Annotated in this window: 48 protein-coding genes (1 of these 48 running past the window's edge); 35 read left to right on the forward strand and 13 right to left on the reverse strand. The window is 60.5% G+C overall.

Features of this window, described 5'->3' with window-relative positions; all coding sequences use genetic code 11:
- The first annotated feature begins 136 nt into the window (after nt 1-136).
- From AC1DTN_RS15110 to AC1DTN_RS15135, 6 genes are read left to right on the forward strand one after another with little or no spacing between them, the layout of a single operon-like run.
- Nucleotides 137-1783, forward strand: a complete 1647-nt coding sequence (locus tag AC1DTN_RS15110; RefSeq protein ID WP_477921557.1) for an ABC transporter substrate-binding protein — start codon at nt 137-139, stop codon at nt 1781-1783.
- Between the two features lie 57 nt (nt 1784-1840).
- Entirely contained in the window at nt 1841-2674 is an 834-nt protein-coding gene (locus AC1DTN_RS15115; protein WP_439014905.1) for a metallophosphoesterase family protein, read from the forward strand.
- A 13-nt stretch (nt 2675-2687) separates the two neighbouring features.
- Nucleotides 2688-3725, forward strand: a complete 1038-nt coding sequence (locus tag AC1DTN_RS15120) for an ABC transporter ATP-binding protein (RefSeq protein ID WP_477921559.1) — start codon at nt 2688-2690, stop codon at nt 3723-3725.
- Entirely contained in the window at nt 3725-4720 is a 996-nt protein-coding gene (locus tag AC1DTN_RS15125; RefSeq protein ID WP_439014907.1) for an ABC transporter ATP-binding protein, read from the forward strand. The genes AC1DTN_RS15120 and AC1DTN_RS15125 overlap by 1 nt, the downstream gene beginning before the upstream one ends.
- A gap of 1 nt (nt 4721) precedes the next feature.
- On the forward strand, nt 4722-5660 hold the full coding sequence (locus tag AC1DTN_RS15130) for an ABC transporter permease (protein WP_439014908.1): 939 nt from the start codon (nt 4722-4724) through the stop codon (nt 5658-5660).
- Nucleotides 5661-5671: 11 nt separating this feature from the next.
- The gene (locus tag AC1DTN_RS15135; RefSeq protein WP_477921560.1) at nt 5672-6565 is read left to right on the forward strand and encodes an ABC transporter permease; all 894 of its coding nucleotides are present in this window, start codon (nt 5672-5674) and stop codon (nt 6563-6565) included.
- Here AC1DTN_RS15135 and AC1DTN_RS15140 read toward each other — a convergent pair.
- Genes AC1DTN_RS15140 through AC1DTN_RS15150 form a run of 3 tightly spaced genes read right to left on the reverse strand, consistent with a single transcriptional unit; the run spans nt 6562 to nt 11091 of the window.
- On the reverse strand, nt 6562-7428 hold the full coding sequence (locus AC1DTN_RS15140; RefSeq protein ID WP_477921562.1) for a DMT family transporter: 867 nt from the start codon (nt 7426-7428) through the stop codon (nt 6562-6564). The two genes, AC1DTN_RS15135 and AC1DTN_RS15140, sit on opposite strands and share 4 nt — an antisense overlap.
- A gap of 10 nt (nt 7429-7438) precedes the next feature.
- The gene (locus tag AC1DTN_RS15145; RefSeq protein ID WP_477921563.1) at nt 7439-9835 is read right to left on the reverse strand and encodes a PIG-L family deacetylase; all 2397 of its coding nucleotides are present in this window, start codon (nt 9833-9835) and stop codon (nt 7439-7441) included.
- A gap of 35 nt (nt 9836-9870) precedes the next feature.
- Nucleotides 9871-11091: an ROK family protein gene (locus AC1DTN_RS15150; RefSeq protein ID WP_439014912.1), complete on the reverse strand. Its 1221-nt coding sequence runs from the start codon at nt 11089-11091 to the stop codon at nt 9871-9873.
- A gap of 260 nt (nt 11092-11351) precedes the next feature.
- On the opposite strand from AC1DTN_RS15150, the gene AC1DTN_RS15155 reads away from it, so the two are divergent.
- From AC1DTN_RS15155 to AC1DTN_RS15200, 10 genes are all read left to right on the forward strand, one after another.
- Nucleotides 11352-12608, forward strand: coding sequence for an extracellular solute-binding protein (locus AC1DTN_RS15155; protein WP_439014913.1), 1257 nt, complete (start codon nt 11352-11354; stop codon nt 12606-12608).
- A 9-nt stretch (nt 12609-12617) separates the two neighbouring features.
- On the forward strand, nt 12618-13565 hold the full coding sequence (locus tag AC1DTN_RS15160; RefSeq protein WP_113319885.1) for a carbohydrate ABC transporter permease: 948 nt from the start codon (nt 12618-12620) through the stop codon (nt 13563-13565).
- Nucleotides 13562-14419, forward strand: coding sequence for a carbohydrate ABC transporter permease (locus AC1DTN_RS15165; protein WP_310389578.1), 858 nt, complete (start codon nt 13562-13564; stop codon nt 14417-14419). Before AC1DTN_RS15160 ends, AC1DTN_RS15165 begins: the two co-directional genes overlap by 4 nt.
- Before the next feature lie 3 nt (nt 14420-14422).
- Nucleotides 14423-15937, forward strand: coding sequence for an argininosuccinate lyase (argH, locus tag AC1DTN_RS15170; protein WP_477921564.1), 1515 nt, complete (start codon nt 14423-14425; stop codon nt 15935-15937).
- Nucleotides 15937-16968, forward strand: a complete 1032-nt coding sequence (locus AC1DTN_RS15175; RefSeq protein WP_439014915.1) for an ABC transporter ATP-binding protein — start codon at nt 15937-15939, stop codon at nt 16966-16968. Before argH ends, AC1DTN_RS15175 begins: the two co-directional genes overlap by 1 nt.
- Nucleotides 16965-17861: a carbohydrate kinase family protein gene (locus tag AC1DTN_RS15180; RefSeq protein WP_439014916.1), complete on the forward strand. Its 897-nt coding sequence runs from the start codon at nt 16965-16967 to the stop codon at nt 17859-17861. The genes AC1DTN_RS15175 and AC1DTN_RS15180 overlap by 4 nt, the downstream gene beginning before the upstream one ends.
- 257 nt (nt 17862-18118) lie before the next feature.
- Entirely contained in the window at nt 18119-19417 is a 1299-nt protein-coding gene (locus tag AC1DTN_RS15185; RefSeq protein WP_477921565.1) for an efflux RND transporter periplasmic adaptor subunit, read from the forward strand.
- Between the two features lie 12 nt (nt 19418-19429).
- Complete coding sequence (locus tag AC1DTN_RS15190; RefSeq protein WP_477921566.1) at nt 19430-20146, forward strand: ABC transporter ATP-binding protein; 717 nt, start codon at nt 19430-19432, stop codon at nt 20144-20146.
- Nucleotides 20136-21338, forward strand: a complete 1203-nt coding sequence (locus AC1DTN_RS15195) for an ABC transporter permease (RefSeq protein ID WP_439014919.1) — start codon at nt 20136-20138, stop codon at nt 21336-21338. The genes AC1DTN_RS15190 and AC1DTN_RS15195 overlap by 11 nt, the downstream gene beginning before the upstream one ends.
- A 102-nt stretch (nt 21339-21440) precedes the next feature.
- Nucleotides 21441-22055, forward strand: a complete 615-nt coding sequence (locus AC1DTN_RS15200; RefSeq protein ID WP_477921567.1) for a GntR family transcriptional regulator — start codon at nt 21441-21443, stop codon at nt 22053-22055.
- Nucleotides 22056-22103: 48 nt separating this feature from the next.
- Here the strand turns inward: AC1DTN_RS15200 and AC1DTN_RS15205 are convergent, their stop codons facing one another.
- Nucleotides 22104-22916 (reverse strand): ferredoxin--NADP reductase, encoded by an 813-nt coding sequence (locus tag AC1DTN_RS15205; RefSeq protein WP_037106653.1) that lies wholly within the window; start codon nt 22914-22916, stop codon nt 22104-22106.
- Nucleotides 22917-23164: 248 nt separating this feature from the next.
- Between AC1DTN_RS15205 and pcsA the strand changes: the two genes are divergently transcribed.
- The 14 genes from pcsA to AC1DTN_RS15275 all read left to right on the forward strand — a co-directional run bounded on the left by pcsA (nt 23165) and on the right by AC1DTN_RS15275 (nt 39293).
- Nucleotides 23165-23890 (forward strand): phosphatidylcholine synthase, encoded by a 726-nt coding sequence (gene pcsA / locus AC1DTN_RS15210; protein ID WP_113319895.1) that lies wholly within the window; start codon nt 23165-23167, stop codon nt 23888-23890.
- 11 nt (nt 23891-23901) lie between these two features.
- Complete coding sequence (locus AC1DTN_RS15215) at nt 23902-24882, forward strand: quinone oxidoreductase family protein (protein ID WP_439014921.1); 981 nt, start codon at nt 23902-23904, stop codon at nt 24880-24882.
- 39 nt (nt 24883-24921) lie between these two features.
- On the forward strand, nt 24922-26490 hold the full coding sequence (locus AC1DTN_RS15220) for an ABC transporter ATP-binding protein (protein ID WP_477921569.1): 1569 nt from the start codon (nt 24922-24924) through the stop codon (nt 26488-26490).
- The gene (locus AC1DTN_RS15225; protein WP_439014923.1) at nt 26480-27565 is read left to right on the forward strand and encodes an ABC transporter permease; all 1086 of its coding nucleotides are present in this window, start codon (nt 26480-26482) and stop codon (nt 27563-27565) included. Before AC1DTN_RS15220 ends, AC1DTN_RS15225 begins: the two co-directional genes overlap by 11 nt.
- Nucleotides 27562-28482 carry an ABC transporter permease gene (locus tag AC1DTN_RS15230; RefSeq protein WP_113319898.1) on the forward strand — a complete coding sequence of 307 codons (921 nt, stop codon included), beginning with the start codon at nt 27562-27564 and terminating at the stop codon, nt 28480-28482. Before AC1DTN_RS15225 ends, AC1DTN_RS15230 begins: the two co-directional genes overlap by 4 nt.
- 52 nt (nt 28483-28534) lie before the next feature.
- Nucleotides 28535-29611 (forward strand): BMP family ABC transporter substrate-binding protein, encoded by a 1077-nt coding sequence (locus tag AC1DTN_RS15235; protein ID WP_439014925.1) that lies wholly within the window; start codon nt 28535-28537, stop codon nt 29609-29611.
- A gap of 146 nt (nt 29612-29757) precedes the next feature.
- A complete protein-coding gene (ytfQ, locus tag AC1DTN_RS15240; protein WP_310389604.1) occupies nt 29758-30720 on the forward strand; it encodes a galactofuranose ABC transporter, galactofuranose-binding protein YtfQ in 963 nt (320 codons plus the stop codon).
- Between the two features lie 118 nt (nt 30721-30838).
- Nucleotides 30839-32362 carry a galactofuranose ABC transporter, ATP-binding protein YtfR gene (gene ytfR / locus AC1DTN_RS15245; protein ID WP_477921570.1) on the forward strand — a complete coding sequence of 508 codons (1524 nt, stop codon included), beginning with the start codon at nt 30839-30841 and terminating at the stop codon, nt 32360-32362.
- Nucleotides 32359-33369, forward strand: coding sequence for an ABC transporter permease (locus tag AC1DTN_RS15250; RefSeq protein ID WP_477921572.1), 1011 nt, complete (start codon nt 32359-32361; stop codon nt 33367-33369). Before ytfR ends, AC1DTN_RS15250 begins: the two co-directional genes overlap by 4 nt.
- Nucleotides 33366-34334: a galactofuranose ABC transporter, permease protein YjfF gene (gene yjfF / locus AC1DTN_RS15255; protein ID WP_113319903.1), complete on the forward strand. Its 969-nt coding sequence runs from the start codon at nt 33366-33368 to the stop codon at nt 34332-34334. Before AC1DTN_RS15250 ends, yjfF begins: the two co-directional genes overlap by 4 nt.
- Entirely contained in the window at nt 34327-35121 is a 795-nt protein-coding gene (locus AC1DTN_RS15260; RefSeq protein ID WP_405049785.1) for a FadR/GntR family transcriptional regulator, read from the forward strand. The genes yjfF and AC1DTN_RS15260 overlap by 8 nt, the downstream gene beginning before the upstream one ends.
- Before the next feature lie 64 nt (nt 35122-35185).
- Nucleotides 35186-36547 (forward strand): bifunctional UDP-N-acetylglucosamine diphosphorylase/glucosamine-1-phosphate N-acetyltransferase GlmU, encoded by a 1362-nt coding sequence (glmU, locus tag AC1DTN_RS15265; RefSeq protein WP_477921574.1) that lies wholly within the window; start codon nt 35186-35188, stop codon nt 36545-36547.
- A 108-nt stretch (nt 36548-36655) separates the two neighbouring features.
- Complete coding sequence (glmS, locus tag AC1DTN_RS15270) at nt 36656-38482, forward strand: glutamine--fructose-6-phosphate transaminase (isomerizing) (protein WP_477921575.1); 1827 nt, start codon at nt 36656-36658, stop codon at nt 38480-38482.
- Nucleotides 38483-38606: 124 nt separating this feature from the next.
- Nucleotides 38607-39293, forward strand: a complete 687-nt coding sequence (locus AC1DTN_RS15275; protein ID WP_113319907.1) for a DUF502 domain-containing protein — start codon at nt 38607-38609, stop codon at nt 39291-39293.
- Here the strand turns inward: AC1DTN_RS15275 and recG are convergent.
- A complete protein-coding gene (recG, locus tag AC1DTN_RS15280; RefSeq protein ID WP_477921576.1) occupies nt 39290-41395 on the reverse strand; it encodes an ATP-dependent DNA helicase RecG in 2106 nt (701 codons plus the stop codon). The genes AC1DTN_RS15275 and recG overlap by 4 nt on opposite strands.
- A gap of 95 nt (nt 41396-41490) precedes the next feature.
- Between recG and AC1DTN_RS15285 the strand changes: the two genes are divergently transcribed.
- Both AC1DTN_RS15285 and mfd read left to right on the forward strand, forming a co-directional pair.
- Nucleotides 41491-41793: an FAD assembly factor SdhE gene (locus AC1DTN_RS15285; RefSeq protein ID WP_007811944.1), complete on the forward strand. Its 303-nt coding sequence runs from the start codon at nt 41491-41493 to the stop codon at nt 41791-41793.
- A complete protein-coding gene (mfd, locus tag AC1DTN_RS15290) occupies nt 41790-45296 on the forward strand; it encodes a transcription-repair coupling factor (protein ID WP_477921577.1) in 3507 nt (1168 codons plus the stop codon). The genes AC1DTN_RS15285 and mfd overlap by 4 nt, the downstream gene beginning before the upstream one ends.
- Nucleotides 45297-45361: 65 nt before the next feature.
- On the opposite strand, the gene AC1DTN_RS15295 is transcribed toward mfd, so the two are convergent.
- A complete protein-coding gene (locus tag AC1DTN_RS15295; protein WP_477921578.1) occupies nt 45362-46033 on the reverse strand; it encodes a DsbA family oxidoreductase in 672 nt (223 codons plus the stop codon).
- 126 nt (nt 46034-46159) lie between these two features.
- Nucleotides 46160-47962 (reverse strand): extracellular solute-binding protein, encoded by a 1803-nt coding sequence (locus AC1DTN_RS15300; protein WP_477921579.1) that lies wholly within the window; start codon nt 47960-47962, stop codon nt 46160-46162.
- Between the two features lie 284 nt (nt 47963-48246).
- Here AC1DTN_RS15300 and AC1DTN_RS15305 point away from each other — a divergent pair, with 284 nt between their 5' ends.
- Nucleotides 48247-48918 (forward strand): invasion associated locus B family protein, encoded by a 672-nt coding sequence (locus AC1DTN_RS15305; RefSeq protein WP_113319913.1) that lies wholly within the window; start codon nt 48247-48249, stop codon nt 48916-48918.
- 110 nt (nt 48919-49028) lie between these two features.
- On the opposite strand, the gene hspQ is transcribed toward AC1DTN_RS15305, so the two are convergent.
- The 3 genes from hspQ to AC1DTN_RS15320 form a co-directional block, all read right to left on the reverse strand.
- The gene (gene hspQ, locus AC1DTN_RS15310) at nt 49029-49358 is read right to left on the reverse strand and encodes a heat shock protein HspQ (RefSeq protein WP_007811955.1); all 330 of its coding nucleotides are present in this window, start codon (nt 49356-49358) and stop codon (nt 49029-49031) included.
- 154 nt (nt 49359-49512) lie between these two features.
- Nucleotides 49513-50922: a type I glutamate--ammonia ligase gene (gene glnA, locus AC1DTN_RS15315; protein ID WP_007811957.1), complete on the reverse strand. Its 1410-nt coding sequence runs from the start codon at nt 50920-50922 to the stop codon at nt 49513-49515.
- Between the two features lie 78 nt (nt 50923-51000).
- On the reverse strand, nt 51001-51339 hold the full coding sequence (locus tag AC1DTN_RS15320; protein WP_003539626.1) for a P-II family nitrogen regulator: 339 nt from the start codon (nt 51337-51339) through the stop codon (nt 51001-51003).
- A 344-nt stretch (nt 51340-51683) separates the two neighbouring features.
- Between AC1DTN_RS15320 and AC1DTN_RS15325 the strand changes: the two genes are divergently transcribed.
- Nucleotides 51684-53156 (forward strand): NAD(P)H-hydrate dehydratase, encoded by a 1473-nt coding sequence (locus AC1DTN_RS15325; RefSeq protein ID WP_477921580.1) that lies wholly within the window; start codon nt 51684-51686, stop codon nt 53154-53156.
- Between the two features lie 4 nt (nt 53157-53160).
- On the opposite strand, the gene AC1DTN_RS15330 is transcribed toward AC1DTN_RS15325, so the two are convergent.
- The 3 genes from AC1DTN_RS15330 to uvrA are packed head-to-tail and all read right to left on the reverse strand — an operon-like array spanning nt 53161 to nt 57374.
- A complete protein-coding gene (locus AC1DTN_RS15330; RefSeq protein WP_113319914.1) occupies nt 53161-53967 on the reverse strand; it encodes a DUF72 domain-containing protein in 807 nt (268 codons plus the stop codon).
- Nucleotides 53968-53991: 24 nt separating this feature from the next.
- On the reverse strand, nt 53992-54453 hold the full coding sequence (locus tag AC1DTN_RS15335) for a GNAT family N-acetyltransferase (protein ID WP_113319915.1): 462 nt from the start codon (nt 54451-54453) through the stop codon (nt 53992-53994).
- A complete protein-coding gene (gene uvrA / locus AC1DTN_RS15340) occupies nt 54450-57374 on the reverse strand; it encodes an excinuclease ABC subunit UvrA (protein ID WP_113319916.1) in 2925 nt (974 codons plus the stop codon). The genes AC1DTN_RS15335 and uvrA overlap by 4 nt, the downstream gene beginning before the upstream one ends.
- 254 nt (nt 57375-57628) lie before the next feature.
- Between uvrA and AC1DTN_RS15345 the strand changes: the two genes are divergently transcribed.
- A protein-coding gene (locus tag AC1DTN_RS15345; protein WP_113319953.1) for a single-stranded DNA-binding protein crosses the window boundary here: on the forward strand, nt 57629-57671 show its start. Its footprint extends 521 nt past the window's final position; only the first 43 of its 564 coding nucleotides appear in the window; it begins with the start codon at nt 57629-57631; the stop codon falls past the right edge of the window.

The following is a 57671-nucleotide window of genomic DNA, read 5'->3' on the forward strand; positions in this document are numbered from 1 at the left end:
CACCAAACAGCGCCCCGATTAGCCGGGGCGCTTCATTCAGATCCCGGACGCAGGCCGACTGAGGAGTGACAGGCGAACGGCGAAGCCATGCCGGCTTTCCGAAGCCGGCGCCATTTTTCCGAACGGAGACATAGCCATGAACATGAATTTCAGAACATTGTCACTGACATCAGCCCTTCTTGCCACTACAGTCCTCGGCTTCAACCAGATCGCGCGTGCCGAAGACCGTCCGACCATCAATGTCGCGCTGCAGAGCATGGGCAGCGCCGGGACGCTCGACACGACCGACAATACGGGTACGGCAGCCCGCAAATATCAGAACGACATCTACGAGCAGCTGATCGCGCTCGATCTGTCCGATCCGAACCTCGGCGCCAAACCGGGCCTCGCCACCGAATGGAAGTGGGTTTCGCCTGAGATCCTGGAAGTGAAGCTGCGCCAGGGCGTCAAGTTCCACAACGGTGATGAGATGAAGGCCGATGACGTGGTCTTCTCCTTCTCCGACGAACGCTATGGCCTGCTGCCGGAACAGGCAAAGGCCCGTGACGCCAACCAGCCCACCTTCGCCCGCGCCGACGGCACGACCGGCATCGTTCCTCCGGCCGTTACCGCCGCAGGCCGCAAGTCTGAATGGCCGCTCTTGAAGTCGGTCGAGAAGGTCGATGACTACACCGTCCGCTTTGTCATGCAGAAGTCGACGCTTGACACCGAAGCGCGTCTCGCCCGCGTCAACTATGCCGCCATCATCTCCAAGCGCGCCTTCCAGAACGCTAAGTCCTGGAAGGATTTCGCCCTGCATCCAGTCGCAACCGGCCCTTACAAGGTCGACAGCGTCGATCAGGGTTCAGCCATCCATCTCGTTGCCCATGACGATTACTGGGGCGGCAAGCCACCGATCGCCAAGCTGAACTTCAACATCGTTCCAGAAGCCGCAAGCCGCATCAACGGCCTGCTATCCGGCGAATACGACATCGTTAGCGACGTCGGTCCGGACCAGGTTCCGATGATCAAGGGCAATTCCGATTTCGAAGTCGCCGGCGGTCCGGTTGCCAATATCCGCTTCATCGCGCTCGACACCAACAACGGCCCGCTGAAGAACAAGCTGATCCGCCAGGCTCTCTCGCACTCGATCGACCGCCAGACGATCGTCGACTCGCTCTGGGGTGGCCTTACCGCCGTTCCGCAGGGCTTCCAGCATAAGCTGTTCGGCGATCTCTTCGTGGACGATTTCAAGTCGCCGGCCTACGATCCGGAGTTCGCCAAGAAGCTGTTGGCCGAGGCCGGTTACAAGGGCGAACCGATCACCTATCGCGTGCACAACGACTATTATCCGAACGAGCTGACGGTCGCCCAGTTCGATCTCGATAATCTGCGCAATATCGGCTTCAACATCGACTTCTCGGTTGTCGACAACCCGAACGACCCCGCTCCTGATCGTATGATGCAGGATCTCTCGAATACGGCATATTTCGCCTATCCGGTCGCGCTGCTCGCCAACAATTGCCCGAACGGCACCTACCACAGCGGTACGAACCCGAAGACCGGCATGTGGAAGAACGAGGAGTTCGACAAGCTCTGCAACGTCCTGAACACCTCGACAGACAGGGCCGAAGTCAAGAAAGCCTTCGCTCGCGCGCTTGAAATCATCGAAGTCGAGGATCCGGCTCTGATCGTCCTGCACCAGAACGCCATCCTCTACGGCAAGCGCGCCGACATCCAGTGGAAGCCGTCGGCCATGTTCGTCATGGATTTCCGTCCGGGCGCTTTCTCCATCAAGAAGTAATGCAGGCGGGGCGGGGTGCTGGCCAACCCGCCCTCCATTCTCCCGAGGATAGTATTGATGATTGCCCCGATGCGCCGCGTGCTGCCCGTCGACAGGACGGATGGTGACTGGCCTGAATTCGACACTGCAAGCCCTGCCGTTACAGGCGCGCGCCGGATCTATGCGATCGGCGATATCCACGGCTATGGCAATCTTCTCGAAGCCATGCAGCAGGCGATTGCTGCCGATATGGAGCAGCACCCGGCAGAGCAGGCGCTGATCATCTATCTGGGCGATCTCATCGACCGCGGTCCGAATTCTCTTGATGTCATCGACATGATCATCGACCACAGGGCAAACCCGCCGGCCAATGCGCAGGTTATGTGCCTCAGAGGCAATCATGACGATTGGCTGATCGCCTTTGTCGACGATGCCGGTGTCGTTTCGCCCTGGGCTTTGAAGGGTGGACTTGAGACGCTCACCTCCTACGGGCTCTCGAAAGATGATGTGCTCGCAGCAGTAGCCGATCCGGATCTTGCCGAGGCGCTGCGGCAGCAATTTCTGTCCGCGCTTCCGAAACGTCATAAGGATTTCATGCTCTCGCTGCCATTCTCGCACAGCGATGGCGATTATTTCTTCGCCCATGCCGGGGTCGATCCGGATCGCCCGCTCGCCGATCAGCGGCGTGAGGATCTGACATGGATACGCGACAAGTTTCTGCTCTCGCGCAAGAATTTCGGCAAGGTCGTCGTCCACGGACACAGCCACCGCGATGCAGTCGAAAGCTTTCCGAACCGCATCAACGTCGATACCGGCGCCTATGTGCAGCAGATCTTGAGCTGCGTGATCCTGGAAGGCCGGGAACGTTACGTCCTGCAGGTCGGCAATATCACCCAGCAAGAGAGTCAGTAACGGAAGGACGAGCATGAGCACGCCGTCGAGCCTTGTTGAAATCCGCAATCTCTCGGTCGATTTCGAGAGCAACCGCCATTTCACCCGTGCGCTGCACGGCATCGATCTGACACTCTCCCGCGGCGAGGTGCTCGGCATCGTCGGCGAATCCGGCTGCGGCAAGTCGATCACCTGGATGGCGGCGCTCGGCCTTCTCGGCCGCAACGCTCGTGTCAGCGGCTCTGTGACATCAGACGGCCAGGAGATACTGGGTGCCGACGACGCAACGCTCAGCCGCGTGCGTGGCGGGCGGATCGCCATGATCTTCCAGGACCCGTCGAGCTCGCTCAATCCGCTGCACAAGATCGGCTGGCAGTTGACGGAGGCGCTGCGACTGCATCAGGGCATGCGGGGGGAGGCGGCCCGCAAGGAGGCCGAAAGGTTGATCGACCGCGTCGGCATCGCCAATGCCCGCCAGCGGCTCGGCGAATATCCGCATGAATTTTCCGGCGGCATGAACCAGCGTGTCATGATCGCCATGGCGCTTGCCGGCAATCCTGATCTTCTCGTTGCCGATGAGCCGACGACCGCGCTCGACGCGACCATCCAGGCACAGATTCTTGACCTGCTCGACGACATCAGGCGCGAGCGCGGCATGGCGCTGGTGCTGATCTCGCACGATCTCGGCATGGTGGCAGAAATGACCGAACGTGTCGCGGTCATGTATTGCGGCCGCATCGTCGAGGATAGCCCGACATCGGATCTGTTCGCCAATCCGGCCCATCCCTATACGCGCGGCCTGATCGCCGCGCTGCCGCGCATCGACGGCCCGCGTCAGCGTCTGATGGCCATTCCCGGCACGGTACCGCCGCCGAGCGCGCTGCCGCCGGGCTGTACCTTCTCGCCGCGCTGCATGCTGGCCGATGAGGACTGCCTGCACTGCGTGCCGCCCATGCGTTCGGCGGGCGTGGATGACAGGCACCTGGCTGCCTGCGTCCATCTCGGCGCGGTATCCTCCTTTGTGCCGAAGACATCAGCTGTCGTTCAGGCAAATGCTGCGGGAGTGGCGTAGTGAAGGGCGCTCTCTCCGTTCGCGCGCTGAAGCGCCACTATACGCTCCGCCAGCGCAGCGGCCTGTTCTCGTCGGCAAAGACCCTCAAGGCAGTCGATGGCCTGACTTTCACCGTGGCGCCGGGCGAAATGTTCGGCATCGTTGGCGAAAGCGGCAGCGGCAAGTCGACGACCGCGCGGCTGCTGCTCGGCCATGTCCCGCCGACATCAGGAGATGTCTGGTTCGGCGGCGAGCCAGTCGGTGCGGTGCCGAACGCCCATTGGCGTGCCATGCGCAAACGCATGCAGATGATCTATCAGGATCCGCTCGGCGCGCTCGATCCGCGCATCGCCGTTGCCGGCCAGATCGAAGAGCCTCTGATCATCCATAATCCCGAAATGACGCCGGCCGACCGCAAGCGCCGCGTCGCCGAAGTGATGGCCGCCGTCGGCCTGATCGCCCATCACGGCAGCCGCTATCCGCATGAACTCTCAGGCGGCCAGCGCCAGCGCGTCATCATCGCCCGCGCCCTCTCGATGGAGCCGGAGCTGCTGGTCTGTGACGAGCCGGTCTCGGCCCTCGATGTTTCGGTGCAGGCACAGGTGTTGAATGTCTTCGAGGATATCCGCGCCCGCACCGGCTTTACCGGCGTCTTCATCAGCCACGATCTGAAGGTCGTGCGCCAGGTCTCGGACCGCGTGGCCGTCATGTATCTCGGTGGCATCGTCGAGATGGGCATACCGGAAGATATCCTGCAGTCTCCGGCCCACCCATATACGAAGGCCCTGGTTTCGGCCGTGCCGCAACCGGGAAGACCGGCGCGCAGCCGCATCATCCTGACCGGCGATCCGCCCAATCCCGTCAACGTACCCTCCGGCTGTCCCTTCCACACACGCTGTCCGGAGGCGCGCCCGGTCTGCCGTTCGCTCAAACCCGAACTCATCGCCGAAGGCGGCCGCTCCGTCGCCTGCCATCTCGTCAACAATCCGTCGCTAACAGGCGGGGAGGCGGCCTGACATGCTGCAATTCATTCTGATCCGCCTGCTGCGGGCGCTGGTGACGCTCTTCATCATCGTCACCTTTACCTTCATCATTCTGCGTGTTGCCGGCGATCCCGCGACGCGCTTCTTCGATCCGGCGCAAACCCAGCCTGAGGTGATTGCCGCCTTCCGTCGTCAGTGGGGCCTCGATCAGCCGCTCTGGGTGCAGTTCTATAAGTACCTGATCGCCATCATCCACGGCGATCTCGGAAATTCGATGCGCGAGAACCGATCGGCGATTGAGTCCGTGCTGGCGAGGTTGCCCGCGACGCTTCAGATCATGGTGCCGACGCTGTTCATCAAGACCGCGCTCGGCATCACGGCCGGCGTCACTGCGGCGCTGTATCGTAATTCCTTCTTCGACCGCTTCATCATGTCACTCTCAGTCCTCGGCTTCACGGTGCCGACCTTCGTGCTCGGCCTAGTGCTGGCGCTGATCTTTGCCGTGCAATTGCGTTGGCTGCCGTCAGGCGGTTATTCGACCTACGCCCACATGATCCTGCCGATCGCGACGTTGAGCATTGCAGGTGCCGCCATCATTGCCCGCTACACGCGCTCGGCCATGATCGAGGTGATTGGCCGCCCCTTCGTGCGCACCGCAGCCGCCAAGGGCGTGCGGTCCTCGGAGGTCGTCACCCGCCATGTGTTGCCGAATGCCGCCGTGCCGATCGTCACGATCTTCGGCTTCATGATGGGCAATCTCGTCGGTGGCGCGGTCATCGTCGAAAGCGTCTTCTCCTGGCCGGGTATCGGCCGGCTGCTCGTCTCCTCGGTCCAGGCGCGCGATCTCGCCGTGGTGCAGGTCATCGTGCTCCTGATCGGTCTGATGATGGTGATTTCCAACCTCGTGGTCGATCTGCTCTACGGGCTTATCGATCCGCGGATGCGCAGCCGCGGTCGCGGCGTCACAGCTTGAGGGAGAACGAAATGGCTATCGACCAGCAGATTGCCGCCAGCGGCAGCGTCATCGAGGAAAAGAAGAAGATCACCGCTTTTCTGGAGGCCTGGCCGCCGGCGGTTCTGATCGCGATTTTTTGGCTTGCTCTGGTGATCCTGGTCGCCGTGATCGCGCCGCTGATCGTCCCCTATGATTTCATGGCGGTCGATGTACGCGCACGCCTGAAACCACCTGTCTTCTTCGGCGGCGATTTCGCTCATATCCTCGGAACGGACCAGCTCGGCCGCGACGTGTTTTCGCGTGCGCTGATCTCGATCCGCATCTCGCTGACCATCGCCATATGCGCCACGATGCTCTCGACCGTGGTCGGCGTGACGCTCGGCTTTATCGCCGCCTATTTCCGCAGCTGGGTCGATCAGGTCATTCTGACCTTCGTCGATGCGCAGCTTGCCATGCCTTTCATGATCATCTCAATCGCCGTGCTCGCCTTCCTCGGCAATTCGCTTCCGATCTTCATCATGCTGCTCGGCCTGTACGGCTGGGAGCAGGTGACCCGCATCGCCCGGGGGCTTGCGATCTCGGCCAATGCGCAGGGCTATGCGGCGGCGGCACGCGACATCGGCGCTTCGCCCTGGCGTATCTATCTGCGCCACATCCTGCCGAATATCTCCGCCATGATCGTCATCGCCATGACGCTCAACATCCCCGCTGTGATCCTGCTGGAATCGAGCCTCTCCTTCCTCGGCATCGGTCTGCAGCCGCCACAGACGAGCCTCGGCAATATGGTGGGTTACGGTCGCGACTATATCCAGTCCGCACCCTGGATCATGCTCATGCCGGCCGCGGTGATCGTCATCACTACTCTGTCCGTCTCCGTTGTGGGTGACTGGCTCCGCGACAGGCTGGACCCGACGCTACGCTAGCGTTTGCGTCGTTCCAGGAAGGCGACTGCCTGCAGCGTTGCGATGATGACGATTATGCCGATGAGCGTGCGCAAGTCCGGCACCTCACTAAAGAAGACATAGCCGCTCGCCGTTGCAAAGACGATTGACAGATAACCGAACGGCGCAAGCAGACTGGCGCTGGCGATCTGATAGGCGCGCAGGAAGCAGAATTGCCCGATCTGCGCCAGCAGTCCGATTCCGAGCAGGGCGGGCCAATCCTCGCTGCGTACCGGTTGCCATACGAAAAGCGCCGGAATGAAGGTGATGACGGTCAGGCCGGCCGTATAGAAGACCATCATCACAGTCGTGTTTTCGTAATGCAGCATCCGAGTCTGGATCGTCGCCAGCGCCCCGAAGATGATCGAGAGGAGCACTGCCAACAGCCCGAAATTCCAGGCGAATGTATCCGGCGCTAACATGATCAGCACGCCGACGAAGGCAAATACCGCGCCGATCCACCGCCACCGGCTGACCCTCTCGCCGAGCATGGCGACGGCCATCAGCATCGAAACCAGCGGCCGCGTGAAGCCAAGTGCATTGACGAGCACCAGCGGCAGCATGGTCAGCGCCACGAAATTGCTGGTCAGCGCGACGGCATTGCAGCTGATGCGCATGATGTTGCGCAGGGGATCCCTGGAACCGGCAAGCTGCCGGCGGTGTCGCCAAATTAATGGCAAGATAAGCACGAGCCCGATCAGCGCGCGGATAAAGACGAGTTGGATCGCCGGATAGGACGCACCCTGCATCTTCACCAGCACCGTCATGCCGGTCACCAGCGTCGTATCGGAAAGCAGCCAGACAATGCCGAAACGGCTGTCCCTGGCTGCAGTGGATGCATCCATTCCTGTTGCCTCAGGCGGGCTGGACGAGATTGGCGATCAGCCGGAAGGCACCTGATGTCAGCTTGTCGAGCTGGTGATGCAGTACGAGGCTCGTATGTGTATGCCGCCCCTTGCCGATTTCAGCCGAAATCAATGCGCCCTTGAGTGGTTGTTCCTCGGGGTCATGCATGGCAAGCAGCGGTACATAGGCCTCGTCCCAGCGGGCGGCGAAATAGAGGCCGCGCTCCTTGTCCCAGCCATCCCAGTCCACGGATGTGATCCTGTTCGGCCCCTTAAGCAGTGGATGCTCGGGCTCCAGCACAGTCACCTCTGCTGCCGGATCGGTCACGCGCCAACGGACGGAGGGCGAGCCGATATCGATGCGCTTCGGCGGCGTGGCATCCGGTCGCCAGCCATCGCTCGGGCGATGATAGAGCGTCAGCAGGTGGCCGCCATCTTCCACGAAGCGATGCAGGCGGGCGGTTGCAGCTGCCAGATCCTTGCGGCTGCCGAAGGCGAAGATGCCGACGACGATGGTCGTAAAGCGCGAGAGATCGCCGGACAGGGCCCGCGCATCGAGTTCGGTGACATCGAGCCCCATGCGGCCAAGCCAGAGCCCGACGCGATCGGCACCGCCGCCGACATAGCCGATCTTGGCGCCATCAGGCAGTTTGAGGTCGAGCGCCAAAACGCGCAGCAGTTCCGGTTCGCGAAAGCTGGTGCGGCCGATATGCGGATAGGCGATCGGCGAGATGCGCATCGCCGGCTGCCCGTCCACGAGCGGCGTGATGGCGAAGAGGCCAGGCCTTATCGAGGTAGGAGGGGAAAGCGTAAGCGCGCCATCAGCCTCCTTGATCGCCCAGCCGGCCGGCGCGGAAAAGCTGACAGGTCCTGCAGACGCAGCCTTGATCTCCAGCTCCGGCCTCTCGCCATCTACGGGAATGATGAAAGCATTGGGCTGAAGGTTCAGCGAGTGTTGCGGCGCGACTGTAAGCGGCTCCTCAAGATCGACGGTCACCGTGACTGAACGGCTTCCGACCTGTGCCCTTACCTCGACGAAGGCATTGCCGTTGCCGCCGAGGCTCGACCATCCTGGCTGATATTGCCGCGTGAGCGGCGCATCTGCGGTTGCTGTCAGCGCATACACAATCTGCTTCGGCGAGGTTTCCTTGACGCTCGCCGAAATGCCTGCCGGCAATCTGATGCTGGCGTCGACAACAGCGGTTCCGGCATTGCCGCTGAGATGAAGGATCAGCGTGCCGGTTGCTCCAGGCGAAAGCGCGGCGGGTTCGGCAACCGCCCGGACGAAGACCTGTTCGGCTTCGCAAAGTGCGGCATCGATTTCCACGAGCTTGCGCTGCAGACGATGCCCGTGCGTTTCGAGGAAGGCGTCAGGCGCTTCCTCAAGCGCCTTTTCAACTTGATGTGCCGCCTGTAGCAGCGCATCGACGATGGCGGATCGTTCCGGAAAGCGCTCGATCGCCTTGCCGATTGCGCCATCCGCGCGCATCAGCGCATCGACGACACTTTGCGGCAGCTCCGTTTCGCGGGCGAGATCGGCGAGCGTCGAGGGAAGCGAATCGAGGATGGACGCCTCCGCGACGGAACCCTGCGCGCTGAGCTTCAGATGCAGTGGCCATTCGGTATCGCCGATATCGTACCAGCGGCCCATGCCCTGAGAGGCATGGTAATACCGCGACCATTCGCCGATATGGTCGTAGGTGACGCCGCTGACAGGTTCGAGATCAGTGGCTTCGAGCGGCAATGTCATAACCGGCGGCGGCACTTCGTCATCGTAGGTATCCCCGCCGCCTGACCATGCCGGCAGATAGAATTTCGCGACCTGCCATGGCGACAGACCCTCGTCGAAATGTTCGGGAAAAGCCGAGGGATCGGCGGCAAGTCCGACAGCGGCTTCCGCCGCCCGCGTCATCGCGCGGTGGTGCCCATGCTGACCCGGTACGTCGAGAAAGGTCGGCAGCACGATATCGGGACGCTCCGTGCGATAGGCCCGCACTAGCCGCTCGACGATGCGCTTTTCGCCCCATCGGTCGAATGTCCGGTCACCATTCTTGGAGAAGCCGAAATCATGGATCGGATCATCAGGGCCGTGGCCGAGCCAGTAGACATCGGCGTCGAGTTCGTAGGCAGCCTCTTCCATCTCGCGGCTTCGCATGATGCCGAGCGCGCCGAGCCGTTCCGGTCCGAGCGCATTCTGCCCGCCTTCGCCGCGCGTCGAGCAGGCGACGATGACGCGCATGCCGAGGCCGAGGCGCAGATAGGCGAGCAGGCCGTTATGCTCGTCATCGGGATGCGCGCCGGTATTCATCATGGTGACGGTCGAGGTCAGGCGGGACAGGGCCCGGTGCAGCCGCGTGAGCGAAAGGCTCCGCTTCTGTTTCTCAATACGATCTCGATCGGTCAGCATGGTTCCTCCATTGGGGCAGACCGGTGGCGCGCATCTTAAGCTGCGTTATCGGCGACGGCGGTCGGTGAAATGTCGAGTTTGGGGGTGACGGCTTCGAAGAGCGGCAGCGCCGCTGCGCCAAGTGCGGCCGTCAACTGGCCCGTCTGGCCGCGAATGACGCGCGGCAAGGCGCGCGTGCGCCGACTGGCAACAGAAACGGGAAGGGTCTGCATGGCCGCGACGATCTCATCGATGACGGCATCGGGGAGCGCACCGCCGAGGATGACGGTCTCCGGATCGAGAACGTTTTCCAGCATTGCCACCATCGGCGAGAGATAGTCAGCGGTCTCCGCGATCCACTCCTTCACGACGGGATTGCCGTCCCGGTGCAGCACTTCGATCGCCGCAAAATCAGCATTCTCATAGCCCGCCTCGGTGAGCTTCTCCTTCAGCGCATGCAGGGATGCATAACGCTCCAGGCAGCCGCGCTGGCCGCACGGGCAAGGTTTTCCGCGCGGGGCAACGACCACATGGCCGATTTCGCCGGCATTGCCGAAGGCGCCACGGAAAGGTGCGCCGTCATGGATCAGCCCGAGGCCGACGCCGACGCCGAAATAGATCATGCAGAAATTGGAAATGGCGCGGCCCGCACCGAACAGCCGCTCGCCGACGGCGGCAGCATTCGCATCGTTTTCGACGATAACGGTCTCGCCGCTCGCTTCGCTGAGCAATGCAGCCGGATTGATGCTGCTCCAGCCGGGCAGGGTGGTCGGGCCGACCGAGCTCATGCCTTCGATCTCGAAGGGGCCAGGCATGACCACACCGATGCCGAGAAGCTTGGACGGGAAGTGCTTGCGGACCTTCTTCACCTCGCCGGTAAAGAGCGGAACGATATGTTCCGGGCTCGTATTCTCCACCGGCATGATGGTCTCGGAACGCACCTTGCCGGAAAGGTCGAGTACCGTCGTAACCATATGGTCGGCAGCGATTTCGACGCCGATCGTGACGGCTCCATCAGGGTTGACGGCAAACTGGATCGGCGGCTGGCCGCGGCCGGAACGCAAGCGGCCGATCTCCATCAGCAGCTCTTCGCTGACGAGCTCGTCGACGATATTGGCCACCGCCTGCGCAGTCAGGTGCGTCAGCTTGGCGATATGCATGCGGCCGAGCGAACCATGCATGCGTACGACATCGAGCACGACACGACGATTGTGGTCACGGCTGCGCTCGGGGTTCTTGCCCATCGCGATCTGCTGCTTGCCGGATTGCCGTGTCATCTCGCCGCCCTCGTCTCTGCCGATATGGATAGCGCCGATATCATGAGAGGAGCAATAGAATAATTAAACTAAATTATCTTATTGACAAAACCCTCCGCCCGAACCAGCCTGAAAGGGTCGCAGTGCGATGCCGAGGATGAGGAGCCTCAGTTCCATCTTCCCGAGCCAATCAAATCGGGGCGCCGCCGATGTGCGGGATGCCCTGGGGAACCAAATGAGCGCGAGCGGTTCGAAGGCCGGCTCGGCAATGGAGGGATAATATGCGTCGCGGAATCTTATTGGCCGGGCTTTTTGCCGGCATCAGCATGGTTGCGGTTAACAGCGCCCAGGCGGTCGAAATCGAATATTGGCAGTATGTCTACGATACGCGCGTCAAGGCGATGGACCAGCTGATCGCCAATTTCGAGAAGGCCAATCCTGACATCACCGTCAAGCAGACGACCTTCCCCTATGCCGACTACCAGACGCGCGTCGTTGCCGCCAATCTCGCCGGCAATGGTCCTGATGTGATGCAGCTCTTCTATGGCTGGCTCGACCAGTTCATCGCCGGTGGACTACTGCAGCCGCTGCCAACAGACGCTTTCCCGCATGACCAGATCGAGAAGGACTTCTTCCCGATCGTATCAGCCATGAAGCGCGGTGACGACTACTACGGCCTGCCGACCGCCGTCCGTTCGCTGGCGCTCTTCTACAACAAGAAGCTCTTCCAGGAAGCCGGTCTCGACCCGAACAAGCCGCCGCAGACCGTCGATGAATTCGTCGCTGCGGCCGAAAAGACAGTCAAGCGCGATGCCGCCGGCAACATTGCCGTCGAAGGCACGACGCTCGACATGGGCGGCCAGGATCACCAGTGGTGGCGTGAAGTGCTGATCCGCCAGTTTGGCGGCGAGCCCTATACTGCCGACTATTCCAAGGTGACCTACAATAGCGATGCCGGCATCAAGGCGCTGAAATTCTACACCAGCCTGCAGACCGAAAAGAAGGTCGGTCAGACCGGCTTCATGGATGAGGGCCAGGCAGCCTTCCGCGGCGGCAAGGCGGCGATGACCATCGACGGCACTTTCCGTCTCGGCTCCTTCGGCAGCATCAAGGATTTCGAATGGGGCGTCACCGAGCTTCCGGCCAATGCGGATGGCCTGCGTTCCAACTATGCAAGCTATTTCGCCAACGGCATCGGCGCCAAGGTATCGGGCGAAAAGCTTGAAGCCTCCAAGAAGTTCCTCGCTTACGTGACCTCGCCAGAAGCCATGAAGATCTGGCTCGGCACCGTCGGCGAACTGCCGGCCCGCCGCGAAGCTGCTCTGACCGACGAAAACCTCAAGAACCCGATCTATGCGCCCTTCCTGAAGGCGCTCGCTTATTCGCACACCTCGCTCTTCGTGGATGAAGCCGGCCAGCGCCAGAACGCCATCGACATGGTCAACCGCGTTCTCCTGGAAGGCCAGTCGCCCGAAGATTCCATTGCTCAGGCCGCAACCGCCGAGCAGGAAATCATCGACAACGCCAAGAGCAAATAAGGGACGGCCATGAGCTCCGCACCCGCGAATACGGAAGGGGCGGCCTTGAGCCGTCCCGCCGGATCGTTCTGGGATCGGCTGACGATGCGCCAGAAGCGCCTCGTCTGGGTCTGGACATTCCTTGCCCTGCCGATCCTGTTTTACTGCGTGATCCGTTTTTATCCGACGCTGCAGGCCTTCTACCTGTCCTTCACCAATTGGAACCTGATGAAGCCGCCGAAATTCATCGGCGTCGCCAATTATGTGAAGCTCTATAACGACCCGCAGTTCTGGAAGGTTTTCCGCAACACCTTCACCTATCTCATCATCGGCACGCCGCTGAGCCTCATCATCTCGTTCGTCGTGGCCTTCTTCCTGGATCGCGTGCGCTTCCTGCACGGGTTGATCCGCGCGCTCTATTTCCTGCCGTTCCTGACGACGGCTGCCGCCATGGCCTGGGTCTGGCGCTGGTTCTATCAGCCGGCTCCGATCGGCGTCATCAACGATGTGCTCGGCATGATCGGCCTGCCGCAGCAGCAGTTCATCCGCTCCGTCGATCAGGCGCTGCCGTCGATTATGGTCACGTCCATCTGGGCTGGCCTCGGCTTCCAGATCATCATCTTCATGGCCGGTCTTCGCGCCATCCCGAGCACCTTCTACGAGGCTGCGAAGATCGATGGTCTCGGCGAATGGCCGATCCTCTGGAAGATCACTCTGCCGCTCCTGAAGCCGACGACCGTCTTCCTCGTCGTCTTCTCCTCGATCGGCTTCCTGCGCATCTTCGATCAGGTCTACAACATGACGACGAACGATCCCGGCGGCCCGCTCGGATCGACCAAGCCTCTGGTTCTGATGATCTATCAGACGGCCTTTTCATCCTACAACATGGGTTATGCAGCCGCGCAGACCGTCGTGCTCTTCGCCATCCTGCTCTGCGTCTCCCTGCTGCAGCTCTGGATTCTGAGGGAACGCAAATGAGTGCCGTGACCACGAACACCACGGCACCGCTGCCGAAAGCCAATATCCGCCCCGGCGCCATCCTCATCTGGACGCTGCTTTTCATCGGTGGCCTGATCATGGTCTCGCCGCTGCTCTTCATGTTCTCGACATCGCTGAAGACAGCAGGCCAGGTCTACGACCTGCGCCTCATCCCGGCCGAACCGACGCTGCAGAACTACATCACCGTTCTCTCGGACGGCCGCTTCATGCGCTGGTTCCTGAACTCGACGATCGTTGCCTGCACGGTGACGCTCTCGAACGTCTTCTTCGACAGCCTTGTCGGCTATACGCTCGCCAAGTTCGAATTCCGTGGTCGCTACCTGATCTTCCTGGCGATCCTCTCGACCCTGATGATCCCGACGGAAATGCTCGTCATTCCCTGGTATCTGATGTCGGCGCAACTCGGCTGGCTGGACAGCTACTGGGGCATCATGTTCCCGGGCATGATGACTGCCTTTGGCACCTTCCTGATGAAGCAGTTCTTCGAGACGGTCCCGAACGATTTTCTGGAAGCCGCCCGTATCGACGGCCTGAACGAATTCCAGATCTGGTGGAAGGTGGCGATGCCGCTGGTGACACCGGCCCTCTCGGCGCTCGCGATCTTCACCTTCCTTGGCAACTGGACGGCCTTCTTCTGGCCTCTGATCGTCACCACTAGCCGCGAACTCTACACGCTGCCGGTGGGCCTCTCGAGCTTTGCCGTCGAGCAATCCATCCAATGGGAAATGATCATGACCGGTGCAGCACTTGCGACATTGCCGACGCTGCTCGTCTTCCTGGTGCTGCAGCGCTACATCGTGCGCGGCGTCATGCTGGCCGGTCTGAAGGGATAAAACATGACCGAAACCAACCCCCGTCTTTCCGACAAGAGCGTCTTTCCTGATCCTGTCTATAAGGAAACGGTGTTGAAGCCGCTCTTCGATGGCGCCAAGACCCATCATGTTGATGGCTTCCGCCGCATCGACCGCGCTCATCTCGTCATGCTGGTCGAAACCGGCATTCTCGACCGTGAGCAGGCCGGCAAGATCGCCGGCGCGCTCGAGGCGATCGACCATGACATCAATCCCGAAAAGCTCGTCTATACCGGCGAGGTCGAAGACTTTTTCTTCCTCATCGAGAAGGAGCTGAAGGCTCGCATTGGCGTCGATATCGCCGGCCGCCTGCATACGGCGCGCTCACGCAACGATATCGACCATACGCTGTTCAAGCTTGGCCTGAAGGAACGCATCGATGCGCTCATGGTCAAGGCGCGCAAGCTGCTCGATGCGATGATCGCCACGGCCGACTGGGAGAAGCAGACGCTGATCGTCGCCTATACCCACGGCCAGCCGGCCCAGCCGACCACCTTCGGTCATTATCTCTCGGCAGCGATTGAAGTCCTGATCCGCGATATCGAGCGCTTTGCCGAAGCTCGCGAGATCGTCAATCTCAGCCCCATGGGCGCTGCGGCGATCACAACGTCGGGCTTCCCGATCGACCGCGCCCGCGTTGCCGAACTGCTGGGTTTTGCCGCGCCGCTGCGCAATTCCTACAGCTGCATCGCCGCTGTGGACTATACGACCTCGACCTATAGCGCGATCGAGCTGATGTTCCTGCATCTCGGCCGCCTGATCCAGGATTTCCAGTTCTGGACGAGCTTCGAGGTCGGCCAGATCTATGTGCCGAACGCGCTGGTGCAGATTTCCTCGATCATGCCGCAGAAGCGAAATCCGGTGCCGATCGAGCATATGCGCCATCTCGCGAGCCAGACCTTCGGCCGCGCCCGCACTGTGCTCGACGTCATGCACAATACGCCCTTCACCGATATGAACGACAGCGAAGGCGAAACGCAGGGCATGGGCTACGAGGCCTTCCACTCGGCCGCCCGCGTACTTGACCTGCTGGCCGCCTTCATTTCCCAGATCAGCATCGATCCCGAGCGCGTAGCGGACAATATCCGCCGCTCCTGCATCACGATCACGGAACTGGCGGATTCGCTGGTGCGTCTGGAAGGGCTCTCCTTCCGTCAGGCGCATGAAATTGCCGCAACGGCGGCCCGCGCGGTGGTCGCCAAGGGCGGTGGTCTTTCGGATGACGGTTACGAGCCTTTCCTCGCAGCTTTCGAGGAACTGGCCGGCCGCAAACCCGGTATCGACAAGGCGCAATTTGCCGAGATCGTCTCGCCGGAACATTTCGTTGCCGTCCGCGCCCGCTTCGGCGGCCCCGCGCCGGCACCGATGGCGGATGCGCTTGCAGCCTACCAGGAAAAGGCTGCCGCATTCGCCAGACAAGCGCAGGAAAATGCAGCGCGCGAAGCCGCCGCTGCTCAGGAACTTCAAACCAGATTCACGGCATTGATGGGGACGGCCTGATGGCAAATATTGAACTGCAGGGGCTCGTCAAACGCTACGGCAAGCTGGATGTCGTCCACGGCATTGATCTCGCGATCGCCGATGGTGAATTCGTTGTCTTCGTTGGCCCGTCCGGCTGCGGCAAGTCGACGACGCTGCGCATGATCGCCGGCCTTGAAGACATTTCCGGCGGCACGCTGAGGATCGGCGGCGAGGTGGTCAACGAGCGCGAGCCGAAACAGCGAAACATCGCCATGGTGTTCCAGAACTACGCCATCTATCCGCATATGAGCGTGCGCCAGAATATCGGCTTCGGTCTCTACACCTCCAAGCTCTCGCAGGCGGACAAGGACAAGCGCATCGATGAGACGGCGCAGATCCTCGGGTTGACGGATTATCTTGCCCGTCGTCCGGCCGCGCTCTCCGGCGGCCAGCGTCAGCGTGTTGCGATCGGCCGCGCTATGGTGCGCAATCCCTCTGCCTTCCTCTTCGACGAACCGTTGTCAAACCTCGACGCCCAGCTGCGCACCCAGATGCGCATCGAGATCAAACGCCTGCACCAGCGCTTGGGCACGACGATCGTTTACGTCACCCATGATCAGGTCGAGGCCATGACCATGGCCGACCGTATCGTCGTCATGAAGGATGGTCACATCCTGCAGGCGGGAACGCCGATGGATATCTATGAGAACCCCGCCGACGTCTTCACCGCGCGCTTCATCGGCAGCCCGTCGATGAACCTTCTGCCGGGCACGGCTGCTGCCGATGGTTTGCGCATCGGGCAGGGCGGTCCGCATCTGATCGGCGTGCGTCCGCATGATCTGGTTATCGGCGAAGGCACGGGCGTCCTTTCGCTCTCAGGTACGGTGACGGCCGTCGAGCCGCTCGGCGCCGAAACGCTGGTGCATTTCGATGTGACGGGCACGTCCGTGATTGCAACCGCCCCCGGTAAGGTGATACCGGCCGTCGGCAGCACCGTGAATGCCCATGCAGCCTCCGGTGCTCTCTATGTTTTCGATGCAAAAACGGAAAAGGCCCTCGGGCGCCAATGACATCTGATAATGACATGCGATCCGCGGTGCTCAGCATCGGCCGGATCTATTGCGACCTGATTTTCACAGGACTGGAGACCATGCCTGTGCTCGGGCGTGAGCTCTTTGCCGATGACTTGCGTATTGCAGCAGGCGGTGGCGCTTTCATCATGGCCGCTTATTCAGCCCATATCGGCCGCAAGACGGCTCTGCTCTCCCGTCTCGGCACTGATGGGCTTTCGAATGGCCTGATCGCGGAACTGAAAGCGAGCGCCGTCGACCTTCGTTTTCTCGACCGGGCGGCTGATGCCGGTCCACAGGTCACGGTCGCGATCAACAATGGCGAGGAGCGGGCCTTTCTGTCCCGTCGTGCCGGCGGCGCGGAGCCGGCTACGCTCGGTGAGGCGCTTGCGTGGAACGAGGCGCGTCATCTGCACATCGCCGAATTTGCCACCTTGGCGGAAATCCCCGGTCTGATCGCAAAGGCGAGGGAGAACGGTCTCACCGTATCTCTCGATCCGAGCTGGGACGAGACGCTGATCTACCAGCACGATTTCCTCGATCGCTGCGAGGGCGTCGATCTCTTCCTTCCGAATGTCGAGGAAGCCGTCGCCATCACCGGATACTCCGATCCGGACGTAGCGCTGGATAGGCTCGCCGAGCGCTTCCCGGCGGTGGCGTTGAAGGCTGGCGCCGGCGGAGCTTATTTCGCGGCCGGAGATCTGCGCCTCCATCAGAATGCCCCCACCGTCAACGTCGTGGATACGACCGGTGCGGGGGACGCCTTCAATGCCGGGCTCATCCATGCCTGGCTTGGCGGCGCGAGCGCCGATATCTGCCTGCGCGAAGGCATTGCCATGGGCAGCCTCGCGGTTCAGGCGGCAGGCGGCGCCGCAATTCTGCCTGCACGTTAGGGCTTGGACGATGCCGCGGCCTTTCCAGAGCCGTGGATCGCTCTAGGTCGACCGAATTATTCGCGTCGAGCCCGCGGGCTTGTTGCCGAACAGCTTTCGCTGACTGCGCCATCCAGCTGTTTCCTTACGAATATTTCATGTTTTTCAGCCGCATTTCCGTGCCATCGTCAGGGCATCGGTAATGTTGGGTTCATCTTCGGCATGATTATCTCGGCGTGAAGCAGGGCTGATACGGCGAAGCATACATCGAGGATTAGATGGACAATTTGGAGGCTGGTAAAGAGACCGGTTCTGTAACAGGCGCAAATGCCGATCTGGCTGCCGTGCTGGTTGCTGGCCGGCAGAGCAAGGGCCGTCGCTGGCGTGGACGCCTGATCGTTCTGGTGCTCGTGATCCTGGCTGCCGCCGCTGCCGCCTATTTCTATGCGGGCCGAGGCCGTGCCGAAATCACCTACACGACCCAGCCGGTCAAGCACGGCGACCTCACAGTGCTCGTCACCGCCACCGGTTCCGTCCAGCCGACCCAGCAGGTTGATATATCGAGCGAATTGTCGGGTACCATGCGTGACGTCAATGTCGACTATAACAGCACCGTCGAGGCAGGCGATGTTCTGGCCGTCCTCGATACCAACAAGCTGGAAGCCGATGTGAAGAGTTCGCGTGCCAAGCTCAACTCGGCAAAGGCCAACGTGGTCAAGGCGAATGCAGATCTGGAATCGGCTGCGACCTCGCTCGACCGCCTGAAGAGCCTCGTGAAAAGTAACGTCTCCACCCAGCAGAGCCTCGACGATGCGACCTACAAATATGACTCGGCAGTCGCCGCCAAGGATATCAATGAGGCCGAGGTCCTGGCCTCAGAGGCGGACCTGCAGCTTGCCGAGGTCAATCTCGGCAAGGCGAAGATCGTCTCGCCGATCGATGGCGTGATCCTCACCCGCTCCGTCGATCCGGGTGCGACCGTTGCTGCCTCGCTTTCGGCGCCCGTGCTTTTCACAATTGCCGGCGATCTCAAGAAGATGGAGCTGCAAGTGGATGTCGATGAGGCTGATGTCGGCCAGATCGCCGTCGGCCAGAAGGCGACTTTCACTGTCGATGCCTATCCCGGCCGCACCTTCCCGGCCGCGATTGAGCAGATCCGCTTTGCTTCCGAAGTGGTCAACAATGTCGTCACCTACAAGGCGGTCCTCTCGGTCGACAATGCCGACTTGCTGCTACGCCCCGGCATGACGGCGACATCGGATATCACCGTCGAGGCCGTCAAGGATACCCTGATGGTGCCGAATGCGGCCCTCCGTTATGCGCCGCCGCAAGTGGAAGGGCGCGGTGGTCGCGGCATCTTCAGCCTGTTCCGTCCGCCGCGTCTGCCCCGCAGTGGCGGCGGTGGTGATTCCAAGCTCACCGGCACGCAGCGCCGCGTCTGGCTGCTGCGCGACGGCCACCCCGCGCCCGTCGTGATCCAGGTCGGCTCCTCCGATGGTCAATTCACCCAGGTCACATCGGGCGAACTCACCGAAAAGGATGCAATCATCACCGATGCCGCGGCACGGACGAACTGACGGGAGCCGATGATGGAACGCCCGCCACTTCTTGAGTTCAGGCAGGTCTCGAAAATCTACGGTGAGGGCGCTGCGGCCATCCGCGCGCTCGACCGCGTAGACCTTTCGATCCGCGAGCATGAACTCGTCGCGATCATGGGACCGTCCGGTTCCGGCAAGTCGACGGGGATGAATATTCTCGGTTGCCTCGATGTACCGACCTCGGGCGACTATGTCTTCCAGGGTATTTCGACAGGTGGCTTCGATCGCAGCCAGCTGACACTTTTGCGCCGCCATATGCTGGGTTTCGTCTTTCAGGGCTTCAACCTGTTGTCGCGCACATCTGCAGTCGAGAATGTCGAACTGCCGTTGATCTATCGCGGTATGGCGGTCGGCGAGCGGCGCAGGCGGGCGAGGGAAGCGCTCGGCCTTGTCGGCCTGTCGGGCAGGGAAAACCACAAGACCCAGGAACTTTCCGGCGGTCAGCAGCAGCGCGTGGCGATCGCCCGCGCCATCGTCACCGAACCCGCTCTGCTGCTTGCCGATGAGCCGACCGGCAACCTCGATACCAAGACCAGCATGGAGATCATGGATCTGATGACGCGGCTGAACCGCGAGCAGGGCATCACCATCGTCATGGTCACCCACGAGCCCGATATTGCCGCCTATGCAGGGCGCCTGCTGCGCTTCGTCGACGGCAAGCTGGAAACAGAGGTCGAGCATCAGCGGAGGGCAGAACATGTTCTTTGAGACGCTGAAGCTGGCGCTGCGCGCCATCAGCCGCAATCTTCTGCGTTCCTTCCTGACCGTGCTCGGCGTCGTCATCGGCGTTGCCGCCGTCATCGCGCTCGTCACCATCGGCAATGGCACGACGGCGCAGGTTTCGACCGAGCTTTCGCGCCTTGGCACCAACATGCTCTTTGTGCGCCCCGGCCAGTTTGGTCCCGGCCGCGCCAGTTCCGAGGCGCGGCGCTTCACATTGAAGGATGTTGAGGCGATCCGCGATCAGGTCTCCGGCCTGCGGGCGGTGGCGCCATCCAATCAGTCGACGGCGACGGTCATCTTCGGTGGGCAGAACCATTCCACCACGGTCTACGGCACGACCAACGACTATTTCATCGCACAGGACTGGGATCTGGCGCTTGGCCGCAATTTCACGCCGGCAGAAGAGCGCGGCCAGTCGCGCTGCATCATCGGCGAGACCGTGCGCGAGCAGCTTTTCGGCGCCGCCGATCCGACCGGCCAGCTGATCCGTGTCGGCAAGGTTTCCTGCCCGGTCATCGGCGTCCTGGCAAAGCGCGGCCAGTCCGGCATGGGCAACGACCAGGACGATGCCGTCATCATGCCCGTCAAGGTGTTCCAGCGACGCATCAGCGGCAGCTCCAATGTGCCGACGATCCTCATCTCGGCGCGTGACGGCGTCTCGACATCAAAGGTGCAAGCCGATGTCGAGAACCTGCTGCGCGAACGCCGCAAGATCATCCCTGGCCGTCAGGATGATTTCAACGTCAACGACATGACGCAGATCGCCGAGGCCATGACCGGTACGACGACGTTGCTGACCGGCCTGCTCGGCGCGGTCGCCGCCGTCAGCCTGCTTGTCGGCGGTATCGGCATCATGAACATCATGCTGGTATCGGTGACAGAGCGCACGCGCGAGATCGGTATCCGCCTTGCGATCGGCGCACTTGAAAATCAGGTGCTGACGCAATTCCTCGTCGAGGCCGTCGCCCTGTCACTCTTCGGCGGCATAGCCGGCATCATGCTGGGGCTGACACTTGCATACGGTACGGTCAGCTTCCTCAATGTGCCCTTCGTGGTCAGCCCGCTCATCATCTTCATTGCCTTCGTCTTCTCGGCGGCAATCGGCATGATCTTCGGCTTCTTTCCGGCCAGACGCGCAGCACAGCTCAATCCCATCGAGGCGCTGCGTCACGAGTAAGGGGAGTGCTTTCGCGTACTGCATGACTTTGATATATCAGGATAACTTGTCTTTGGCATCTAGCCGTGCCAGTATTGATATATCAGCCTGGGATTCGCCCGCATGCAGGAATCGCTAAGCCATCTCGCCTACCTGGCGCTGGAGCACGCTATCGTGACACTGGCTTTGGCGCCGGGTGCATTGGTAACGGAAAAACAGCTCATCGATCTTGCGGGCCATGGCCGCACACCGGTGCGTGAAGCGATCCAGAAGCTTGCCTGGCAGGGGCTGATCGTAGTGAAGCCGCGCGTCGGCCTGCAGATCGCCGAAATCCATGCTGAAGATCATGCCAATGTCATGCAGGTGCGCCGCAAGCTGGAGCCGGTTGCGGCAGCTCTCGTCGCCGATGCTGCGAATGAGGAGCAGAGGACCCGGCTCGTCGCCTGCGCCCGCGCCATGGAGGAATGCGCTGTCAGCGGCGATGTGGCGCGCTTTTTCGCCGCCGACAAGGCCTTTGACGAGATCCTCGAGGATGCCTGCCCGAACAGTTTCATGACTGCAGCATTGGGGCCGGTCCAGACCCATTCTCGCCGCCTGTGGTATTCGACCGCCAATCCGGAACGGATGGATCGCTCCATCTCCCTCCACCTCGCGGTCATCAGGGCCATTCATCAGGGTGAGGTCGAGCAGGCGCGCGAGGCCATGGCCGATCTGATCGATTATCTGAGCCAGAAATAGAAACGGCCCCGTCTCCGGAGCCGTTACCTGGAAATCTATTTTCTGGCTTTAGCCGACGAAGGCGCGTTCGATCACGAATTCGGCGGGCTTGCTGTTGGCGCCTTCTTCGAGACCGGCCTTTTCCAGAATTTCTTTCGTATCCTTCAGCATGGCAGAAGAACCGCAGATCATGCCGCGGTCGATCGCCGGATCGATCGGCGGAACGCCGAGATCGGTGAAGAGCTTGCCGGAGGAAATAAGATCAGTGATGCGGCCGCGATATTCGAAATCTTCGCGGGTGACGGTCGCATAGTGGCGCAGCTTGTCGCCGACGACTTCCTTGAGGAGCTCGTCGTTCTGGATCTCGTGGACGAGATCGAAGCCATATTTCAGCTCGGAAATCTCGCGTGTCGTATGCGTGAGGATGACCTCGTCAAACTTCTCGTAGGTTTCCGGATCGCGGATAAGGCTCGCGAACGGTGCGACGCCGGTGCCGGTCGAGAACATGTAGAGGCGCTTGCCCGGGGTAAGCGCATCGAGAACCAGCGTGCCCGTCGGCTTCTTGCGCATCAGCACCTGGTCGCCCGGCTTGATGAGCTGCAGATGCGAGGTCAGTGGGCCATCCGGCACCTTGATGGAGAAGAATTCCAACTCTTCGGCCCAGGCCGGGCTCGCGATCGAATAGGCGCGGAAGACCGGCTTGCCTTCGACCATCAGGCCGATCATCGCGAATTCGCCCGAACGGAAACGGAAGCCATCTGGCCGGGTCATCGTAAAACGGAAGAGCCGGTCAGTGTAATGCGTCACGCTCAGCACCGTCTCGGCGTAAACGCCGGCGGGAATGGCGGAGGCGAATTCTTCGGTCTTTGCAGGAGCGTTCATTTCGATATCGGACTCGTCGTTCGCAGGATGATCATCGGCATGCGAGGCAGATATTACAAAACCTCGCTGAATTAAAGGCAATCCATTCCATCGCACGGCTGGGGAGCGAAATATGCATGTCACGGTCAGGATTCTTGGCCTGTGATGAACTGTCGCTTTTGCGCTGGCTAAGCTATTCAAAGGATGCATATTAGGCGAAAAACGACGCCCGCCGCGGCGCGGGGCGCGACAGGTAGTCACGGGGGAACATGAAAATCTTCAATTACAAGCGCGTTCCTTACGCGGAAATGCGCGCATTTTCCGTCCATATACTGACGGCGTCCGGTTCCTTCCTTGCCTTTCTCGGTGTGGTGGCCGCCGCCGAGCATCGTTTCGTCGATATGTTCTGGTGGCTGGGCCTGGCACTCCTGGTGGATGGCATCGACGGGCCGATCGCCCGCAAGGTGCGCGTCAAGGAAGTCCTGCCCAACTGGTCCGGCGATACGCTCGACAATATCATCGATTACGTGACCTATGTGCTGCTGCCGGCTTTTGCGCTCTATCAGAGCGGCATGATCGGCGAGCCCTGGTCCTTTGCGGCCGCCGGCATGATCGTCGTTTCCAGTGCCATCTATTATGCCGATATGGGCATGAAGACGGAGGAGTATTTCTTTTCCGGCTTCCCCGTCGTCTGGAATATGGTGGTCTTCACGCTCTTCGTCATGCATGCGAGCGAAATGACCGCCTTTATCGTCGTCACTGTCTCCGTGATCCTGACTTTCCTGCCGATCAACTTCCTGCACCCCGTACGGGTCCAGCGTCTGCGCCCTTTGAACCTCGGCGTCTTTCTGCTGTGGTCGGCACTCGGTGCCTATTCGCTGCTGAAGTATTTCGACATGCCGCAATGGGCGGTCGTTCTCTTCATCGTGAGCGGGATCTATCTTTACGTTATCGGTGCCGTGCTCCAATTCTTCCCGGCGCTTGGACGTAAATGAGGTAGACTGAGATGACAAAGACGAAAGCGGTTTCTTTCTCCAGAAACGGTGGTCCCGAGGTTTTCGAATATGTCGATATCGATCTGCCGCCGCCTTCTGAGGGGCAGGTGCAGATCCGCCAGCAAGCGGTCGGACTGAATTTCATCGACGTCTATTTCCGCGACGGCACCTACAAGGCGCCGCATCTGCCCTTCGTGACCGGCAAGGAAGGCGCCGGCGTCGTCACATCCGTCGGCCCCGGCGCAGCCGATTTCGCCGTGGGCGACCGCGTCGCTTATGCCAGTGCCGATGGCGCCTATAGCGCGGAACGCAATATCGAGACGAAACATCTGGTAAAGGTGCCTGACGGCATCAGCCTGGAAACGGCCGCTGCCATGATGCTGAAGGGCATGACGGCGGAATATCTGTTGAACCGAACCTTCAAGGTCGGCCCCGAGACCGTGCTGCTGTTTCATGCCGCAGCCGGCGGCGTCGGCCTCATCGCCGGCCAGTGGGCGAAGGCGCTCGGTGCAACCGTCATCGGCACGGCAGGTTCCGCCGACAAGGTCCAGTTGGCGCTCGAACATGGCTATGATCATGTCATCAACTACAAGACCGAGAACTTCGCAGAGCGCGTGCGGGAGATCACCGGTGGCAAGGGTGTGGACGTGGTCTATGACTCGATCGGCCGCGATACTTTCCCGCAATCACTTGATTGCCTGAAGCCGCGCGGGCTCTTCGCGTCGTTTGGCCAATCCTCGGGCGCGATCGAGAATTTTACCATGGCGCATCTCGCCCAGAGGGGCTCGCTCTATGCCACGCGGCCGACGCTCTTCACCTATATCGCCTCACGTCAGGAGCTAACCGATTGTGCAAACCATCTATTTGATGTTGTGCGCAGCAACAAAGTGCGTATCAATATCAACCAAACCTATCCGCTGCGTGAGGTTGGGCGGGCCCACGCAGATCTGGAAACAAGAAGAACAACCGGAACGACGCTGCTGATTCCATGAGATCCGAACGGACCGGTCGGCAGAAGAAATGAGGGGAACGTGTCGCCATTGAATGTGCCGGCTTCCGGTACGTTATTATCGGTCCAGAAGCTGACGAAATTCTTCGGTAGCTTTGCCGCCTGCAATGAAATCGATCTCGATATAGCGCCGGGCGAAATTCATGCGCTCCTCGGCGAAAATGGCGCAGGCAAATCGACATTGGTCAAGATGCTGTTCGGCGTTCTGGAGCCGACGGACGGGCATATCCTCTGGGAGGGCAGGTCGGTCACGATCACCTCGCCGGGCGAGGCCCGGAAGCTCGGCATTGGCATGGTCTTCCAGCATTTCTCGCTGTTTGAGGCGCTGACCGTTGCGGAAAACATCGCGCTTTCGCTTGATGACAGCATTCCGATCGGCAGGATCGCCGAAGAGGCGAGGGCGCTGTCGCAGGCCTATGGCCTGCCGCTCGATCCGCACGCCCATGTCGCCGATCTCTCGGTCGGTGAGCGCCAGCGGATCGAGATCGTTCGCGCTCTACTGCAGAACCCGAAGCTTATTATTCTCGACGAGCCGACATCGGTGCTGACGCCGCAGGAGGCCGACAAGCTCTTCGAAACCCTCTTCAAGCTGCGCGCCGAGGGTCGCTCCGTTCTCTATATCAGCCACCGACTGGAAGAAGTGCAGCGCATCTGTGATCGCGCCACCGTGCTGCGTCATGGCCGCGTAACCGGCGCCTGCGATCCGAAGCAGGAGACGCCAGCCTCTCTCGCCCGCATGATGGTCGGCAGCGAGGTAGCTTCCGTCACGCATCCCGAGCGCAGTGACAAGGGTGATGTGCAGCTTGCGGTCTCGAACCTTTCCGTCGCTGCACGCACGCCCTTTGCCATGCCGCTGCGCGGTGTCTCCATGACGGTACGGTCGGGCGAGATCCTCGCGATCGCCGGCGTTGCGGGCAATGGACAGAGCGAACTCTTCGATGCGCTGTCAGGCGAATATCCTGTCACCTCGGCCGAAGCGATCGTGATCCGCAAGAAGCCGGTCGGAGCGCAGGGCATTACCGCGCGCCGCCTGCTCGGTGCCGGCTTCGTGCCGGAAGAGCGGCATGGCCATGCGGCCGTTTCCACCATGAAACTCTCCGATAATCTGGTGCTGGCCCGCAGCCAGTCCGACCGCAAAGCCTTCCTCGGCATCCTCGGCATCATCCGCTACGGCGCAGTAAAATCTGCCGCACGTCGCATTTCGGAAGCCATGGACGTGCGCAAGAGCGGAGATGACCCAGCCGCAGGCTCGCTCTCCGGCGGCAACCTGCAGAAATTCATTGTCGGCCGCGAGCTTGATCGTCAGCCCTCCGTTCTGGTCGTCAATCAGCCGACCTGGGGCGTGGACGCTGGTGCCGCAAGCCGCATCCGTCAGGCATTGGTGGACCTGGCAAAGGCGGGTTCGGCCGTCGTCGTCATTAGCCAGGATCTCGACGAGATCTTCGAAGTCGCGACTGATATCGCTGTCATTTCCGAGGGACGTCTTTCGAAACCTTATGCGGCAGGTGAACTCACGCGCGAGAAGATCGGCCTGCTGATGGGCGGGCTGCATGAAAGCAAGCATGTTGCGGAGGCTGCTCATGCGCATTGAGCTTGAAAAGCGCCCGCAGGTCTCGAAACTCTATGCCTTCGTTTCACCGCTTCTCGCTCTCGTCCTGACGCTGATATTCGGCGCTATCATGTTCGCCATGCTCGGCAAGGATCCGGTCGAAGCGCTCGACGCCTTCTTCCTCGAGCCGCTTCTGGAAGTGTGGTCGCTGCATGAATTGGCAGTCAAGGCCGCACCGCTGATCCTGATCGCCGTCGGTCTCGCGGTCTGTTATCGCTCCAACAACTGGAACATCGGCGCCGAAGGCCAGTTCACCATCGGCGCGATCACCGGCTCATATATTCCGATCGTCTTCTACGACTGGCATTCGCCGCTCGTCCTGCCGCTGATGCTGATCCTGGGCGCGCTCGGCGGCGCGCTGTTTGCTGCCATTCCGGCACTCCTGAAGGCGCATTTCAATACCAACGAGATCCTGACCTCGCTGATGCTGGTCTATATCGCCCAGCTGTTTCTCGACTGGCTGATCCGGGGCGCATGGCGTGATCCCAAAGGCTTTAATTTCCCGGTCTCGCGCGATTTCGCGCCGGAGGCGATTGTGCCGACGATCTGGGAGGAATCGGGACGCGCCCATTGGGCCTTCATCTTCGCCATTATTGCGGCGGTGCTCGTCTGGTTCATGATGCGCTTCACGCTGAAGGGCTTCGAGATCGTCGTGCTCGGCCAGTCGGAACGGGCAGGGCGCTTTGCAGGCTTCTCTTCGAAGAAGATGATCTGGTTCAGCTTCCTCTTTTCCGGCGCGCTGGCAGGCCTTGCCGGCATCTGCGAGGTTTCGGGTTCCATCGGCCACCTGCAGCCGGCGATTTCGCCGGGCTATGGCTTCACCGCCATCATCGTCGCTTTCCTCGGCCGCCTCAATCCGCTCGGCATCATCGCTTCGGGTCTGGTGCTGGCATTGACCTATCTGGGTGGTGAGGCGGCGCAGCTTTCGATCGGTGTTTCGGACAAGGTCACGCGTGTCTTTCAGGGGCTGATCCTCTTCTTCGTGCTCTCCTGTGACACGCTGATCTATTACAAAATCCGCATCGTCTGGTCGCGGGTCAGGGGTGGCGTGGCATGAGCATCTTCGAAGCCATTCTTCTGACGGTCATTACCGCCTCCACGCCGCTCGTCATCGCCGCACTCGGCGAACTCGTGACGGAGCGCTCCGGTGTCCTCAATCTCGGTGTCGAGGGCATGATGATTATGGGCGCTGTCGCCGCCTTCGCCGGTGCGCAGATCTCGGGCTCTCCCTATGTCGGCATCATCTGCGGCATCGTCGCGGGCGGGCTGTTTTCGTTGCTCTTTGCCTTCCTGACGCTGACATTGGTGGCAAACCAGGTGGCAACCGGCCTGGCGCTGACCCTTCTCGGCCTTGGCGTCTCCGGCCAGCTCGGCGAGCCCTATGTCAGCGTACCGGGTATCCGGCTGGAGGAGATCGACATTCCGCTCCTGTCCGGTATTCCGGTTATCGGCCCGGTGCTCTTCAAGCAGGACCTGATCTTCTATCTGTCAATCGCATTGCTCCTCGGCGTCAGCTGGTTCTTGTTCAAGAGCCGGACCGGCCTGAAGCTCCGGGCAATAGGTGACAGTCACGGCTCGGCCCATGCGCTTGGCATTCACGTCATCCGCACGCGCTATCTGGCCGTCATGTTCGGCGGTGCCTGCGCGGGTCTCGCCGGTGCGCAGCTTTCGCTCGTCTATACGCCGCAATGGGTGGAGAACATGTCGGCCGGCCGCGGCTGGATCACGCTGGCGCTTGTCGTCTTTGCCTCCTGGCGTCCGTGGAGGGTTTTTGCCGGTGGCTATCTGTTCGGCGCGGTCACGATCCTGCAGCTTCATGCGCAGGCCTTTGGCCTCGGCATTCCCGCGCAGTTCCTCTCGATGCTGCCCTACGCCGCGACTATTGTAGTTCTCATCATCATTTCTCATAATCGACGCACGACGTTGATCAACACGCCCGCGTCGCTTGGAAAAGCCTTCGTACCGGAGCGATAAAACAAGAACACGGACGGGTTTCCGGAATAACTTCAAACCAACAGGGGTCATCATGAAGAAGTTCGCACTCACACTTGCCGCATCGGCAGCAGCCGTGATTGGCATTTCCTCTGCTGCCGCGGCAGCGGATAAGACGAAGGTCTGCTTCGTCTATGTAGGGGCACACAATGACGGCGGTTATTCGCAGGCGCACGATGTCGGCCGCCAGCAGGTCCAGGCCGAATTCGGCGACAAGATCGAGACGCCTTATCTCGAAAACGTTCCGGAAGGCCCGGATGCCGAGCGCGCCATCGAGCGCCTTGCCCGCTCTGGCTGCCAGCTGATTTTCACCACGTCTTTCGGCTTCATGGACGCGACGGTGAAGGTCGCTGCCAAGTTCCCGAAGGTCAAGTTCGAGCACGGCACCGGTTACAAGTCCGGCCCGAATCTCGCGACCTACAACTCGCGTTTCTATGAAGGTCGCTACATCCTCGGCCAGATCGCTGCCAAAACCTCGAAGAACCACGGCGCTGCCTACATCGCCTCCTTCCCGATCCCGGAAGTCGTAATGGGCATCAACTCCTTCGAGCAGGGCGCCAGGTCGATCGACCCGAGCTTCAAGCTGAAGGTCATCTGGGTCAACACCTGGTTCGACCCGGGCAAGGAAGCCGACGCCGCCAAGGCCATGATCGACCAGGGTGTCGACGTGCTGACGCAGCATACCGACACGACCGCACCGATGCAGGTTGCCGAAGAACGTGGCATCCACGCTTTCGGTCAGGCATCGGACATGATCGCAGCTGGCCCGAAAGCGCAGCTGACGGCAATCGTCGATACCTGGGGCAACTACTACTCCAAGCGTGTTCACGCGCTTCTGGATGGCACCTGGAAGTCCGAGCAGAGCTGGGACGGCCTGAAGGACGGTATCCTCAAGATGGCGCCCTACACGAATATGCCTGACGACGTAAAGAAGATGGCTGAGGAAACCGAGGCCAAGATCAAGTCCGGCGAACTGCATCCCTTCACCGGTCCGATCAACAAGCAGGACGGCACGCCCTGGCTGAAGGCCGGCGAGAAGGCCGATGACGGCACGCTGCTCGGCATGAACTTCTACATCGAAGGCGTGGACGACAAGCTGCCGGCGCAATAAGCAGAGTTTGTAACTCGCAGTTGCGAAAAGGCGCCCTGAAAAGGGCGCCTTTTTTGCTGCGGTGCATACTAAAATGCTCATTTACAAAAGTATTACTATATGATTTTTTGATCCTGCGCCGCGAGACGCGGCATTGGGAGGACATCATGAAATTGAAGACTGCACTTTTGAGTGCCACGATTTTGGCTGCCTGCATGTTCGGTTCGGCTTCGGCTGCCGGCTTGACCGTCGGCTTCTCGCAGATCGGCTCGGAATCGGGCTGGCGCGCGGCTGAAACGACCGTGACGAAGGAACAGGCAAAAAAGCGCGGCATCGATCTCAAGTTTGCCGATGCACAGCAGAAACAGGAAAATCAGATCAAGGCTCTTCGTTCCTTCATTGCACAGGGCGTCGATGCCATTCTCGTTGCTCCTGTCGTTGAAACCGGCTGGGACGACGTTCTGAAGGAAGCCAAGGAAGCCAAGATTCCGGTTATCCTTCTCGACCGTACCATCAAGGCTCCCGACGATCTCTATCTGACAGCTGTTACTTCCGACCTGGTCCATGAAGGCAAGGTTGCAGGCGACTTCCTGGTCAAGACCGTCGGCGACAAGAAGTGCAATGTCGTCGAGCTGCAGGGCACGACCGGTTCGTCGCCGGCCATCGCTCGCAAGAAGGGCTTCGAAGAGGCTCTTGCCGGTCACGACAACCTGAAGATCGTTCGCAGCCAGACCGGTGACTTCACCCGCACCAAGGGCAAGGAAGTCATGGAAAGCTTCCTCAAGGCGGAAAATGGCGGCAAGGATATCTGCGCTCTCTACGCCCATAACGACGATATGGCCGTCGGCGCCATCCAGGCGATCAAAGAAGCTGGCCTGAAGCCCGGCAAGGATATCCTCGTCGTCTCCATCGACGCCGTGCCGGATATCTTCAAGGCCATGTCCGAGGGTGAGTCCAATGCCACGGTTGAGCTGACGCCGAACATGGCAGGTCCGGCCTTCGATGCGCTTGATGCCTATCTGAAGGACAAGAAGGCTCCGCCGAAGTGGATCCAGACCGAGTCCAAGCTTTACACGCCTGCCGACGACCCGATGAAGGTCTACGAAGAGAAGAAGGGTCAGGGTTACTGATTGCAGCTGGAACCGCACCGGTCCATCATGGACCGGTGCGGAACTGCCGGTACCAGCAGGGCGTCATGCCCGTTTTTGGTACAGGCGTAAGGCGCAATATCAGGAAACAGCAACCCTCATGGTTCACAATTTCGAGAATATTCTCGCAGCTTCAGGCATATCGAAATTCTTCCCCGGCGCCGTTGCCCTGGACAAGGTGGATTTCACGTTACGCCGGGGCGAGGTACATGCGCTTCTCGGCGAAAATGGCGCCGGCAAATCGACGCTCATCAAGTGCATTACAGGGGCCTATCGCCGCGACGGCGGAAGCCTGACGCTGGAAGGTCACGAGATCGATCCGGCCGATACGCTGGCCGCCCAGAAGCTCGGCATCGGCACCGTCTACCAGGAGGTCAACCTCCTTTCGAATCTCAGCGTTGCGGAAAACCTTTTCCTCGGCCGCCAGCCGAAGCGCTTCGGCATGATCGATGCCCGCACCATGAATCGGAATGCCCGCGAACTTCTAGCAGGCTATGGCCTCGATATCGATGTAACCGCGCAGCTCGACCGATTCTCGGTCGCCGTCCAGCAGATCGTGGCGATCGCCCGGGCTGTCGATCTCTCCGGCAAGGTGCTCATTCTGGATGAGCCAACGGCAAGTCTCGATACGCATGAAGTCGAAATGCTTTTTGGCGTCATAAATGACTTGAAGAAGCGCGGATTAGGCATTGTATTTATTACACATTTTCTTGAACAGGTTTATGCAATCGGCGACCGCATCACCGTGCTGCGAAATGGCAGGCTCGTCGGTACGCACGAGGCGGCCGAACTGCCACGGCAGAACCTGATCGCCATGATGCTCGGGCGCGAACTCGCCCAGACGGAACATGCCGCCAAAGAACGCACCATTGCCGCCGGCGAGGTCAAATATACTTTCGAGGGCTTTGGGAAACGCGGCAAGGTGAAGCCCTTCGATCTCGAGGTCCGTGTCGGCGAAGTCGTCGGTATTGCCGGACTTCTGGGCTCCGGGCGCACAGAGACCGCCGAACTCATGTTCGGTATCGAAAGCGCCGACAGCGGCGTCGCCAGGATCGATGGATCGCCGGTGACGCTGTCAAGCCCGCGTGCTGCGATCGGCAAGGGTTTCGGCTTTTGCCCGGAGGACCGCAAGACCGATGGCATCATCGGCGACCTGTCCATCCGCGAGAACATCGTCCTTGCCCTGCAGGCCCGCCGAGGCTGGGCACGGCCGCTTTCGCGCGCAGAACAGAATGCGGTTGCCGACGAATACATCAAGGCGCTCGATATCCGCACGACCGATCGCGAAAAACCCATCCGGCTGCTGTCGGGCGGCAATCAGCAGAAGGCGATCCTTGCCCGCTGGCTCGCCACAAATCCGGATTTCCTGATCCTGGACGAACCGACCCGTGGCATCGATGTCGGCGCCCATGCCGAGATCATCAAGCTGATCGAGCAATTGTGCGCCAAGGGCATGTCGCTGATCGTCATTTCCTCGGAACTGGAAGAGCTGGTCGCCTACAGTTCGCGCGTCATCGTACTGCGCGATCGCGAACATATCGCTGAATTGACCGGTGAGCGCATTACCGCCGCCGGCATCGTCGACGCCATTGCTGCCGCCGACAAACGAACGGAGGATGCATGACTGCCTCGCTGAAGGTGCTGGGCTCTCGTCTTGCGCCGCAATTGATTGCGCTTTTGGTTGTTATTCTCTTGAATTTCAGCTTCTTCCCGCAGTTTCTTGATGTGATTGTTCAAAACGGCCGGCTTTATGGAAGCATCATCGATGTGCTCAATCGCGGCGCGCCCGTGGCGCTGCTGGCGATTGGCATGACCCTCGTCATCGCCACCAAGGGCATCGACCTTTCGGTCGGCGCCGTGATCGCGATCTGCGGCGCCGTCGCGGCTTCGTCGATCGTCGAAGGTAATTCGCTTGCCTATACGCTGGCCCTTACCGTTATCATCGGTCTGCTCTGCGGCTTCTGGAACGGCTTTCTCGTTGCCGTCCTCAACATCCAGCCGATCATTGCGACCCTTGTTTTGATGGTCGCCGGCCGCGGGATAGCCCAGCTCATTACCGAAGGTGTCATCATGACCTTCAACGATGACGGGCTGATCTTTCTCGGCAGCGGCTCCTTCGCCTTCCTGCCCATGCCCGTCGTCATCTGGCTGATCGCCGCCCTACTGGTCATTCTGCTGGTTCGCCGCACGGCGCTCGGCATGCTGATCGAGGCAGTCGGCATCAACAGGCGCGCGAGCACGCTTTCAGGCGTACAGACGCCGGTGCTGCTGATGGCGGTCTATATGCTGAGCGGCCTCTGCGCGTCCATCGCCGGCATCATCGTCGCCGCCGACATCAAGGGGGCGGACGCCAACAATGCCGGCCTCTGGCTGGAGCTCGATGCCATCCTCGCCGTTGTCGTCGGCGGCAATTCGCTTCTCGGCGGCCGCTTCAGCATCATCGGTTCGCTGATCGGCGCGATGATCATCCAGGCGGTCAATACCGGTATCCTGCTTTCCGGCTTTCCGCCGGAGTTCAACCTCATCATCAAGGCGGTCATCATCATTGTCATCCTGGTCATCCAGTCGCCGGCCATGCAATCGCTCGCCAGCTTCTTCACTCGCCGAACGGACGCAGGAGGGCACAAATGAATTCCAAATATTTGCCGCTCCTTGCAACGATCGTCATCTTCGTGCTCGCCTATGCGGTTTGCACGCTGCAATATCCGAACATGCTGTCGACACGCGTCATCGGCAACCTGCTGACGGATAACGCATTTCTCGGCATTGCCGCCGTCGGCATGACCTTCGTCATCATCTCCGGTGGTATCGATCTGTCGATCGGGTCCGTCATCGCCTTCACCGGCGTCTTTCTCGCCGTGATCCTGCAGAACACCAGCATTCATCCGCTGGCGGCCTTCGCAATCGTTCTCATCATTACCACGGCCTTCGGTGCGGTCATGGGCATGATCATCCACTTCCTGCAGATGCCACCCTTCATCGTAACCCTTGCCGGGATGTTCCTTGCTCGCGGCATGGCCTATGTCCTGTCGATCGACAGCATTCCGATCGATCACGAATATTATTCGACGCTGACCAGCCTCTACTACCGTCTGCCGGGCGGTGGACGCCTGACGCTGATCGGCGGCATCATGCTGGTCGTCTTCGCAACCGGCATCTTCATCGCCCACCGCACCCGTTTCGGGACCAATGTCTATGCGCTGGGCGGCGGCGTGCAGACGGCGCAATTGATGGGCGTTCCGGTGGCGCGCACGACGATCCAGATCTACGCATTGTCGGGTTTCCTGGCGGGCCTATCCGGAATCGTTTTTTCCCTATACACCTCTGCCGGATATTCTCTTGCGGCGGTGGGCGTCGAACTGGATGCCATCGCGGCAGTCGTCATCGGAGGGACGCTGCTGACAGGAGGAGCGGGATTCGTGGCAGGGACCTTCATCGGTCTGCTGATCCAGGGGCTCATTCAGACTTACATCACCTTCGACGGTACGCTGTCGAGCTGGTGGACGAAAATCCTGATTGGCCTGCTGCTTTTTGCATTCATGGTAATGCAGAAGGCCATCCTTTTCCTTTCCAGTCTGAACAGGAGATATGGCTAGGAGGAGTAACGGATTGCGCAACAGACAGCTTGAAACCCGTAAGGCAGGGCGAAGAACCCGAACAAGCCACGCGCATGTCGTCGACGAACTCGGCCGTTCAATCGTTGCCGGCATCTATCCTGTCGGCACGATTTTGCCTGGAGATGGAGAGCTGGCGCAGCGCTTCAAGGTCTCACGCACGGTGCTGCGTGAAACGATGAAGACGCTTGCCGCCAAGGGCATGGTCGTTGCAAAGGCGCGTGTCGGCACGCGTGTGACGGAAAAGAACTTCTGGAACATGTTCGACACCGAAATCATCTCCTGGCATTTCGCCAACGGTGTGAGCGAAGAATTCCTCCTGCAGCTCTACGATATCCGCCTGGCTTTCGAACCATTTGCCGCCGGTCTCGTGGCCGAGCGCGCAAACGCGGCCGATATCGAATTGCTGCGCGGTCTGGCGCTCGACATGGCCGCAAGCGGCCACACGTCCGACAGTCTGGCACTTGCCGACCTGCGCTTCCATCTCGCCGTTTCCGAGGTATCCCACAATCCCTTCATGCGCACGCTCGGTGGGCTCATCGAGGCGGCACTCGTCGGCATGTTCCGCATGAGCACGCCGCCCTCGCAGAACGGTTTCGCCAACATCGCCGAAACCCACATGCGCATCGTCGATGCCATCGCCGCAGGCAATGCCGCAGCGGCGCGCAAGGCGATGGAAGATGTCATCGTCGAGGGCAGGGATCACGTCCACGAAGCCTTCTCCGCACTCTCCGAGCCCATCGTTTCCCTGCCGATTTCGTCTTTTTGAAGCCTCGCCTTGCTGCTATGAGCGGCAGAACAGCCGACTAGCAATGGATTTTCGGAGTCTGCCCATGGAACGCACCTGCCTTGCCGTCATTCTCGCCGCCGGCGACAGCACGCGAATGAAATCCGCAAAGTCGAAGGTGCTTCATGAGGTCGCCGGCCGGCCGATGATCGCGCATGTCGTCGATGCCGTGGCCGCGACAGGCGTTTCATCCGTGGCCCTCGTCGTCGGCCGCGATGCCGAGAAAGTGGCGAGGGCCGCCGATATCGGCGGCGTGACGATCAAATCCTACATTCAGGAACAACGTCTCGGTACCGGCCACGCTGTTCTCGCCGCCCGCGAGGCGATTGCCGAAGGCTATGACGATATCCTTGTGACCTACGGTGATGTGCCGCTCCAGACGGCGGGTCCGCTGCTCGAGGCGCGCAAGGCGATTGCCGAAGGCAGTGACATCGTCGTGATTGGTTTTCACACGGATCGTCCGACCGGCTACGGACGTCTGCTCGTCAAGGACGGCGAACTGATTGCCATTCGCGAGGAAAAGGACGCGACCGATGCCGAGCGCACCGTCAAGTGGTGCAATAGCGGCCTGATGGCGATCAACGGCCGCAAGGCTCTCGACCTTCTGTCACGCATCGGCAACAGCAATGCCAAGGGCGAATATTATCTGACGGATCTTGTCGAGATCGCCCGCTCGCTCGGTGGCCGCGTCACTGCCGTCGATGCGCCTGAAGTCGAGATGGCCGGCTGCAACAACCGTGCTGAACTCGCTGCGATCGAACGTTTCTGGCAGGAGCGCCGCCGTCATGAACTGATGCTCTCGGGTGTTACTATGATCGCCCCGGAGACGGTCTTCCTCTCCTATGACACCGTGATTGGCCAGGATGCGCTGATCGAGCCGAACGTCGTCTTCGGTCCCGGCGCCGTCATCGATAGCGGCGCGGTCATTCATGCCTTCTCGCATATCGAGGGCGCCCATGTCAGCGAAGGTGCGACGGTCGGCCCGTTTGCGCGCCTGCGGCCAGGTGCCGATCTCGCCAATGGTTCCAAAGTCGGCAATTTCTGCGAGGTCAAGAATGGCAAGATCGGCGAGGGCGCCAAGGTCAATCACCTGACTTATATCGGTGATGCCGTCATCGGCTCCGGCACCAATATCGGTGCCGGCACGATCACCTGCAATTATGACGGCGTGAACAAGTTCGAGACTGTTATCGGCAAGGACACCTTCATCGGCTCGAACTCGTCGCTGGTTGCCCCCGTCACGATAGGGGACAGCGCCTATATCGCTTCGGGTAGCGTCATCACGGCGGGTGTGCCTGATAATGCGCTGGCTTTCGGCCGTGCGCGGCAGGAAATCAAGCCCGAGCGGGCCAAGCTGCTGCGCGAGCGGGCACTTGCCATCAAGGCGGCGAAAAAGGCCAAGGGTTGAGCCTTCTTGCGTAACGGGCGGACACCGAAAGTGACCGCCGTACCAATTGAGAAATAAGCGAGAATCGCTAGGAGTGGCCTCACTGGATAGGTCTGAGGGGATGTTTGCATGTGTGGAATTGTGGGGATCGTCGGAAATGCGCCGGTTGCGGGCCGTCTCGTCGATGCGCTGAAGCGGCTGGAATATCGCGGCTATGATTCCGCCGGCGTCGCCACCATCCATGAAGGTGTGATGGATCGCCGCCGCGCCGAGGGCAAGCTCTTCAATCTCGAAAAGCGTCTCGACAGCGAGCCGCTGCCCGGAACGACCGGCATCGCCCATACGCGGTGGGCAACCCATGGTGTGCCGAACGAGACCAACGCCCATCCGCATTTCGTCGAAGGCGTTGCCGTCGTCCACAATGGCATCATCGAGAACTTCTCCGAGCTGCGTGACGAGCTGAGCCACGAGGGCGCTGCCTTTCAAAGCCAGACCGATACGGAAGTCGTCGCCCACCTGATGGCGAAATATCTGCGCGAGGGTCTTTCCCCGCGCGAAGCCATGCTGAAGATGCTGAACCGCGTCACCGGCGCCTATGCGCTGGCGGTCATGCTAAAGAATGACCCAGGCACGATCATGGCGGCCCGCTCCGGCCCGCCGCTGGCCATCGGTTACGGCAAGGGTGAAATGTTCCTGGGCTCGGATGCCATTGCGCTATCGCCATTCACCAACGAGATCACCTATCTCGTCGATGGCGACTGGGCGATCATCAACCGCGAGGGCGCGACCGTACTCGATTTCTCCGGCAGGGTGGTCAAGCGTCCGCGGCAGATCTCCCAGGCGACCGCTTATGTGGTCGACAAGGGCAATCACCGCCACTTCATGGAAAAGGAAATCTACGAGCAGCCCGAGGTCATCTCCCATGCGCTCAGCCACTATGTGGATTTCGCCGCCAACACGATCAGCCCGAATGCATCCGCCATCGATTTCAAGGCCGCGACCGGTCTTGCAATCTCGGCCTGCGGCACGGCCTATCTCGCCGGCCTGATCGGCAAATACTGGTTCGAGCGTTATGCGCGCCTGCCGGTCGAAATCGATGTCGCCTCGGAGTTCCGTTACCGTGAAATGCCGCTGCAGCCCTCGCAGGCAGCCCTCTTCATATCGCAGTCGGGTGAGACCGCCGATACGCTGGCATCACTCCGCTACTGCAAAGACAACGGTTTGAAGATCGGCGCCGTGGTCAACGTGCGGGAATCGACCATCGCCCGCGAATCCGACGCCGTCTTCCCGATCATGGCCGGCCCGGAAATCGGCGTTGCCTCCACCAAAGCCTTCACCTGCCAGCTTGCCGTGCTTGCTTCGCTGGCAATCGGCGCCGGCCGTGCGCGCGGCACGATCAGCGCCGACGACGAGAAGGCGATGGTGCGCCATCTTGCGGAAATGCCGCGCATCATGAGCCGCGTCCTCAATCTCATTCAGCCGCAGATGGAAGGCTTGTCCCGCGAACTCTCAAAGTGCAAGGACGTGCTCTATCTCGGCCGCGGCACCAGCTTCCCGCTCGCCATGGAAGGCGCGCTGAAGCTCAAGGAAATCTCTTACATCCATGCCGAAGGCTATGCCGCGGGCGAGCTGAAGCATGGACCGATTGCGCTGATCGACGAAAACATGCCCGTCATCGTCATCGCACCCTATGACCGTTTCTTCGAGAAGACGGTCTCCAACATGCAGGAAGTCGCAGCCCGCGGCGGCCGAATCATCTTCATCACCGACGAGAACGGTGCGGCTGCTTCGAAACTGCCGACGATGGCGACGATCACGCTTCCGAATGTCGATGAAATCATCTCGCCGATGATCTTCTCGCTGCCGATCCAGCTGCTCGCCTACCACACGGCGGTCTTCATGGGCACGGACGTCGACCAGCCGCGCAACCTCGCAAAATCGGTGACTGTGGAGTAAGTCCTAACAGGCCGAAATATATTGTATGATAAGCCGAATTCTGGCAGTTTTGTGCCTGCGGACACAGGGGGAAGGCCGGGTGAACCGGACTGTCTAAAGACTGAAACGGAGTTCATCAGAAAAGATGACCGAGAAGGCTCCCCGAGTGCCGGTCGCAATGCGGCTGAGGAATAATTTTCTCGCCGGCCTTATCATCTGTGCACCGATCGCGATCACCATCTGGCTGACCTGGACCTTCATACACTGGTCTGACAGCTGGGTGCGGCCCTATATCCCGGCGCGCTGGAATCCGGAAAGCTACATAAATTTCGCCATTCCCGGCTTCGGCTTGTTGACCGCGGTGATTATCATCACGATTGTTGGCTTCCTCGGCAAGAACCTCATCGGTCAGAGCATCGTCCGCTTCGGCGAATCTATCGTTCAGCGCATGCCGCTGGTGCGCACTATCTACAGAAGCGTGAAGCAGATCTTCGAAACGGTGCTGAAGGAACAGTCGAATTCCTTCAAGAAGGTCGGCTTGATCGAATATCCTGGCCCAGGCCTTTGGGCGCTCGTTTTCATCGCCACCGATGCCAAGGGCGAGATTGGCTCGAAGTTCAATGCGATGGGTGAGGATATGGTCGCGGTCTTCCTGCCGCCAACACCGGTGCCGACGGCGGGCTTCCTCGTCTTCGTGCCGCGCGAGAAGATCGTTATGCTCGACATGAACCCGGAGGATGCCGCCAAATTCCTGATATCAGGCGGCCTCGTCGCCCCGGAACATTTGCCGGTCGTCCGTCCCAAGCCGAAAGCGATATCCAAGGTCGACTAACCGGCTCTGAGAAACCGGATCGCTTCGTCTCGACGGAAGAGATAGAGCAGGGTACGCACTGCCTCGCCGCGTTCGCTTGTCAATTCCGGATCGCGCTCGATCAGATAGGCCGCGTCCTTGCGGGCGATCTCCAGGAGGTCGGCATGCGCCTCGAGACTGGCGATACGAAAGCCCGGCGTACCTGACTGACGCGTCCCGAGAACTTCGCCTTCGCCGCGCAGCTTCAGATCCTCTTCCGCAATCCGGAAGCCGTCTTCCGTTTCGCGCATGATGGAGAGCCGCGCATGGCCCGTTTCACCGAGAGGCCCCTTATAGAGCAGGATGCAGGTCGAGGCCTCGTCGCCTCGTCCGACACGCCCGCGAAGCTGGTGCAGCTGCGCCAGCCCGAAGCGCTCGGCATGCTCGATCACCATGATCGTTGCATCCGGCACGTCGACGCCGACTTCGACGACGGTCGTCGCCACCAGCAGCCGCAATTCGCCGCTCTTGAAGGCGAGCATCACGGCATCTTTCTCCGGTCCGCTCATGCGCCCGTGAATGAGGCCGATGCCTGGACCGAGCGCAGAGACCAGCGTCGCATGCCGCTCCTCCGCCGACATCAGATCCAGCTCTTCGGATTCCTCGACCAACGGGCAGATCCAGTAGGCCTTCTTGCCTTCCATCAGCGCACTCTTCAGGCGGCCAACGATCTCGCCGGTCCGCTCGGTCGGAACGGTGATCGTCTGGATCGGCTTGCGGCCAGCCGGCTTCTCCGTCAGCTTCGAGACGTCCATGTCGCCGAAGGCTGCCAGCACCAGCGTGCGTGGGATCGGCGTTGCCGTCATGACGAGCATATGCGGCGAGATGCCCTTTGCCGTTAGCCGCAGGCGCTGGTGCACGCCGAAACGATGCTGCTCGTCGACAACGGCGAGCATCAGGTTCTTGTAATTGACGCTGTCCTGGAAGAGGGCGTGCGTGCCGATGATGATCTGCGCTTCGCCCGACGCAATGCGCTCGAGAATATCTTCGCGCTCGCGACCCTTGGTGCGGCCCGTCAGTACTTCGACGCCAAGACCGGCGGCACCCGCAAATTTCGAGATCGTCGCATGATGCTGGCGGGCGAGAATTTCCGTCGGCGCCATCAGCACGGCTTGTCCGCCACTCTCGATGACGGCCGCCATAGACAGCAGCGCGACCAGCGTTTTGCCGGAGCCGACATCCCCTTGCAGGAGCCGCAGCATGCGCTCCGTGCCAGCCATATCCTTCAGGACGTCGGCAACGGCTTCGGTTTGGCTGCGTGTTGGCGAAAAGGGAAGGTTTTGCAATATTTTGCCGCTGATTTCTCCTGTGGCATATACGGGTTGCCCGGCCACTTTGCGCAGCCTCTGGCGCACCAGCGTCAGCGACAGCTGACCGGCCAGGAACTCGTCATAGGCAAGCCTGCGGCGGGCAGGGGCTTGCGGATCGATGTCGGATGGATCCCGCGGCTCGTGGAGCATATGAAAGCTGTCGCGGATCGATGGCAGACCTTGCTTCTGCGCCAGCGAAAGATCGATCCATTCCGGCAGTTCCGGCATGCGGGGTAGGGCCGCGTCGATGATCTTGCGTAGCGTCTTCGGCGAAAGCCCCGCCGTCAGCGGATAGATCGGCTCGACCAGCGGCAGGTTCTCGGCATCGCTCGCCTTGACGATATAGTCGGGGTGGACCATGGAGGCGCGGCCGTTGAACCAATCGACCTTGCCACTGACGGTTACTTCCTCGTCTATCGGCAGCTGTTTTTCCAGCCACGCCGCCTGTCCGCGGAAGAAAACGAGCGAAAGCTCGCCAGTCTCATCGTGCAGGAAGACGCGGTAGGGAATATTGCTCTTGCCGCGTGGCGGCGCCTGATGTCGGTCCACACGGGCGGTGATCGTCACGATAGCGCCCTGCGGCGCACGGGCTATCCCCGGCTGGTTGCGCCGGTCGATCAGTGAATAGGGCGCATGGAACAGGAGGTCGATGACCCGGCAATCGTCAGGCGTCTCTCGTCCGAGCAGCTTGACGAAGAGCTCCGAGATCTTCGGGCCGACGCCAGGAAGGCCCGAAACGGGAGAAAACAGCGGATCGAGAATGGCGGGGCGCATGGGCGCCAAAATGCGATGAACAATAGGGCCTTGGCAAGGCTGACAAGCCGCTTTCGAGGGTCTATAGAGGCGCATCAACAAAGAAGGTGAATGCCATGACAGGTGTAACGCTCACGAGCGCCGGTCTTGACCCGCGCCGCCGCCGGATTCTTTTCCGTTGCTGGCACCGCGGTATCAGAGAGATGGATCTTGTCTTCGGCCAGTTCGCTGAAAACGAACTCCCCACCATGAGCGAAGCCGAGCTTGACGAGTTCGAGACGATCATGGCCGAGGAGGACAATGACCTCGTGCGCTGGATCATGGGAACCTGGCCGACGCCCGAGCATTTAAAGACACCCATGTTTGCCCGCATCGCTGCCTATAAGCCCGATTTTGACACGCCCCGGATGCCTGAATGATCCCTGGTTTTGACGCCAAGAAGCTTGCAGCCGCCGCCGAGCCGCTGACGATCGGCAACGTGCCTGCCGGCATGGAACCGCTGCTGCTTGCCGAGCTCGCCCGCAACGGCGAACCCGTTGCCTATGTTCTGTCGGACGGTCATCGTATGACTGATCTGGAGCAGATGCTGGGCTTCGTCGCGCCCGATATTCCGGTCCTGACACTGCCCGCCTGGGACTGTCTTCCCTATGACCGTGTGTCGCCAAGCGCCGATACCTCGGCACGCCGTCTGGCCGCGCTCTCGGGCTTGATCGCCCACCGCAAGAAGCCGCATGCGGCAATCGTGCTGGTGACGGCCAATGCCATGCTGCAGAAGGTGGCGCCGCAGGATATCATCGAAAGCCTTACCTTCTCGGCGCGACCAGGTAATCAGGTGCGCATGGAGGATATTGCCGGCCGGCTGGAGCGCAACGGCTTCGAGCGTGTGGCGACCGTGCGCGAGGTCGGCGAATATGCCGTGCGCGGCGGCATCCTCGATGTCTTCGTGCCCGGGTCGGAAGAGCCCGTCCGCCTCGATTTCTTCGGCGACACGCTGGAATCGATCCGCAGCTTCGATCCGGCAAGCCAGCGCACGATCGGGCAGGTCCGCTCCCTCGATCTCAACCCGATGAGCGAGGTGACGCTGACGCCGGATACGATCAGCCGTTTCCGCAAGAACTACCTTTCCACCTTCGGTGCCGCTACGCGCGACGATGCGCTCTACCTCGCCGTCTCCGAAGGTCGCCGCTATCCCGGCATGGAGCACTGGCTTCCGCTGTTCTACGAGAAGCTGGAGACGGTGTTCGATTACCTCTCCGGCTTCCGCATCGTCACCGATCATACGGTTCGCGAGGCGGCCGAAGAGCGTTCCAAGCTCGTCTACGACTATTACGATGCGCGCCTGAATTCCGGCCAGCCGGGCAAGGGCCAGATGGCGCAGGGCACGCCCTATAAGCCGGTCTCGCCCGGTCAGCTCTATCTCGACAGCAAGACCTTCGCGCGCACGCTCGATGCGATCAACGCTATCAGAGTGTCGCCTTTCAACGAACACGAGGGCGAAGCACGCCGCGTCGTCAATCTCGATGCACGCCAGGGGCCGCGATGGGCGCGCTCCAATGCCGAAAGCGGCGGCGATGCCGAGCGCGTCAACGTCTTCGACGTCGTTGTCAAACATATTGCCGACAAGCGCGCCAGCGGCGCGAAGGTCGTCATCACCGCCTGGACCGAGGGGTCGCTCGAGCGTCTGCTGCAAGTGCTGAACGAACACGGCCTTGAGCGGGTCAAGCCGATCACCGCGCTGAAGGATCTCGGCGGCCTGGCAAAGGGTGAGGCGGCAGCGGCTGTATTCAGCCTCGAATCCGGTTTCGAAACCGGCGATCTCATCGTCATCGGCGAGCAGGATATTCTCGGCGACCGTATGGTGCGCCGCTCCCGCCGCAGGAAGCGTGCGGCAGACTTCATCTCCGAAGTCGCCGGCCTTGATGAAGGATCGATCGTCGTCCACGCCGAACACGGCATCGGCCGTTTCGTCGGCCTTCGCACCATCGAGGCGGCCGGTGCGCCGCATGCCTGCCTCGAGCTGCAATATGCAGATGATGCCAAGCTTTTCCTGCCGGTCGAAAATATCGATCTTCTATCGCGCTTTGGCGGTGAGGGCACGGAAGTACAGCTCGACAAGCTCGGCGGTGGCGCATGGCAGATGCGCAAGGCCAAGCTGAAAAAGCGGCTGCTGGATATGGCCGATGCGCTGATCCGCATCGCCGCCGAGCGCCTGACGCGCCACGCGCCCGTGCTGACGACGCCGGAAGGGCTCTACGACGAATTCGCCGCCCGTTTCCCCTATGACGAAACGGAAGATCAGGACAACGCCATCGAAGCCGTGCGCGGAGATCTCGGCGCCGGCCGCCCGATGGATCGCTTGGTCTGCGGCGACGTCGGCTTCGGCAAGACCGAGGTCGCACTGCGCGCCGCCTTCGTCGCTGCCATGAACGGCGTGCAGGTCGCCGTCGTCGTGCCGACGACGCTGCTCTCCCGCCAGCATTTCAAGACTTTCTCCGAGCGGTTCCGTGGTCTGCCGATCCGCATCCAGCAGGCCTCGCGCCTCGTCGGCTCCAAGGAGCTGGCGCTCACCAAGAAGGAAGTCGCCGACGGCAAGACTGACATCGTCGTCGGCACCCACGCGCTGCTCGGCGCCGGCATCAACTTTGCCAATCTCGGCCTGTTGATCATCGACGAAGAGCAGCATTTCGGCGTCAAGCACAAGGAACGCCTGAAGGAGTTGAAGAGCGACGTGCATGTGCTGACGCTCTCGGCAACGCCGATCCCGCGCACGCTGCAGCTTGCCATGACCGGGGTGCGCGAACTCTCGCTGATCACCACGCCGCCGGTCGACCGCATGGCGGTGCGCACCTTCATTTCGCCCTTCGACAGCCTCGTCATCCGCGAGACGCTGATGCGCGAGCACTATCGCGGCGGTCAGAGCTTCTATGTCTGCCCGCGCTTAGCCGATCTGGAAGACGTCCACGCCTTCCTGCAGTCCGACGTGCCGGAGCTGAAGGTTGCTGTCGCCCATGGCCAGATGCCGGCCGGCGAACTGGAGGACATCATGAATGCCTTCTATGAAGGCCGTTACGATGTGCTGCTCTCGACCACCATCGTCGAATCCGGCCTCGATGTGCCGACGGCGAACACGCTGATCGTCCATCGCGCCGATATGTTCGGCCTCGCGCAGCTCTACCAGCTGCGCGGCCGTGTCGGCCGTTCGAAGGTGCGCGCCTTCGCGCTCTTCACGCTGCCGGTCAACAAGGTGCTGACGGCAACTGCCGAGCGCCGCCTCAAGGTGCTGCAGTCGCTGGACACACTCGGCGCCGGCTTCCAGCTCGCAAGCCACGACCTCGATATACGCGGTGCGGGCAACCTGCTCGGCGAGGAACAGTCCGGCCACATCAAGGAAGTCGGCTTCGAGCTGTATCAGCAGATGCTGGAAGAGGCAGTCGCCGAGGTGAAGGGCGTCGACGAGATCCAGGATACCGGCTGGTCGCCGCAGATATCCGTCGGCACGACCGTGATGATCCCGGAAGGCTACGTACCCGACCTGCACCTGCGGATGGCGCTCTACCGCCGCCTCGGCGAACTCACCGATCTCAAGGAGATCGATGGCTTCGGTGCCGAGATGATCGATCGCTTCGGCCCGATGCCGGTGGAGGTCCAGCACCTGCTGAAGATCGTCTACATCAAGTCGCTCTGCCGCACGGCCAATGTCGAGAAACTCGATGCCGGCCCCAAGGGCGTCGTCGTGCAGTTCCGCAACAAGGAATTCCCCAACCCCGCCAATCTCGTCGGTTATATTGGCAAGCAGGGTGCGATGGCGAAGATCCGCCCTGACCACAGCCTCTTCCTGACCCGCGACCTGCCGACCCCGGAAAAGCGTCTGCAAGGTGCAGCCGTTATCATGACGCAGCTTGCGGAACTCGCGAAAAGCTAAGGGCAGCCCGGCGAAAACCGGACTGCCCTCCAACTGCGTTTTCAGTTTGTCGATCCTGACGCGCGTCAGTTCATCCCAGCGCGTGCTTCGGCCTTAGCTGCGGCAATTTCCCTGAGAGCGCCTGCCAGCACATCAGGTGTCTGTGCGCCGCTGACGGCATATTGCTGGTCGAAGATGAAGAACGGCACGCCGTTGACGCCCATGCGCTGCGCTGCGTCGATTTCCGAGAGAATGACGCTGCTATCGGCGTCCGAAGCGAGCAGGGCGGCAATGACCGAGCGCTGCAGACCTGACTTCTCGGCAATATCGAGCAGCACCTCATGATCGCCGACATTGCGGCCTTCCTCGAAATTGGCCTTGAACAGCGCCGAGACGACTGCCTCTTGCTTCTGCCGGTCCTCGACACCAGCCCAGTGGATCAGGCGGTGCGCATCGAGCGTATTCGGCCCGATCTTGATGGCCTCGAAATTGAACTTGATGCCGACTTCGCGGCCATAGCCGGTCAGCATCTTGTGCGCCTCAGCCACGCGTTCGGCGCCACCGAGTTTCTGCTCCAGCATCTTTTTCTGGTCGACACCTTCGGGCGGATAATCCGGGTTGAGGCGGTAGGGGCGCCAGTTGATATCGACGCCGATATCATCCTGCACCTCGGCGATCGCCAACTCCAGCCGCGCCTTGCCGAGATAGCACCAGGGGCAGACGACATCAGAGACAACGTCGATGGTGATGCGTTCCATTGTGATTCCTTATTCTGCCATCCCTCAATGACGGTTGGCTCAATCGCATAGAAGATGTTTTCGACGATCTTTAGAGGAAGGTCGAGGCAAGAGAAAGGAAATAGAACGACGCGCCTGATGATGTGATTATTGCGCGCTCGTATCCCACCATGTCTGTAACTGATAGCCATAGAGCGGCACCACATCTGGGTGACCGATGCGCTTGTTGCGCGCAACCCACTGCTGATCGATGTGGTAGAGGGGTAGCATATAGTGGTTGGAGAGCAGCAGCCGGTCATAGGAGCGGACGGACGCCGTAAAATCCTCTGTCGAGCGCGAGCGCAGCAGATGATCGATCAGCGTATCGAGATTGGGGTCGTTGGCCCCGGCGAAACTGTCCGTCCCTTCACGCGTGCGGGCAGCGGACGACCAGCGGCCGAGTTGCTCGTTGCCGGGTGAGAGCGATGAGGTGTAGGCCTTCATGATCATGTCATAGTCGAAGCTGTTCGTGCGGCTTTGATACTGCGAATCGTCGACGGTGCGGATCGACGCGGCGACACCGATCGTCTGCAGCGATCGCTGGTAGGCGACGGCGAGCTTCTCCTGGTCAGCATTCTGGGTCATGATCTCGAAGGCGAGCTGCTTGCCGCTCTGATCGGCCATCTTGCCGCCCTGGATCGTGTAGCCTCCCTGTTTCAGGAGGTCGACAGCCTGCCTCAGCACGTTGCGGTCGCGTCCCGAGCCATCGGTCACCGGCAGCTTGTAGCTGCCGTCAAGAATGGCGGGGTCGATCTGGTCCTTGATCGGTCCAAGCAGCGCCAGCTCACGCGCATCCGCCGGTACCCCGAAACTCGAGAGATCGGAATTCTGCCAGAAGCTTTGCGTGCGCTTGTAAGCGCCGGAATAGAGGTTCTTGTTGGCCCATTCGAAATCGAAGACCAGCGACAGGCCCTCGCGCACCTTGATATCGCTAAAGATCGGCCGCCGCGTATTGAACACGAAGCCGAGCATACCGCTCGGCAGTTTCGGCTTGAACACATCCTTCACGACCGCGCCCGACGTTGCGGCCGGGAAATCATAGGCATTGGCCCAATGCCCCGGATTGCCTTCCAGGTAGATATCGACGTCGCCTTTCTTGAAGGCCTCGAAAAGCGTCGTATCCTGCAGGAAATACTGGACGGTGAGCTGGTCGTAGTTGTCCATTCCGACCTTGGCCGGAATGTCCTTGCCCCAGTAATTCGGGTCGCGCTCATAGGTGATGCTTTCGCCCGGCTTCAGGCTCTTGATCTTGTAGGGACCGGATCCAACAGGTGGCGTGAGCGAGCTGCGGTCGAAGCTATCGGGGTCGATCGCGTGTTTCGGCAGGATGGGAAACAGGCCGAAGATCATCGGCGTCTCGCGGTCTGCCTTCTCATTGAAGGTGAAGCGTACGCTGTGGTCGCCAATCTTCTCCATCTTTGAAACGAGATTGAGGCGGCTGGAGAAGGGCACGCGCCCTTTGTCGCGCAGGAGCTCGAAGGAAAAGATCACGTCTTCGGGCGTGACCGGCTGCCCGTCCGACCACCTGGCTTTCGGATTGAGGTTGAACTGGATGAAGGTGCGGTCTTCGTCCCATTCCACCGTTTCCGCCAGCAGGCCGTAGAGCGTGAAGGGCTCGTCGCTCGAACGCTGCAGCATGGATTCGTAGATGAGGTTGCCGAATTGCGGATCCCACATGCCGCGCGCCGTCGTGCGCATGCTTTTCAGGATAAAGGGGTTTAAACTATCGAAAGTGCCGACCACGCCGTAGGTGATCTTCCCGCCCTTCTTCACGTCGGGATTGACGTAAGGGAAGTGCTTATAATCGGCAGGCAGCGCTGCCGAACCATGCATGGCGATACCATGCACGGGTTCCGCGGCGGCGGCACCGCAGGTAAGCATGAAAGCGGCGAGGAGGACGATCCGAAGCATTCTGAAATTCCTTGATGCGTGGCGACGGGCACGATTCGCCGGAAGGGTAGCATGGGAGCGCTCAATTCCAACCGGAGCCGCCGCTTTCTTTACCTATGTGCCAAAATGCCCGCGAAATTGCCAAAGAAATGCTGGATATCTTCAACGCTGCGATGTAACACGTGACCCGAAGTTTTGGGGTCATGCATTTGCCTTATTTTTTTAAGAGGTGGAGTGCCGAACGACCCGGTGGTTGGGGCGGCCGAACGTAGCCCCGAAACGGATATCAGGAGACGGAATTCGTTATGATGTTCAAGTCTGAAAAGAAAATGCGGGCAGCACTGTCCGTTATGGCAGTGATCTTCGGTGCTTCGGCTCCGGTCTCGTCCTTCGCACAGGACGCAGCCGCCCAGGCTCCGGCAGCGTCGGCTGACGCTCCCGCACAGGCCGTCGGCGCACCGCGCCTTGGCTGGTACAAGACCTGCAGCAAGCAGGAAGACAACGACATCTGCGTTGTTCAGAATCTGGTTCTCGCCAACGGCGGCCAGCTGGTGACGGCTGTCGGCCTGATCTCGGTTTCCGGCAAGATCAACCGCAAGATCCTTCAGGTTTCGGTTCCGGCCGCACGCCTGATCCCTCCGGGCATCAGCATGCAGATCGATGGTGGCAAGGGCCAGAAGCTCGATTACGCCGTCTGCCTGCCGGACAAGTGCACAGCTGAAATTCCGCTGACGGACGCCATGATCGCAAGCCTCAAGAAGGGCAGCGACGTGGTCTTCACCTCGATCAACTTCCGCCGTGCTGCGAACCCGATCAAGGTTTCGCTCGAAGGCTTCACCGGCGCCTATGACGGTGAACCGGTTTCCGAGTCGAAGCTCGCCGAAAGCCAGCGCAGCCTGCAGGACAGCATGCAGAAGAAGGCTGAAGAAGCCCGCAAGAAGCTGGAAGACGCCCAGAAGGCAGCAAAGGCCCAGTAATCGGGACTTTAACGAATTGACGAAAAGCCCGGCTTCAGGCCGGGTTTTTTGTTGCCAAAAGAAAGGCCCCGACATGCGGGGCCTTGTCATGGAGGTTCTGTGATCCGACTTTAATGGGCGAAGCTCATCTTGGGTTTGAACTGGCCTGTCGGGCCGCGGTCGAAGATCTGTTCGACCTGCGGATTGCGAAGCGGTGTGTCGCTCTCGTCGCTCACCAGGTTCTGCTCGGAGACGTAGGCGACATATTCGCTGTCGTCGTTTTCGGCGAGCAGATGGTAGAACGGCTGGTCCTTGCTGGGGCGGACTTCCGCGGGAATGGAATTCCACCACTCTTCCGTATTCGCGAACTCCGGATCAACGTCGAAGATGACGCCGCGAAACGGAAAAACCTTGTGCCGGACCACTTCGCCTATACTGAACTTTGCAACTCTTTCTTTCATGGTACGACTTCCTTTCTCACCTGATTTGGTGATCGGTCCCCCGCAAATCAAGATTTTTACGGGATTTCGTCACATGATCGTCATGTCTGCCGATCGGCTTTCATGACCTCGGGGTCGAAAAAAGCCCCGGCGAACCGGGGCTTCCTGTCTTGTCTTATGCCGAGTAGTACATGTCGTATTCGACCGGATGCGGCGTCATTTCGAAGCGCATCACTTCGGCCATCTTCAGTTCGATGAACGCGTCGATCTGGTCGTCGTCGAAGACGCCGCCGGCCGTCAGGAACTTGCGGTCCTTGTCGAGGCTTTCGAGCGCTTCGCGCAGAGAGCCGCAGACGGTCGGGATCTTCTTCAGTTCCTTCGGCGGCAGGTCGTAAAGATCCTTGTCCATGGCTTTGCCGGGATGGATCTTGTTCTTGATGCCGTCGAGGCCTGCCATCAGCATGGCAGCGAAGGCGAGGTAGGGGTTGGCAGTCGGATCCGGGAAGCGGACTTCGACGCGCTTTGCCTTCGGGTTGGAGCCGAACGGAATGCGGCAGGAGGCCGAGCGGTTGCGGGCGGAATAGGCGAGCAGTACCGGAGCTTCATAACCCGGGACGAGACGCTTGTAGGAGTTCGTCGACGGGTTGGTGAAGGCGTTGATCGCCTTGGCATGCTTGATGATGCCGCCGATATAGTAGAGGCAGGTTTCGGAAAGGCCTGCATATTCGTCGCCGGCAAAGGTCGGCTTGCCACCCTTCCAGATCGACTGGTGCACGTGCATACCCGAGCCGTTATCGCCGAAGATCGGCTTCGGCATGAAGGTTGCCGTCTTGCCATAGGCATTGGCGACCTGATGAACGACGTACTTGTAGATCTGCATCTTGTCGGCGTTGCGAACGAGCGTGTCGAACTTAATGCCGAGCTCGTGCTGGGCGGCGGCCACTTCGTGGTGGTGCTTTTCGACGACGACGCCCATTTCGGAGAGAACCGTCAGCATTTCAGAACGCATGTCCTGGGCGCTGTCGACGGGCGGAACCGGGAAGTAGCCGCCCTTGACGCGTGGGCGGTGGCCGAGGTTGCCGGTCTCATAGTCGGTGTCGTCGTTCGACGGCAGTTCGGTGGAGTCGAGCTTGAAGCCGGTATTATACGGATCAGCCTTGTACTTCACGTCGTCGAAGACGAAGAATTCGGCTTCCGGGCCGACGAAGATCGTGTCACCGATGCCGGATGCTTTCAGATAGGCTTCGGCCTTCTTGGCGGTGCCGCGCGGATCGCGGTTATAGGCTTCGCCGGAAACCGGGTCGAGGATGTCGCAGACAATGACCATGGTCGATTGGGCGAAGAACGGGTCCATATGCACCGTGTCCGTGTCGGGCATCAGCACCATGTCGGACTCGTTGATGGCCTTCCAGCCGCCGATCGAGGAACCGTCGAACATGACGCCGTCAGCGAACATGTCTTCATCGACGCAGGCTATGTCCATCGTAACGTGCTGCAGCTTGCCCTTGGGGTCGGTGAAGCGCAGGTCGACGAACTTTACATCGTTGTCCTTGATCTGCTTCAGGATTTCGCTTGCACTCGCCATAAGATGCTTCCTCTGTTTTGTGATGATGTTACGTTATGTGCGATGAGGATGGTCAAGCTTCGCCGAAGGCAAAGCCGGTCAGATGGCATCGATACCGGTTTCACCGGTTCGGATGCGAATGACCTCTTCGACGTTGGAAACGAAAATCTTTCCGTCGCCGATGCGCCCCGTCTGCGCGGCCTTGCGGATCGCGTCGATGACGGCCTCCGCGTTTTCATCTGCGAGCACGACCTCAACCTTCACCTTCGGCAGGAAATCGACGACATATTCTGCGCCGCGGTAGAGTTCGGTATGGCCCTTCTGGCGACCGAAGCCCTTCGCTTCCGTGACAGTGATACCCTGCAGACCGACTTCCTGAAGGGCTTCCTTCACCTCGTCCAGCTTGAAAGGCTTAATGATCGCTTCGATCTTTTTCATGAGAAAATGTCTCTCCGCTTCTCCCGTTACAGCAGGAACCTTCCCGCTCGCGGGATATGATGCAGATATCGTGCCAGTTTGAAATCCATCTCATGCAAAAAATCGCGGAATTTTGTGCGTGCGACCTTGTTTGCCTGCGTTTCCGTGTCGTTTTGATGAAAAACGAGGTGAACAATAGTGCGTTTTGATCAAAAATGACGCGAAAATTGAAAAAATCCCTCGACTCATAATTTCTTGTGGCTCGTTGCGAAGGGTTCGAAAAATAGGCAAATGCACAATATTTGCTCTCTCGTCGTGATAATCATGCGGTTGTTTTTTAGGCGCTTTTTGAATTGAATAGGGGCATGAGCAAACGCCTCGCCGATCTTCTTCTGACACCTGTCGAAATGGCTGCGGCCGATAAGGCTGCAGCCGAATCCGGAATCGATTCCTATGGCCTGATGGAAAAGGCAGGTGCCGCGGTCGCGGCTGCAGCATTGCGTCTTTATCCCGGCGCACAACGTTTTGCGGTGTTCTGCGGCCCCGGCAACAATGGCGGTGACGGTTATGTCGTCGCCCGGCTTCTGCAGGAGAGTGGTGGACGGGTGGAGATCTTCCATCTTGGCGACCCGGAAAAGCTGAAGGGCGATGCGGGCCGCGCTAGGGCAGCCTGTGCGCTGAAGGGGCAGGATATCGCGTGCTATGACCAGCAGATAGGTGATGTCATCATCGACGGCCTCTTCGGAGCCGGCCTCGCACGCGCTGTGCCATCCGAGGTCGCCGATCTGATCCACAAGGTCGGCAAGGCAGGAACTCCCGTCATCGCCATCGATCTGCCATCTGGCCTGGACGGGCGCACCGGCGCCGTGCTCGGCGGCGCCTTCCGAGCGGCGCATACGGTGACCTTCATGACCCGCAAGCCCGGCCATCTGCTGATGCCTGGCAGGGAGCTTTGCGGCACGCTCGAGGTCTTCGACATCGGCATCCCCGGACGCATCATCAGGGCGCAGACGGATGGCCGTCTGGACGAGAATACACCTGCCGCATGGCGCGCTGTCATTCCGACCGAGCAACTGGAGACCCACAAATATAAGCGTGGTCACCTTGTCGTATTTTCGGGTGAGGCGAGCAAGACGGGCGCCGCCCGCATGTCGGCCATGGCGGGGTTGAAGGCCGGGGCAGGGCTCGTTACCATCGCCGCGCCGACCGAAGCACTTTCCGCCAATAGCGCGCACCTGACAGCCGTCATGCTGCACGCCATTGATGATGCAGCAGCATTGGCAGGATGGCTGAAGGACACACGCCTTCAAACCTTCGTTCTCGGCCCCGGTTTCGGCATCGGAAAGAAGGCCCGCAAATTCGTATCCCTACTGCGCGACCGTCATCTCGTTCTCGACGCCGATGGCATCAGCTCCTTCAAGGACGATCCGCAGGCGCTTTTCGAGCTGTTCAAGGGAGTGCCGCGCCTCGTTCTCACGCCGCACGACGGCGAGTTTGCCCGCCTCTTTCCCGATATTGCCGCCGACGAGAAGGCGGGCAAGGTCGACAAGGCGCTCGCCGCTGCCAGCCGCGCCAATGCTGCTATCATCTATAAGGGGGCGGATACCGTTATCGCCTCACCAGACGGCCGGACGCTGATCAACACCAACGCACCGGTCTGGCTTGCTACCGCCGGCTCCGGCGATGTGCTGGCAGGCATTATCGGCGGTCTGCTCGCCCAGGGCCTGCCGGCCTTCGAGGCCGCGGCCGCTGCTGTCTGGCTGCATGGAGAGGCAGGCCATCGCGCCGGCAAGGGCCTGACAGCCGAAGACCTCGCCGCGCACGTCTTGCCCTACTGAATAATTACTTATCGACCCGCTTCTGCAGGGCGATCGCCCCGTGCGGCGCATTGACCTTGCCCTCGTGGATCATGAAGGCAAAGACGTCGCGCGGCTCGACCTTGACCTTCCTGTCCTTGTCGATCAGCGGCAAGTCGTCAGGCACTTTGCCCTCGGCCCAGATCTGCAGCCGCTTGGTCCAGTCTTTCAACTCCGGTTCCGGATAGCAGGTCGGGATATCGTCGGACCCTTTCTGCAGCCGCGTATAGACGAAATCCGCTGTCACATCGGCAATCATCGGATAGTCGAAATGCTCGGCGCAGACGGGTGCCACACCATATTTTTCGAGGAGTGTAATGAATTCCGGCACCTTGAAGGAATCGTGCCTGACTTCCACGACATGGCGCAGCTTCAGCCCGTCCTGCTTTTCCGGCAGCAGCTTCAGGAACGCCTCGAAATCATCTGGTTCGAACCTCTTCGTTGGCGCAAACTGCCAGAGCAGCGGGCCGAGATGATCGCCGAGTTCGCTGATGCCGGACGAGAGGAACTTCTCCATCGATTCCCAGGCCTCGGCTAGCACACGGCGGTTCGTGGTGTAACGCGTCGCCTTCAGCGAAAAGATGAAGCCGTCAGGCACGTCGGCAGCCCATTTGGCGAAAACCGCCGGCTTCTGCGTGCTGTAATAGGTGCCATTGACCTCGATGACCTTCAGCTGGCGGCTGGCATAGTTCAGCTCGTCCTTCTGCTTGAGATCGGTGGGAAAGAAATGGCCGCGCCACGGCTCGAACGTCCAGCCGCCGATGCCTACGCGGATCGTGCCCGATTTGCTCATCTGTTCCTCCTCGCTTGCGATCTCTCAGATCGCACCAACCTTTTTCGTCATATCGACGACGGTCCATCCTGGCCGATAGGGATTGGGCCGGCGACCAGTTTCCTGAAAACCGAAGGCGGAATAAAGCGCGATGTTCCGCTCCATCCGCGCATTGGTATAGAGCCGCATCTCAGGCGTTTCCCACTCCCGCGCCTTGTCCTCCAGCCAGCGCAGCATGGCCACACCATGTCCTGCTCCCTGGAAGTCCGGCGATACCGCGATACTGAAAAGCATCACGTGGTCGGCATGGCGCTCGACGACAGAGAGCCCCGTCACAGCACCGTCAGCCTCCCGCAGCCAGACTTCGCCGCGCTCAATCCGCGGCTTGTAATCTTCCGTCACTGGAATCGGCGGACAGCCGAACAGATCGGTATAGGGCTGGTAGGCGGCCGTCGTCAGCGCGACGACGGCGGGCAGGTCCGCAATCGTGGCGAGCCGCATGGTCATTCCGCCGCTGCGACCGCCTTCTTGACCGGTCGCCGCTCCAGCAGCTCCTTGAGGAACTGGCCGGTATAGGAACGCTTCTCCTTGACGATCGTCTCTGGCGTGCCGAAAGCCACAATCTCGCCGCCGCCGTCACCACCTTCGGGGCCGAAATCGAGGATCCAGTCGGCGGTTTTGATGACTTCGAGATTGTGCTCGATGACAACGACCGAATTGCCCTGATTGACCAGTTCGTGCAGCATTTCCAGAAGCTTGGCGACATCATGGAAATGCAGGCCGGTCGTCGGCTCGTCGAGAATATAGAGGGTGCGCCCGGTCGAGCGTTTCGACAATTCCTTGGCGAGCTTGACGCGCTGCGCTTCGCCGCCCGAGAGCGTATTGGCTTGCTGACCGACCTTGATGTACCCGAGGCCGACATCGAAGAGCGACTGCAGCTTGTCGCGCACGGCCGGGACTGCCGTGAAGAACTCGACACCTTCCTCCACCGTCATATCGAGCACGTCGGAAATCGACTTGCCCTTGAAGGTGACATCGAGCGTTTCGCGGTTGTAACGCTTGCCGTGGCAGACGTCGCAGGTGACGTAGACATCAGGCAGGAAGTGCATCTCGATCTTGATGACGCCATCGCCCTGGCAGGCCTCGCAGCGGCCGCCCTTGACGTTGAAGGAGAAACGACCTGGCTGATAACCGCGCGCCTTCGCCTCCGGCAGGCCGGCAAACCAGTCGCGGATCGGTGTGAAGGCGCCGGTATAGGTCGCAGGGTTCGAACGCGGCGTGCGGCCGATCGGCGATTGGTCGATGTCGATCACCTTGTCGATATGCTCGAAACCATCGATGCGGTCGTGATCGGCAGGGATTTCACGAGCGCCCATGACACGCCGTGCCGCCGACTTGTAGAGAGTCTCGATCAGGAAGGTGGACTTGCCGCCACCCGAGACACCCGTCACAGCCGTAAAGACGCCAAGCGGAATGGCCGCCGTGACGTTCTTCAGATTGTTACCGCGTGCGCCGACGACCTTGATCTCCTTGCCCTTCTTAGGCTTGCGCCGCTCATCGGGCAGGGTCACACCAAGCTCGCCCGACAGATATTTGCCGGTGAGCGACTTTGGATTGGCCATGATTTCCTGCGGTGTGCCATGCGCCACTACCTGGCCGCCATGCACACCGGCGGCGGGGCCGATATCGACCACATCGTCAGCCGTCAGGATCGCATCTTCGTCATGTTCGACCACGATGACCGTATTGCCGATGTCGCGAAGGTGCTTCAGCGTATCGAGAAGACGGGCATTGTCGCGCTGATGCAGGCCGATCGACGGCTCGTCGAGAACGTAGAGAACGCCGGTCAGGCCTGATCCAATCTGCGAGGCAAGACGGATACGCTGGCTCTCGCCGCCGGAAAGCGTGCCGGAATTGCGAGACAGGCTCAGATATTCGAGACCCACATCGTTGAGGAACCGCAGGCGGTCGCGGATTTCCTTGAGGATGCGCACGGCAATCTCGTTCTGCTTGGCGTTGAATGCCGCCGGCAGCGTCTCGAACCAGTCGCGTGCGATCCGGATCGACATCTGCGTGACTTCGCCGATATGCAGCTTGTTGATCTTGACCGCCAGCGCTTCCGGCTTCAGGCGAAAACCGTTGCAGGCCGGGCAGGGGGCCGCCGACATGAAGCGCTCGATATCCTCGCGCGCCCAGGCCGAATCCGTTTCCTTCCAGCGCCGCTCGAGATTGGGCACGATGCCTTCGAAATTCTTCGAGGTCGTGTAGGAGCGCGCGCCATCGGCATAGTGGAATTCAATCCTCTCCTCGGTGCCGTTCAGGATGACATCCTTGGCTTTTTCGGGAAGGTCGTTCCAGCGGCTGCCGAGCTTGAAGCCGAAATGCTTGCCGAGCGCTTCCAGCGTCTGGTTGTAATAGGGCGAAGTGGACTTGGCCCAGGGCGCGATAGCGCCGTCGCGCAGCGTACGCTCCGGCTCGGGCACGATCAGGTCAGGGTCGATCTTCTGCTGCGAACCGAGACCGTCGCAGGTCGGGCATGCGCCGAAGGGATTGTTGAACGAGAAGAGCCGTGGTTCGATTTCCGGAATGGTGAAACCGGAGACCGGGCAGGCGAATTTTTCCGAAAACAGCACGCGCTCGTGTGTCTCGTTGAGCGATTTGTTGGCCGAGCCGCCAGCCGAGGTTTCCTCAGGCGGCAACGGCTTGTCGGCGAATTCGGCAACGGCGAGGCCGTCAGCGAGCTTCAGCGCCGTTTCGAAACTGTCGGCCAGGCGCGAGGCCATGTCAGGCCGCACGACGATACGGTCGATGACCACGTCGATATCGTGCTTGTATTTCTTGTCGAGAACAGGTGCATCGGCGATCTCGTAGAACTGGCCGTCCACCTTGACGCGCTGGAAGCCCTTTTTCATGAGCTCCGCCAGTTCCTTCTTGTACTCGCCCTTACGCCCGCGGATCATCGGCGCCAGGATGTAAAGACGCGTGCCTTCCTCGAAGGCCAGCACACGGTCGACCATCTGGCTAACCGTCTGGCTTTCGATCGGCAGGCCGGTGGCAGGAGAATAGGGAACCCCGACGCGCGCAAACAGCAGGCGCATATAGTCGTAGATTTCGGTAACCGTACCGACCGTCGAGCGCGGGTTGCGCGAGGTCGTCTTCTGCTCGATCGAGATTGCCGGCGACAACCCGTCGATCTGGTCGACATCGGGTTTCTGCATCATTTCCAGGAACTGGCGCGCATAGGCCGAAAGGCTTTCGACATAGCGGCGCTGGCCCTCGGCATAGATCGTATCGAAGGCGAGCGAGGATTTGCCGGAGCCGGAAAGGCCGGTCATGACGATCAGCTTGTTCCGCGGCAGATCGAGGTCTATGCCCTTCAGATTATGCTCGCGCGCGCCACGGATGGAGATCGTCTTCAGTTCGCTCATCGTCTCTGCTTCAGATGGTTTGGGGATAACAGCCCTTATTTAGTGATGCCAGCGGGCGAGTCGAGGCTGAAAGTCCGGAACAACAAAGGTTTTCGATTCTGTTGACAGGATCATAGCGAATAATTAGAACAAATAAAGAACAAAATTCCTTGTGGATTAAGAGGGGCTGGATGCGCATCGCTTGTCCTCTATGGTTTAAGGTGCGCCGATGATTTTTGAACGCCGCCGGTCAGGGCGGCAGTAAGGTGAATGATATGGCTGGCAGTGTGAACAAGGTAATTCTTATCGGAAACGTGG

Source organism: Rhizobium sp. 01T444 (assembly GCF_056398305.1).

Excerpts from the sequence above, each read along its gene's own strand:
- AC1DTN_RS15175 (WP_439014915.1), top strand. The coding sequence starts at position 15,937 with ATGGCAAATATTGAACTGCAGGGGCTCGTCAAACGCTACGGCAAGCTG.
- recG (WP_477921576.1), bottom strand. The coding sequence starts at position 41,395 with ATGCGCCCCGCCATTCTCGATCCGCTGTTTTCTCCCGTTTCGGGCCTT.
- AC1DTN_RS15325 (WP_477921580.1), top strand. The coding sequence starts at position 51,684 with ATGAGCAAACGCCTCGCCGATCTTCTTCTGACACCTGTCGAAATGGCT.
- yjfF (WP_113319903.1), top strand. The coding sequence starts at position 33,366 with ATGAATTCCAAATATTTGCCGCTCCTTGCAACGATCGTCATCTTCGTG.
- glmS (WP_477921575.1), top strand. The coding sequence starts at position 36,656 with ATGTGTGGAATTGTGGGGATCGTCGGAAATGCGCCGGTTGCGGGCCGT.
- AC1DTN_RS15195 (WP_439014919.1), top strand. The coding sequence starts at position 20,136 with ATGTTCTTTGAGACGCTGAAGCTGGCGCTGCGCGCCATCAGCCGCAAT.
- AC1DTN_RS15225 (WP_439014923.1), top strand. The coding sequence starts at position 26,480 with ATGCGCATTGAGCTTGAAAAGCGCCCGCAGGTCTCGAAACTCTATGCC.
- glnA (WP_007811957.1), bottom strand. The coding sequence starts at position 50,922 with ATGGCGAGTGCAAGCGAAATCCTGAAGCAGATCAAGGACAACGATGTA.
- AC1DTN_RS15185 (WP_477921565.1), top strand. The coding sequence starts at position 18,119 with ATGGACAATTTGGAGGCTGGTAAAGAGACCGGTTCTGTAACAGGCGCA.
- hspQ (WP_007811955.1), bottom strand. The coding sequence starts at position 49,358 with ATGAAAGAAAGAGTTGCAAAGTTCAGTATAGGCGAAGTGGTCCGGCAC.
- AC1DTN_RS15275 (WP_113319907.1), top strand. The coding sequence starts at position 38,607 with ATGACCGAGAAGGCTCCCCGAGTGCCGGTCGCAATGCGGCTGAGGAAT.
- AC1DTN_RS15130 (WP_439014908.1), top strand. The coding sequence starts at position 4,722 with ATGCTGCAATTCATTCTGATCCGCCTGCTGCGGGCGCTGGTGACGCTC.
- AC1DTN_RS15115 (WP_439014905.1), top strand. The coding sequence starts at position 1,841 with ATGATTGCCCCGATGCGCCGCGTGCTGCCCGTCGACAGGACGGATGGT.
- AC1DTN_RS15330 (WP_113319914.1), bottom strand. The coding sequence starts at position 53,967 with ATGAGCAAATCGGGCACGATCCGCGTAGGCATCGGCGGCTGGACGTTC.
- AC1DTN_RS15135 (WP_477921560.1), top strand. The coding sequence starts at position 5,672 with ATGGCTATCGACCAGCAGATTGCCGCCAGCGGCAGCGTCATCGAGGAA.
- AC1DTN_RS15160 (WP_113319885.1), top strand. The coding sequence starts at position 12,618 with ATGAGCTCCGCACCCGCGAATACGGAAGGGGCGGCCTTGAGCCGTCCC.
- AC1DTN_RS15260 (WP_405049785.1), top strand. The coding sequence starts at position 34,327 with ATGGCTAGGAGGAGTAACGGATTGCGCAACAGACAGCTTGAAACCCGT.
- ytfQ (WP_310389604.1), top strand. The coding sequence starts at position 29,758 with ATGAAATTGAAGACTGCACTTTTGAGTGCCACGATTTTGGCTGCCTGC.
- AC1DTN_RS15200 (WP_477921567.1), top strand. The coding sequence starts at position 21,441 with ATGCAGGAATCGCTAAGCCATCTCGCCTACCTGGCGCTGGAGCACGCT.
- AC1DTN_RS15180 (WP_439014916.1), top strand. The coding sequence starts at position 16,965 with ATGACATCTGATAATGACATGCGATCCGCGGTGCTCAGCATCGGCCGG.
- AC1DTN_RS15235 (WP_439014925.1), top strand. The coding sequence starts at position 28,535 with ATGAAGAAGTTCGCACTCACACTTGCCGCATCGGCAGCAGCCGTGATT.
- AC1DTN_RS15140 (WP_477921562.1), bottom strand. The coding sequence starts at position 7,428 with ATGGATGCATCCACTGCAGCCAGGGACAGCCGTTTCGGCATTGTCTGG.
- AC1DTN_RS15285 (WP_007811944.1), top strand. The coding sequence starts at position 41,491 with ATGACAGGTGTAACGCTCACGAGCGCCGGTCTTGACCCGCGCCGCCGC.
- glmU (WP_477921574.1), top strand. The coding sequence starts at position 35,186 with ATGGAACGCACCTGCCTTGCCGTCATTCTCGCCGCCGGCGACAGCACG.
- AC1DTN_RS15165 (WP_310389578.1), top strand. The coding sequence starts at position 13,562 with ATGAGTGCCGTGACCACGAACACCACGGCACCGCTGCCGAAAGCCAAT.
- AC1DTN_RS15250 (WP_477921572.1), top strand. The coding sequence starts at position 32,359 with ATGACTGCCTCGCTGAAGGTGCTGGGCTCTCGTCTTGCGCCGCAATTG.
- AC1DTN_RS15150 (WP_439014912.1), bottom strand. The coding sequence starts at position 11,091 with ATGACACGGCAATCCGGCAAGCAGCAGATCGCGATGGGCAAGAACCCC.
- AC1DTN_RS15155 (WP_439014913.1), top strand. The coding sequence starts at position 11,352 with ATGCGTCGCGGAATCTTATTGGCCGGGCTTTTTGCCGGCATCAGCATG.
- AC1DTN_RS15320 (WP_003539626.1), bottom strand. The coding sequence starts at position 51,339 with ATGAAAAAGATCGAAGCGATCATTAAGCCTTTCAAGCTGGACGAGGTG.
- AC1DTN_RS15145 (WP_477921563.1), bottom strand. The coding sequence starts at position 9,835 with ATGCTGACCGATCGAGATCGTATTGAGAAACAGAAGCGGAGCCTTTCG.
- AC1DTN_RS15295 (WP_477921578.1), bottom strand. The coding sequence starts at position 46,033 with ATGGAACGCATCACCATCGACGTTGTCTCTGATGTCGTCTGCCCCTGG.
- AC1DTN_RS15205 (WP_037106653.1), bottom strand. The coding sequence starts at position 22,916 with ATGAACGCTCCTGCAAAGACCGAAGAATTCGCCTCCGCCATTCCCGCC.
- pcsA (WP_113319895.1), top strand. The coding sequence starts at position 23,165 with ATGAAAATCTTCAATTACAAGCGCGTTCCTTACGCGGAAATGCGCGCA.
- mfd (WP_477921577.1), top strand. The coding sequence starts at position 41,790 with ATGATCCCTGGTTTTGACGCCAAGAAGCTTGCAGCCGCCGCCGAGCCG.
- argH (WP_477921564.1), top strand. The coding sequence starts at position 14,423 with ATGACCGAAACCAACCCCCGTCTTTCCGACAAGAGCGTCTTTCCTGAT.
- AC1DTN_RS15215 (WP_439014921.1), top strand. The coding sequence starts at position 23,902 with ATGACAAAGACGAAAGCGGTTTCTTTCTCCAGAAACGGTGGTCCCGAG.
- uvrA (WP_113319916.1), bottom strand. The coding sequence starts at position 57,374 with ATGAGCGAACTGAAGACGATCTCCATCCGTGGCGCGCGCGAGCATAAT.
- AC1DTN_RS15230 (WP_113319898.1), top strand. The coding sequence starts at position 27,562 with ATGAGCATCTTCGAAGCCATTCTTCTGACGGTCATTACCGCCTCCACG.
- AC1DTN_RS15300 (WP_477921579.1), bottom strand. The coding sequence starts at position 47,962 with ATGCTTCGGATCGTCCTCCTCGCCGCTTTCATGCTTACCTGCGGTGCC.
- ytfR (WP_477921570.1), top strand. The coding sequence starts at position 30,839 with ATGGTTCACAATTTCGAGAATATTCTCGCAGCTTCAGGCATATCGAAA.
- AC1DTN_RS15335 (WP_113319915.1), bottom strand. The coding sequence starts at position 54,453 with ATGACCATGCGGCTCGCCACGATTGCGGACCTGCCCGCCGTCGTCGCG.
- AC1DTN_RS15120 (WP_477921559.1), top strand. The coding sequence starts at position 2,688 with ATGAGCACGCCGTCGAGCCTTGTTGAAATCCGCAATCTCTCGGTCGAT.
- AC1DTN_RS15305 (WP_113319913.1), top strand. The coding sequence starts at position 48,247 with ATGATGTTCAAGTCTGAAAAGAAAATGCGGGCAGCACTGTCCGTTATG.
- AC1DTN_RS15190 (WP_477921566.1), top strand. The coding sequence starts at position 19,430 with ATGGAACGCCCGCCACTTCTTGAGTTCAGGCAGGTCTCGAAAATCTAC.
- AC1DTN_RS15110 (WP_477921557.1), top strand. The coding sequence starts at position 137 with ATGAACATGAATTTCAGAACATTGTCACTGACATCAGCCCTTCTTGCC.